Here is a 44,121-nt window from a genome sequence, read left to right on the forward strand (position 1 = left end):
GCGGCATGGGAATCGTCACGAACTTCACCGGAAGGCGCTTCGACGATCTCGAACGGAGAATCGCCCTCTACCGTTCCGAGTTCGTGCCTTCCGGGCACACCCCGAACCCCCGGGTCGGGCTGATGCTGCACACGTACATCAACGATGATCCGCATGCCGTCGCGGACGCGCTCGACACGTCCTACGACGCGTACATACGCCGGCACCTCGATCTGCAGATGCGCAACGAGGCCGCGGAAGTCTCGGCGGCCGATCTGGACGACATGGTGGCCACGGCCAAGGGCCGGCTGCTGGGCGGCGGTGGTCTTGTCGGCGACAAGACCACCTGTGCGCAGCGCATCCGCCGGTTCGCCGAGATCGGAGTCACCGAGATCGCCTGCCTGGTCGACTTCGGGATCGACCCGGACCTGGTACTCGAGAGCCTTGACGATCTTGACGATGTCGCGTCGTCAGTGCAGGGGTTGGGGGAGTAATGGAACTGCCACTCGCGAAGCTCGAAGAATGGATGCGGCGCTACTACCACGCGGTCGACCACGACATCGGCAGCAGCGGGGTCCGGGACCTGACCGTCGGAGAGCTGTGCGGCATCGCCGGCTTCGATCTTGCCGAACTGGCGGCGCTTCCCTTCCACGACAGCGAGCCCCTGGGAGGGCGTGATCTGCGCGCCGCGCTGGCCGATCGCTGGACCGGCGGCGACAGCGAGCGCGTGATGGTCACCCATGGGTCCAGCGAGGCGATCTGGCTCGTCATGCAGACCCTGGTACGCCCCGGCGACGATGTCATCGTGGTGGATCCGGCCTATCAGCAACTGCACGACATCGCCGTGGCACGAGGCTGTCGCCTGCGGCGGTGGGATCTCTCCTGCGCGGACGGTTTCGCCGCCGACACGGACCGGCTCAGGCAGCTCGTGGCCGCGGAGCGGCCACGGATGATCGTGGTCAACTTCCCGCACAACCCCACGGGCATATCCCTCACCCGCGAGCAGCAGGATGAGCTGATCGAGATCGCGGCCGGTGCCGGCGCATGGCTCGTATGGGACAACGCCTTCGGTGAGATCACCTATGAAGGCGGCAACTTGCCGCTGCCGCACGACCGTTACGAGCGCAGCCTGTCCTTCGGCACGTTCTCGAAGAGTTACGGCCTGGCGGGCATCCGCACCGGTTGGTGCCTCGCGCCACCCAAGCTCCTCATGGAGATGGCGTACCTGCGCGACTACGTGGCGCTGTATGTCTCACCGGTGCTCGAGTTCTTCGCGGAACGGGCCGTCCGCAGCGCGGACCGTATCGTCGCGATGCAGCGCGCGCACGCCCTGGAGAACCGGGAACTCCTGCTCACCTGGGCGCGGGAGCGCCCCGACCAGGTCCGGGTGACACCTCCCGCAGGTGGCGTCAGCGCGCTCGTCGAATTGCGGGGCGTCGAGGATGTGACCGAGGTCTGCCGCAGACTCGCCGAGGAGTTCCGCACGCTGCTGGTCCCCGGGGAGTGCTTCGGGGATGCCTACCGCAACCATGTCCGGCTGGGCTTCGGAGGTACCCGTGCCGAACTCACGGCAGGATTGGCCAACTTGGATCTGCTCCTGAAGCAATGAGTCCGACAGACGTGCGGCCGTCGGTCCGGCAGGGGCCGCCCTGCCGGACCGACGGCTCGGGCCGGCGCTAGTAGATGACCCGGTTGTCCGCGGCCGGGCGCCAGCCTCGCGAACCGCGGAGATTGCGGGTGATGTTCAGCCGCTTGAGCCAGCGGTCGGTGCCGTCGTAGCGGGCCCGGAAGGAACTACGGCCGTGCACCGCACGGAAATTGTCGATGAAAGCGACGTCACCGGGCTCCAGGGCGACACTCTTCATCTTGGATTCGATCTCGCCGCACAGTCCGGTGTATGCCGCAAGTGAGCGTTCGGACCAGCCCTCGGTTTTCATGTGATACGGATCGAGAACCATGTAGGGATTGGCCCGGTCGCCGAATAGCACCGGTCGTTCGACGGGATTCGCGTTCCACTCCTCGATCGTCTTGAAGCTGCCCTCGCGCAGCCTGCGGATCGTGGGATCGCCCTCGTCCGTCGACGTCGAATTCACGGGCAGGTGGGAGTTGTCGGGCATCTGCGTGAACGCCGGCTCGAAGAGCGCGTCCACGTCCAGAGCGGACCAGTCGAGATCGCCCGCGTCGCAGACCGTCGTCTCCACGGCATCGGGGTTCTTCAGGCACATCAGCGCCACGTAGTCGCCGCGGCAGGGATGGAACGCGTCCTCGGTGTGCCAGGACAGGTGCTGGAGGCTGTTGGACCCGAGCTCGTAGTGCTCATGGCCCTTGATGGGCAGGACGTCGTGCATGATCCGGCCGTCCTGCTGGGTCGCCCAGCCGAACACGTCGCCGAGCACCGATGCACACAGCAGGAAGAAGACCTCGTAGCGCAGCGTGGGCGAGGAGACATGGCTGCCGCGCCAATGGCCAGGGGTCGGTCCGGCCTCCTCCTCGTCCACCTCGAAGCCGGAGACCAGGCAGAGCGCGGCCGGCTCCCGCAACCGGTGGTCCTCGAGGAACTCCAGAAGACCGGCGGGCAACCGCCGGGCGAGCAGCGGCGCCCTGCGCAGCAGCTCCGGATCTTCGATGCTGGTGTACCGAGCGGTGATGTCGCTGAGCAACGGGGCAACTTCTGTACGGTCGTGCGCCGTCAGCGTGAGCCTGTTCATCGCACTTCCTTCTGCCGGCGGCGGTTCGCAGCGAGTTCATGAACGCGTAGCGCACGCACAAACGTATGAGCTCACACGGCGGCGGTGGAGGTGCCCAATACAAGGGACAAGTAATCCGGGCCCTCTCAAAATAAGGTCTCCAGCGTTGATCCCGATTCGGAATCCGTGATATCGGCAGACGAGGGAATCCGTGACCGCGAACTTGACCTTGATGGAAGTCGACGCTCTGACCGACCCCGATGGTCGCCTGAATCTGACGGACGGACATGCGCGACTGGCGCTGACGCCGGAGCAGGCAGCCATTGTCGCCCGCATCCCACAGATGTTCGCGATCGCCACCCGTCGCGCCTTTCCGGCCATCGAGGAAGCGGCGCACACCGCCTTCTTCGGTGCGATCGGGCAGCGCACGGCGCCGATCGGAACCGGTCGCATCCTGAGCTGCTACTCCTCGACCCTCGCCACGGACATCGTGGCGCGAGCGCTGCCTGCCGGGGCGACCGTGGCCGTCCTGCACCCGACGTTCGACAACATCGCCGACCTCTTCCAGACCCGGGGTCTGAAGCTGGTCCCGCTGGAGGAAGAGGCACTGCTCAACCAGGACTGGCCCGGATCGCCGGTGAGCGCGGTCGTCATCACCATGCCGAACAATCCCACGGGCCTGGTGACTCCGGAGGGCCATCTGCGCTCGCTGGCCGAACATGCCGCGCGGAACGGCCAGACGGTGATCGTCGACGCGAGCTTCCGCGGCCAGGTGCGCGATGCGCAGTACGACACCTACGCCGTACTCGATGCGGCCGGTGCGGACTGGATCATCATCGAGGACACCGGCAAGTTGTGGCCGATGCACGAGCTGAAGATCGGCATGCTGGCCTGGAGCGAACGCACCACGCTCCCGATCACCCGTGCCTTCTCCGAGTCGATGCTCGCCGCGTCACCGGTGGTGCTGCAGCTGGTCGAGGCACTGGCGGGGGACTGGGCGGGCGGCGGATACGAGCGGGCCCGTGCGCTCGTCGAGCGCAACCGTGCGGCGGTGCGTGAGGCGATCGAGGCCGTCGGCACGGGTCTGGCCGATCCCGACTCCCAGATCAGCGTGGCCCGGGTCGCGCTGCCCGAGGGCGGCCCCGACTCCTCGCAGCTCTACTACGACCTGAGGGACCGAGGCGCGCACGTGCTGCCGTGTGCCCCCTTCTACTGGGCCGACCCCGCGAGCGGCCTGCGCAGCATACGGATGTCGCTGGCGCGTCCGTACGAGGTGGTCCACACCGCGGCCGCGGCCCTGGCCGACGCCTATTCGGCCCGGAGGTGAGAGTGACCGCCGCGACGATGGACTTCGAGATCCGCCCCGCGAGCCGGCCCCTGCCCGCGGCGGAACGCGAGGCAGTCCTTGAAGAGCCGGGGTTCGGGCAGACGTTCACCGATCACATGGTGACGATGCGCTGGTCCGCCGAGCGGGGCTGGCACGACGGACGCCTCGAACCGTACGGGGCGTTCACGCTGGAGCCGGCGACCTCCGTCTTCCACTACGGGCAGGCGCTGTTCGAGGGGATGAAGGCATACCGGCAACTCGACGGCGGGATCGCGCTGTTCCGTCCGGAGGCGAACGCGGCCCGGTTCAACGCGTCGGCGCGCCGGATGGCGATGCCCGAACTGCCGCCGCAGCTCTTCGTCAAGGCGGTCGAACTGCTGGTGGCCCACGATCGTTCCTGGGTGCCGGACGGGGCCGGCAGGAGCCTTTATCTGCGCCCCTTCATGATCGCCACGGATCCCTCGCTGGGTTTCACCCATCCGTCAAGGACGTTCCTGTTCTGCGTGGTCGCCTCGCCCGCCACCGCGTACTTCGGCGCAGGGGCGCCCAAGCCGCTGTCCGTCTGGCTGTCGACGCAGTACACACGCGCGGTCCGCGGCGGCACGGGCTACGCCAAGACCGGGGGCAACTATGCGGGCGCCTTCGCCGCGGGGCTCGAGGCCACGGCCCACGGCTGCGACCAGGTGGTCTGGCTGGATGCCGTGGAACACCGGTGGGCCGAGGAGATGGGAGGCATGAACCTGTTCTTCGTCCATGAACAGCGCGGCAGCCGGCCGCGGTTGACCACTCCGCCCCTGACGGGCACGTTGCTGCCGGGCGTCACGCGTGACTCCCTTCTCACCCTGGCGCCCAAGCTGGGCTACGACGCGGTCGAGGCCCCGGTCTCCATCGACCAATGGCGGGCGGAGTGCGCGTCCGGCGAACTGACAGAGGTGTTCGCCTGTGGAACGGCGGCCGTGATCGCACCGGTCGGCACCGTGAAGTCGGACGGCGGTCAGTGGACGGTCGCCGACGGCGAGCCGGGTCCTGTGACCCTTCGGCTGCGCCGGGAACTGCTGGGAATCCAGCACGGTTCGGCGCCCGACCCGGAGGGCTGGGTCCATCATGTCCGCTGAAATCGGGGCCCCGTTGAACAAGGCGCGCAGCATCCACGAGATGGTCCTCGAGCAGGCCCGTCGCACCCCGGACGCCATCGCCGTCAGTCACGGGGACCCGCGGCTCACGTATGGCGAGCTCGATACGCGATCGGCGGTCCTGGCACGGCAGTTGAGGAGCGCCGGGGTGGCGCAGGGCGACATCGTCGTGGTGCTCCTCGACCGGTCGATCGACCTGATCGTGGCATTGACGGGCGTGCTGCGGGCCGGCGCGGCCTACCTCTACCTCGACCCGGCCGAGCCGGCAGGCCGGCGGGAGCGGATCCTTGCGGACACCCGCGCCGGATTCGCCGTCACCAACAGCGACTTCGCCCCTCACATAGACCTGCCGGTCGTGGTGCGCATCGACGACGTCGAGCCCGAGGCGTCCTCCGCCGCCCCGGCCTTCGACGACAGCGGAACGCCCGTGGACAGCCCCGCGTACGTCTGTTACACCTCCGGATCCACCGGAGACCCCAAGGGCGTGGTCGTCTCGCATCGGGCGGTGTTCCGGCTCGTCGACGACCCGTCGTGGATCGATGTCCGCGACGACGACGTGTTCTTCCAGCTCACCCGCGTCGGGTTCGACGTGTCCACGTTCGAGATATGGATGCCTCTGGTACGAGGGCTGAGGCTCGCCCTGGGTCCACCGCTGCACGGCAATCTCGACCTTGCGGACCTGGCCGGGATCATGCGCGCCGAGGGCGTCACCGTGCTGTGGCTGACGTCGGGCCTGTTCCACCAGATGGTGATGCATCACCTCGACGGCCTTGCGGGGATCCGGCATCTGCTCGCCGGCGGGGATGTGCTCTCGCCCGCCCATGTCGGCCGAGTGATGACGGCGTACCCCGACATGGTCTTCACCAATGGCTACGGACCGACCGAGAACACCACCTTCAGCACCTGCTGGACCACCCGCGAGCCCGGTTCGGCCCCCACGGTGCCCATCGGGGTCCCGATCGACGGCAGTACCGCCGTGGTCCGCGACGCGGATCTGCAACCCGTGCCCGACGGGGAGATCGGCGAACTGTGGGTGGGCGGCAGCGGGGTGGCGAACGGATATCTGCACCGGGCGGCCGAGACCGCGATGCGCTTCGTCGCGGATCTCGACCCGGAAGCGGCACCGGGCAGCCGGATGTACCGGACCGGCGACCTGGCGCGGTGGCGGGACGACGGCACCCTCGAATTCCTCGGCCGGGTGGACCGGCAGCTGAAGATACGCGGCTACCGCGTCGAGCCGAGCATGGTGGAGTCGGAGATCCTGCGCCTGCCCGGGGTCGCGCAGGCCGCCGTGGTGCCGCGGACGTACGGGGCGAGTGACACGCGCCTGATCGCGTACGTGGCGGCCGGGGACCGCGACCCGTCGACCTGGGCGGCGTTCAGCGCCTCTTTGCGCGAGCAGCTGCAGGTGCTGCTGCCGGCGCATCTCGTCCCGTGGGCGATCGTCATGCACCCCGAGCTGTCGCTCAACCCGAACGGGAAGGTGGACCGTTCGGCGCTGCCGTCGGCGAAGATCCCGCGGAATGTGTGGAACGAGTACGTGGCACCGAGGGACTCCGTCGAAGCGCGGCTCGCGGACATCTGGAGCGAGGCGCTGGACATCGAGCAGGTCGGAGTCGAGGACAACTTCTTCGACCTGGGCGGACATTCCCTGCTCGCCGCCGAGTTGCTGGCCGCTCTGCCCGCCGAGTTCGACGCGACCCTGCCCGCACGCACGCTGTACCTGCGACCCACGATCGCCGAACTCGCGAAGGAACTCCGGGGCTGCGCGGGGGAGTCGAACCCTGAGAGGACCACGGATGCATCGGCTCAGTAGGAACGAGGCCGCCTCGTCCGGCACGGCGGCCGCGGGCTGCCCCGTCGGAGCGGCCGCCGCCGGCCTTGCGGACTCCGCGGCCTTCACCGAGCTGGGTTTCCGTGAGGTCTGGGCGCGGATGCGCGAGGAGGACCACCTGGAATGGACCCAGGTGGACGACCACAACGGCTTCTGGTCGGTCGTGACGTACGACGACGTGGAGCGGGTGCTGCGTGACGCCGGCACCTTCACCTCGGAGCGCGGCACCATGATCAATATTCTGGGGGTGGAGGACCCGGCCGGCGGGCGGCAGATCGCCGCGACCGATCCGCCGCGTCACACCGTCATGCGGGCGCGTCTTCAGAAGGCGCTCGCCATCAAGTCCATCGAGAAGCAGCAGAGCATGATCAGCCGCCTGGTCGACGAGGCGCTGGCACCGCTGGCCGCCGACGGCGGCTTCGACTTCGCGGAGGCGATGCTGGCCCTGCCGGTGGCCATCGGCGGCGAGTCCATGGGGCTGCCCCGTGCGGACTGGCCGCGGCTTGGAGAACTCCTGGTCGCCTCGATCGCCGCCGACGATCCCGCGTATCTGAACGACGCCGGCACACAGGCGACACTGGACGCCGCCCATCGTGAACTGTTCGCCTACTTCCAGGACATCTACCGCGAGCGGCGCCGCAACCTGGGGGACGACCTCATCAGCGTGCTGATCACCACCGAGGTGGACGGACGCACCATGACCCCCGGTGAGGTCATGTCGAACTGCTACAGCGTCCTTCTCGGAGCGGTCGTCACGACGCCGCACGCCCCCAACTACCTGATGACCGAGCACATCGCCGACGGAACCCTCGACCGGTGGGCCGAGGACCTCACCGCCACCCCGACCGCGGTGGAGGAAGCGCTGCGACTGGGCTCACCCGTCAGCCACTTCATGCGGTACGCGGTCGACGACGTGGTGCTTCACGGCACCCGCATACGGGCGGGCGACGCGGTGGTCAGCTGGCTCGGCGCGGCGAACCGGGACAGCGCGGTGTTCCCGGACCCGGAGCGCTTCGATCTGCGCCGGCGCCCGAACAAGCATCTGGCCTTCGGTATCGGCCCGCACTACTGCGTGGGGCACACCGTCGCGCGGGTCACACTGCGCACCTTGTTCAACGCGATGCTGACGCGGTTCACGGCGTTCGAACCCGCCGGCGAGCCCCAGCGGCTGCACTCCAACTTCGTCTCCGGCTACCGGAAGCTGCCGATCACTGCGTCGCCTGCCCACACAGGCTGAGTCCCGAACGTCGGAAGGGTTCCGCATGTCCTTGTCCCGACCTCCCCTCCGCAAGCGCTGGCTGCTCCGCGAGCCGTCGCGGACGGCGCGCGCACGGGTGTTCCTCATTCCGTATTCGGGCTGCGGCGCGAGCATGTACCGGCAGTGGCCCGCGGAACGGGACGGTGTGGAGTTCCTGCCGGTCGAGCTGCCGGGGCACGAATCACGGTTCTCCGAGCCCAATTTCACCTCGTACGAGGAGCTCGGCGAGCAGCTGACCGAAGGGCTCGCGCCCTACCTCGACGTGCCGTTCGGCTTCTTCGGCCACTGCGGGTCGGCTCTCGCGGCGTACGAGACCTCGGTGCAGCTGGTCACGCGGGGCGTGGCGACTCCGGCGGCGCTGTTCGTCTCGTCCGAGGTCGCGCCCCAGGACGGCCCCGCCGGCCGGTTCCTCCAGATGGACGACCACGAACTGGGCGCCGAGCTGGAGAAGCTGATCCGCGAACTGGGCGGCACACCGTCCGCCGAACTGATCGAGCTGTACCTCGAGGTTCTGCGCGCCGATGTGGAGACCAACAAGCGTTACGTCGTGCCCGAACCGTTCCGGCTGCCGTGCCCGATCATCGCCGTCGGCTGGACCGGGGACGAGGAGATCCCGTACGCCACCATGGGGGGCTGGCCGGAGTGCGGGGACACCAAGTCGGTGCTGCTCGAAGGCAGTCACCATCGGTTCATCGAGGCACCGGACGACCTGCTCGACCTGATGGGTGCCGCGCTCGGGGCCACGTCATGAGCGGAGCCGCGGGCATGCCGACGGAGCGGGAACGGCTGTGGTTCAAGCGGTTCGCCGCACCCTTGCCGGCCGGGACGCCCAGGCTCCTGTGCTTCCACTACGCCGGGGGCAGCGCGGGGATGTTCCGCCACTGGCCCGCGCTGCTCGGGTCGGTGGAGGTCATAGGCGTACAGCTTCCAGGGCGTGCCGACCGGTTTCTGGAGGAACGCCATGCCCGGATGGGTCCGCTGGTGGAGGAGTTGATCGAGGTGCTGCGGCCCTCGCTTGGGCAACCCTTCGCCTGCTACGGATCCAGCATGGGGGCCCGGGTGGCCTGGGCGCTGGCGCATGCCCTGCGCGATCGTCAACTCCCGGGGCCGCGGGCGCTGTTCGTGGCCGCGAGCGGCGGGCCGGCCCTCGACGACGGGAGCTGGCTCTGGGAGGACCGCGAGGACGGACTCGAAGGCTATGTGCGGGAGATGGGCGGCACCCCGCCGTCCGTGCTCGCCGAAGCAAGTCTGCTGGCCGCGCTGCTGCCGATCCTCGAGGCCGACCTGTCGGTGCTGAGCACGCATGACTTCCACCCGGAGGTTCCGCTCGACATACCGATCCACGCCTTCGCCGCGGAGGACGACGCCGAGGCGGGCCCGGATCGGATGCGGGCCTGGCGGAATGAGACAACAGCCCCATTTTCGATGGACGTTCTGTCGGGCGGGCACTTCTTCGACTCGGCGGCCGAGGCAACGGTGATCGACTCCATCGGCCGAGCTCTTGGCGACCCGTCGGCGCCCACTTTCCTTGCGCCCTCCGCGGCGGAAACGGAGTCACGGTCGATGAACGAAGGAGTGGCGAAGTGAGCGACCTGGAAGCGCGCATCGCCGCACTGCCGCCGGAGCAGCGGGCCGTATTCGAGGCCCGGCTGGCCGACCGGGCCGCCGCCCGCGGGCAGAGTGCGGCAGGCCGGATCGCGCCACGCGACCGGTCCGCACCCACTCCGCTGGCCGTGGCCCAGCACCGGGAGTGGGCGGTCGGGCAGATCCGGTCGGTCAACAACATCACCGGTGCCCTGAGGCTGGAGGGCAGCCTCGATCCGGCTCTGCTGAGCGGCGTTCTCACCGAGATCATCGAGCGCCATGAGGTGCTGCGTACGGTGATCGAGATCGGTGCGGACGGAACACCGGTCCAGATCGTCCAGGCGGTGACGCCGGTGCCGACGCCCGTAGTGGACCTGACGCACGTGGCGCCGTCACGGCAGAGCGACGAGGTCACACGGCTCGCCCGCCGTGACATGGCGCGCCCGTTCGACCCCGCCGATCCGCAACGCCTGCGCGTGACGCTGCTGAGGCTGGAACCGGAGGTGCACGTCGCGCTGTTCGCAGCCGACCACGCGGCCTCGGACGCCTGGTCGCTGGCGATCATCGTCGAGGAGCTGGCCGCGATGTTCCGCGGCCGACTCGGCGACGACCGTGCGGCCCTTGCGCCCCTCGACGTCCAGTTCGGGGACTTCGCCGCATGGCAGCGCAAGGAGCGCGACGAGGAGCGGGAAGAGCTCGAAGTCCAGTACTGGCGCAAGCAGTTGGCGGGGATGCCCGCCGAGTCGGCCCTGCCGGCCGACCGCCCCACTCCGGCGCGCCCGAGCTACGCGGGCGGCGTGTACGACACGCGCCTTCCCGAGGAGCTTGCGGCGGGCGTCCAGCGGTTCGGCGAGAAGGAGGGCGCCTCGCTGTTCGGCGTGCTGCTGGCCGCGTGTTCCGTGCTGCTCAACCGGTACTCGGGCGAGGACGACGTGGTCGTCGGCTCGCTCGTCTCGGGCCGCACCCGCGGCGAGACCCAGCGGCTCATCGGCAGCTTCGCCAATCCGCTGCCGCTGCGGGTGCGGATGGACGACAGCCTGACGCTACGTCAAGTCGTACGTGAGGCACACGCCACGCTGGCAGGTGCGCTCGACCACCAGGATCTCCCGTTCGAGCGGGTCGCCGAGGAGCTCGACCTCGGCCGTGAGTCGACCCGCACCTCGTTCAGCCGGGTCTGGATCAACGTGCTCACCGTGCCCGACATGACGCTGGAACTGCCGGGACTGCGCATCACGCCGGTGTCGATCCCGCCGGCGAAGACCTCGGTCGACCTCACCCTCAACGTCACGCCGAGCGCCGGGGCGTTGCAGATCCAGTGGCATTTCATGTCCGAACTCTTCGACACCGCCACGGTCGCGCTGCTTGCCGAACAGTTCCAGCGGGTGCTCCATCAGATGGTCACCGCACCGGACACACCCGTCTGGGCCGTCGAACTCAGTGCGGGCCCGGCTCGGAGCGAGCCGGCGGCCGCGTCCGAAGTGAGCGGATTCATCGAGCAGTTCCAGCACCGGGTGCGGCTCGCCCCGTACTCCCCGGCAGTGGTCTGGGACGGCGTCGCGACCAGCTATACGGAGCTCAACCGCCGGGCGAACCGCCTCGCCCACCGGCTGCGTGCCGCGGGAGTCGGGCGGGACGCGCGCGTCGGCGTCCTGGTGGACCGTTCACCGGCCCTGGCCGTGGCGATCCTGGCGGTGCTCAAGGCACATGGGGCGTACGTGCCCATCGACCCGACGTATCCGCCGGACCGCATGGCGTTCCTGCTCGCCGATGCGGACGTGCGCGTCCTGGTCACCGAGGAGCTGCTCGCCGACGCACCGGGCACCGGCGGGTGGACCACCGTGCTGATCGACGAGTCCGACGAACTCCCGGGCGACGAGGGGGATCTGGACCTGCCGGATCCGGCGTCGGCCGCATACGTCGTCTACACGTCGGGATCGACCGGCCGTCCCAAGGGCGCCGTGATCGAACACGGGTCGCTCGCGGTGTTCGCGCGCGAGGTGGCGGACCGGCTCGGCCTGGGCACAGGCGACCGTTTCCTGCAGTTCGCCTCGCCGGGCTTCGACGTACTCGCCGAAGAGCTGTTCCCGACCTGGCTCGTCGGCGGCGCCGTGGTGATGCCGACGAAACACCTGATCAGCGGGGAGGACGATCTCGTCGCGCTGGTCGAGCGGGAGCATCTGACGGTCATGGAGCTGCCCACGGCCTACTGGCACGAGTGGGCGCGCGAGATCGACCGCCTCGGCACGGAGCTCCCGCGGCACCTGCGCCTGGTGATCATCGGCGGTGAGCGGGTACTTCCCGAGCGCCTCGCCATGTGGCGGCGTACCGGCGTCCCGCTGGCCCATGTGTACGGCCTCACCGAGACGACGGTCAGTTCCACCTTCTTCAGGCTGGACCCGGACGACCCGCGAACGGACTGGCCCAACCTGCCGATCGGCACCCCACTGCCCTCCTCCGATCTGCGGATCCTCGACCGGCGGATGCGGCCGGTCCCGGCGGGGGGCGTGGGCGAGCTCTACATCGGCGGGGTCAGCCTGGCCCGCGGCTATCTGGGGCGCCCCGGCCTCACCGCACAGCGCTTCGTCGCGGATCCGGCCCGGCCGGGCGAGCGGCTCTACCGCACAGGTGACCTGGTCCGCCGCCGCACCGACGGCAACCTCGAGTTCCTTTCGCGGGTGGACACCCAGGTCAAGATCCGCGGTTTCCGCGTCGAGCCCACCGAGGTCGAGTCGGCCCTCATCGACCATCCCGGGGTCGCGGAGGTCGTGGTGACGGCCCATGAACCGGTCCCGGGAGACCGGCGGCTGCTCGCCCATGTGGTGCCTTCGGCCGGGATGGCCGGTGTGGCCGCCGGGCTGCGCGAGTTCCTCCTGGAGCGCCTGCCCTCCTACCTCGTACCGTCGGCGTTCGTCGAGATAGCGGAGCTGCCGCTGAACGCGAACGGCAAGATCGACCGCGCGCGCCTGCCCGCTCCGGGCGGCACGGATGCGGCGAGCGGAGCCGGATTCCGCGCGCCGGAGTCGGCGACGGAACAGACCCTTGCCCGGATCGTCGCCGGTGTGGTCGGTGTCGCGCAGGTCGGTGTCGATGACAACTTCTTCGAGGTCGGCGGCGACTCGATCCTCGCCATCCAGGTGGTGGCGCAGGCACAGCAGGCGGGGCTGCGGCTGACTCCGTACGACCTCTTCGCGAACCCGTCGGTCGCGCAGCTCGCCGTGGTGGTCGAGGACGGCCGCACCATTGACGCGGAGCAGGCGGATGTCACGGGTCCCGCGCCCCTCGCGCCGACCCAGCACGCTTTCTGTACGGCGGAGTCGGCGGTGCCCGCGCAGTCGAACCTCTCGGTGCTCCTCGACCTTGCCGTCGCGGTCGACCCGGAGGTGCTGCGCGCGGCCGTCGAGGCCGTGCTCGGACACCATGACGGGCTGCGCCAGCGGCTGCTGCTCGCGGGGGCGAGGACCCGGTCGCGCATCGCCCCGCGCGGTGACGAGACCCCGTTCGCGTGCTACGACTTCTCCGCCGACCAGGACCCGGAACCGCGGATCGCCGAGGCCTGTGCCGAGGTGCAGCGCAGCCTCGATCCCGCGGTCGGGCCCATGATCAGGGTCGCGCTGCTGCGAACCGGTCCGGGGCGCGCGGACCAACTGGCCGTGGCAGCCCACCGACTGGTGGCCGACAGGGCGTCCCTGCGGATCCTGCTCGAGGACCTGGAGACCGCGGTGGTACAGCTGTCGGCCGGCGAGCCGCTGCGGTTCCTGCCCAAGACCACGTCCTGGCAGTCCTGGACGCGCAGGCTCGCCTCCTATGCGACATCGGAGTCCGTACAGGGCCAACGCCCGTACTGGTCCGAGGTGGTGAGCGCAGGCCCGGGAGAGGCGCCGCGGGGGCGGCTGCCCGTGGATCACCCGGACGTGCAAGGTCCCGATACCGAGGCCGGTTCCCGGAGCGCCACCGCACGCCTCGATCCCGCCGCGACCGCGACGCTGCTCGCGGCTCCGGACCGCCTGGCCTGCACGGTCGAGGAACTGCTGCTCGCGGCGCTGGCCCGCACGCTCGAGGAGTGGACGGGCACCGAGCGCCACCTCATCGATCTCGTACGCCACGACCGGGCGCAGCTCTTCGACGACGTCGACGTGACGCGTACGGTCGGCTGGTTCAGCCCTTCCCACCCCCTGCTCCTCAAGGCCGCCGGGGAGGAAACGCCTCGCGCCGTCAAGGAGACCCTGCGGGCCGTGCCCGCCGGCGGCATCGGCTGGCAACTGCTGCGGCAGGGGCGTGAGCCGCTGGACGCGGCGCCGGCCGATCTCTCGTTCGTCTATACGGGCAAGGCAGTTGAGCCCGCGTCGGGGACCTTCTCCGTCGCTGCGGAGACCATCGGCGGCGACCGGAGCCCCGCCGAACTCCGGCCCCATCCGCTCGAAGTGCGCGCCGGGGTCCGCCGCGGTGAGCTCTTCCTCGCCTGGGAGTACAGCGAACTGCGGCACGACCCCGCGACCGTCGAGCGCCTCTGCCTGAACCACCTCTCGCACGTCCGCTCGCTGATCGGCGCGGCGGCCGCCCAAGGCGCGGCAGCCGCCTTCCCGCTCGCCCGCGTCGACCGCGACCAGATCGCCGGCCTGCTGGGCAGGCTCGCCGAGAGGCAGCCTGAATGAGTGCGGAGGACGTGGAGGACGTCTACGAGCTGTCGCCGCTGCAGCAGGGCATGCTGCTGCACAGCCTCTACGACGGAGACTCCGACACGTACCTGGCGCAGCACAGCTTCGCCGTCGACGGGCGCCTCGACGCAGGTGCGCTCGAGACCGCCTGGCAGCAGACGGTCCGCGCGCACCCGGCGCTGCGCACGTCCTTCCACTGGGAGGGCATGGACACGCCGCTGCAGGTCGTGCACCGCCATGTGCCCATCGAGCTGCGCCGCCACGACTGGTCCGATCTGGACGCGGCCACGCAGGACATGAAGGCGGAGCAACTCCTCGCGGCCGAGCGTGCGGCAGGGTTCGACCCCGCCCAAGCACCCCTGCTCCGGGTCGACTTGGTGTGCCTGAGCACCGAGCGGCATCTCGTGGTGTGGACCCACCACATGCTGCCGGTCGACGGCTGGTCGGTGCCGCTGGTCATCGGCGAGGTCGTCGGCCGCTACCTCAGCCTCACCGCGGGTACGCCGCCGCCGGCACCCGCTCCGCCCTACCGCGACTACATCGCCTGGCTCCAGCAGCAGGATCTGGACGCGGCACGGGAGTTCTGGGTCGAAACCCTCGGCGACGCCGCCGGGTTCGGCAGACTCGGTCCGCTGCGGCGGGCCGCACCGGACGCCCAGCCCTCGGTCATCGATGAACACAACCTGGCGCTGGGCGAGGAGTTGAGTACCGCACTGCGGCGGACCGCCGCACGTCACAGCGTCACCACGGGCACGCTGATGCTTGCCGCCTGGGCCCTGGTGACGGAGTGCTTCAGCGGAGGTGCGGACGTACGGTTCGGCGTCGCCTGCTCGGGCCGCCCCGCGCTGCTGCCGCAGGTGGAGCGGATGGTCGGCAGCTTCGTCAACAGCCTCCCGCTGCAGCTGACCATCCCCATGGACGGCGACGTGGGGGAGTGGCTGCGCGAGGTCCAGGCGCTGCATGCGGCGGCCCGCCGCTACGAGTTCAGCCCGCTCGCCCAGATCAAGTCCTGGACGGGGGTGACGGCGAACGAGCAGCTCTTCGACACTCTGCTCGTCCTGGAGAACTACCCCGTCGATTTCGGGGAGAGCACCGACGCGCAGGAACTGTCGCTGCGCGGACTGACGGATTTCGAGAAGACCAGTGAGCCCCTGACCGTCTTCGTCACCGCCGCGTCCACGCTGCGCGCGCTCTATCACCGTGACCGGATCGGCTCCCGGGATGTGGCGGAGATCCTCGGCGCCTTCCGGACGGCCCTGACGGGGCTGACGCGGGAGACGAGGATCGGCGGCGTCGCCTCGGGCCTCGCGCGTCGCGGGCAGCCGGATCCGGCGGCGTCCGGGAGTTTCGCCCGCTACGACGACCGCGGGGCGTCCGTGCCCGAACTGGTGCGGCGGTGGGTGGAGCAGACCCCTAACGCTCCCGCGGTGGTGGCGGAGGACGAGGTGCTGAGCTTCGCCGAACTGTGGGACCGGTCTCGCGCGTTGGCGGCGGCGCTGGCGGACGCGGGAGTACGGCGCGGATCGACGGTCGGCGTCTGTCTCGAACGCTCCGCCGATCTCGTGGTCGCGGTCCTGGGCACACAGTTGGCAGGTGCGGCGTACCTGCCGCTGGAACCGTCGCTTCCCGAGGCGCGCTTGGCGTTCATGGTGGCCGACGCCGGGGCGGACGTGGTGATCGCACAGCCCGGCCTGGCGGCACAGGCAGGCCGGCTCGGCGCGAGCCGGGTCGTCAGCCCGCCACCGCCCCAGGAGATCAGTCCGCTGCCGCAGCAAGTGACCGGCCCGAGCCGGACACCGGTGGCGGTGCCGTTGCAGGGCTCCGACCTCGCGTACGTCATCTACACGTCCGGATCCACCGGTCGTCCGAAGGGCGTCGCGGTCACGCATGAAGCGATCCTCAACCGCCTGCTGTGGGCGCAGGACACGTTCGGGCTGACCCCGGACGACCGTGTGCTGCAGAAGACCCCGTTCGGATTCGACGTCTCGGTGTGGGAGCTGTTCTGGCCGCTGATCACCGGTGCGGTGATGGTGGTGGCCCGGCCCGGTGGACACCAGGACGCCGCGTACCTGGCCGGGATCCTCGCCGATGAGAAGGTGACGACCGCCCACTTCGTGCCGTCGATGCTGGAACTGTTCGTCGACGACCCCGGAGCCGGCGAACTGCCCGCTCTGCGCCGGGTGTTGTGCAGCGGCGAGGCGCTGCCGCACGGCCTCGCCCGCCGGTTCGCCCGGACCCTGCCGCAGGTGGAGCTGCACAACCTGTACGGGCCGACCGAGGCCGCCGTCGACGTGACGTGGTGGGACTGCGCCGGGACGGCCCCTGAGGGTGTGGTGCCCATCGGCCGGCCGGTTGCCAACGTGCGGGCCCATGTCCTGGACGGCCGGCTCGCGGAGGCTCCGCGGCTGGTGCCGGGAGAGCTGTACCTGGGCGGGGTCCAGCTGGCGACCGGCTACGTGGGACGGCCCGGACTCACCGGGTCCACGTTCATCGCGCATCCGCTGGCGGGCCCCGGGGGACGGCTGTACCGCACGGGCGACAAGGTGCGCAGGCTTGCCGACGGCTCCCTGGAGTTCCTCGGCCGCATCGACCACCAGGTGAAGATCAACGGCTATCGGATCGAACTCGGGGAGGTGGAGCACACCCTGACCGGCCATCAGGCCGTACGGGAGAGCGCGGTCACGGTGCACACGCGCGGTGAACACCGCGAACTCGCCGCGTATGTGACGGCTGTCGAGGGCGGGACCGACCGCGAGAAGCTGTCGGCCGAGTTGAGGGCGCACCTCGCCGAGCGGCTCCCGCGCTACATGGTGCCGGCGACGGTGACGGTGCTCGAGTCGATGCCGCTGAGCACCAACGGGAAGCTCGACCGGTCGAAGCTGCCCGATCCGCGGCGCGACGTACGGGTGCCGGAAGGCCGCCCGTGGCAGGGCCCGCAGACCCCCGGCGAGAAGGCGGTTGCCGCCGCCTTCGAGGCCGTGCTCGGAGTGCGGTCGATCGAGCGCGACAGCGATTTCTTCGAGCTCGGGGGAACATCCTTCGACGCCGTCCGGGCGATCCGGCGGATCAAGGGGGCGACGGTTCCCCTGATCACCACGCACCCGACCGTACGAGGGCTGGCCGCCGCCCTTGAGTCGCCGGCCGCCGCGTCGAGCATGCTCCTGAACCTGGCGCCGCGGACACAGCCCGCGACGAGTCTGGTGTGCGTGCCGTTCGGCGGCGGCAGCGCCATCGCGTACCGGACACTCGCCGGCCATCTGTCGCCCGATGTCGCGCTCCAGGCGGTGACGCTGCCGGGCCACGAGCCGGGCAGCGACCCCCAGTTGCGTTCCGTGGACGCCATCGCCGCCGAGTGCGCCGCGGCCGTGCTTGCGCTGCCGCCCGGCCCGGTCGCTGTCTACGGGCACTGCGTGGGAGTCGCGCTGGCGGTCGAGGTCGTCCGCCGGGTCGAGGCCGCGGGGCGGCCGGTCGAGCGGCTGTTCCTGGGCGCCTCCTATCCGTTCTACGCGCCGCGCCGCATCGGGCGGGCGCTGCAGCGGGTGATGGCGGCTCTGGTGCAGCGGGGGTGGCTGCGGGTAGGCGCGCGGACGGTGGGGACGACCCGGGGCAGTGTGCCCGAAGCCGATGAGGCGGAGGTGCGCTATCTGCGCTCCATCGGCGGATTCGGCAGTGAGGTCGACGACGAGACCATCGCGTTCGTGATGCGCGCCTTCCGGCACGATGTGACCGAAGGCGGCCGCTACTTCGCCGACGTGTGGACGCGCGGAACCGAACCATGGCTGAGCGAGCCCGCGGACCCGCCGACTCCGCTGTCGACACCGATCACGTTCATCGCGGGCACCGCCGACCCGATGACCTCCGGATACGGCCGTGGGGTGAGGATGTGGGACCGGTTCAGCAGCAGCGTCGACCTGGCTGTGATCCCCGAGGGGAGCCACTACTTCCTGCAGGACCAGGCCGAAGCGCTTGCCGGTGTGATCGAGAAGTACCTGGATGCGCACTGCGGCCGCTGCGGGGCGACGACGGCGGCCGGCTGAGCCGGCCGCCGCCTGCGGCGGGCGAGGTCAGCCGGCCCGCGAGGTGCGCCAGGTGACCTCGCACGGGAGCGTGGCGAAGCCGCGCTGGTGCGGGGTGTGGACGCGGCGGGCGCGGTCGGTATCGATCTCGTACGAGGACACGAGAGCGCCGATCTCCTCCAGCGCGATCCGCATCTCGAGTTTGGCGAGTACCGAGCCGAGGCAGTGATGCGGCCCGTGCCCGAAGCTGATCATTTTGCCGGTGTCGCGGTGCAGGTCGAACCGCTCGGGGTCGGGGAAGACCCGCGGATCGCGGTTGGCGCACGCGGGCAGGACGGCGATACGGGCACCCGCAGGCAGCCGGACACCGTGCAGCACCGTGTCCTCGGTGAGGCGACGGGCGACCATCTGGCTCGCCGAGTCATAACGCAGCGTCTCACCGGCCCACTTGTCGGCCTGACCGTTCAGTCCGGCCTGCTGTATCTCCTGATCGAGATGCCCGTGGTACCAGGCGTTGCCGATGGTCTTGCCGGTGGATTCGTTGCCTGCGCCGACCATGACGAACAGGAATCCGACGATCTCCGAATCCGTCAGTCGCTGTCCGTCGACCTCCGCCGCGATCAGCGTCGACGTCAGATCCTGGCCAGGGCTCTTACGAAGGTCGGTGACGAGTGAGACGAAGTACTGGGCCATACGCAGCGCTGCGGCTGTCGCGGTCGGTCCACGCTCGTCGGACATGTCCTCGCGCACGTTGAGCGCATCCGTGTCCGCGCGGATCAGGTCCCAGTCCCACTCGGGGATGCCGAGCATCTCGCACAGGACGTCGTTGGGCTGGGCGGCGGCGTAGTCGGTGGCGAAGTCGAACCGCCGCTGACCGCGCAGGGCTTCGAGCCGGTCACGGGTGAGGTCCCGGACCCGCTGTTCCATCGCCGCCACGTTGCGCGGGGTGAACGCACTGGAGATCAGCGCGCGGTAACTGCCGTGGTCGGGTGGGTCCATGGCGAGGAAGAAACTGGTCTTGGGTGCGTGCGGACCCCACAGTTCAGGTTCCAGCGAGATGCCGAACCTGTTGGAGAACAGCTGCGGTCTGCGCAGCGCGTCGACCACGTCCGCGTGGCGGGACAGGGCCCAGAAGTCCCGTTCCTCGTTGCGGTATACGGGAGCGTGCTCCCGCATCCAGGCGTAGAACGGATAAGGGTCCTCGTGGATACGGAAGTCGAAGGGGTCGTAGCCGTTGGGGAACGCGGCGGCGAGGGCGCCTGGTCCGCCGGCGTCGACCGGGTCGTGGGCCATGCCGGGTTCCTCCTGGTCGGTGGTGGTCATGGGCGGGCGACCGTCTCACGGTCGGAGGAGGAGACTGCGGCGTCGGCTCGCGGCTTCGGTGCCGCGTCCGCGGCTGCCGGGGCGGTCAGCGGTACGTCGTCACGCAGCGCGCGCAGATCGCGGGAGAGGTAGCCGAGCCTCGCGATGATCAGCACGGCCACCCCGAGCAGCAGGATGAGGAAGGCCGAGCCGCGTCCGGGACCGACACCGATCACCCGGCCGACGGTGTCGGCCAGTGCGCCGTCCTGACGCAGCAGCGGTTCGAAGATCCGCTCGGAGACGGGACCGGCCAGCATGTAGCCGGTGAACAGCACGGTGTTGGTGATCATGTTGAAGCTGGCGAAGGCGCGGCCCTGCATGCCGGGCTCCACCTCGGTCTGCAGCACACTCCGGCTGGTGCCCTCGATGATCATCGAGGAGAACTGGAAGCCGAAGGCGGCGATGGCGACCAGGGCGATGCTGGGGCGCAGGGCACCCAGGCAGAGGAAGAACCCGAGCGGCACGGCAAGACCCGCGATGCCGTGGATCCGTTTCGGCGGCCCTCCCCACGCGGCCATGGTGGCGCCGCCGAGCAGCATGCCGGCCCCGCCCGCCGTGAGCACCGCACCGAGCGCCGTGACCGAGGCCATCCCGATCACCAGCGGGGTGAAGAGCACGTCGACGAAACCGACCGCCAGATTGAGGGCGGCGTAGAAGCAGAGCAGCGGGACTAGGCCGCGTCTGGAGGCGAGATGGTGCCAGCCCTCGCGGATCTCCCCGAAGATGCCGGCCGGTTTGTCCACCGGAGCCGGGGGCTGGGGGATGCGGATCCGCAGCAGGATGGCGATGTTGAGCAGGAACGTCGCACAGTCGATGACGAGGATCCCGGGCAGTCCGATCGCGACGATGAGCAGCCCGCCGAGTGCCGGCGCCACGGTCTGGCTCACCGCGGTCGCGGTCAGCACCATCCCGTTGGCGCGAGCCAGTTGGTCCCGCGGGGCGAGCTGCGTCACGCTCGCGTTCAGGGCCGGCACGAGGAACGCACCCAGCGCCGAGCGGATGGTGATGGTGATGAAGATGTGCCAGGGCTGAAGGACATCCAGGCCGGAGAGCACGGCCAGGGACAGGCTCGTGCCCACGCCCACCATGTCACTGGCGAGCATCACCGTCCGCCGGTTCCAGCGGTCGACCAGCGCTCCGGCGAAGGGGGAGAGCGCGATCGCGGGCAGCAGGGACAGGATGAACCCGACGGCGAACTGGATCGTCGAACCCGTTTCCAGATAGATCCAGACGGTGAGCGCGAACGCGGTCAGCGCCGTGCCCGTCAAGCTGGCGATGTAGCCACCGCAGAGCACCGTGAACCTTCGCACCGGTCGACCGTCCGATCCCTGCCCTGTTGGCGATGTAGAGGGCTTGCGTGGATACGTACTGACGCCCATGGTCGGCGAGGTTCCGGCGGGAACGTATCCCCCGAATTCTGGGACAGTGCGATCTGGCCCGGCGTCGACAGGGAGCGGGCGCGAGTGACCCACATCACGTTACCGCCGGTATCTGAAACAGTGTGTCGCAGGTAAATTGCGGGAACGCACAGAGATGGAACCGCGTGCCCGACCGAGAGTGGGGACCTCCGCAATGGAGCAGCAGCACGTCGACGTCCTGGTGATCGGTGCCGGAATCTCCGGCATCAGCGCCGCCTGCCATGTCCTGCGGGACGCGCCCGGCACTTCGCTCGTCGTGCTCGAGCGGCGCGCGCGGGTCGGTGGCACCTGGGATCTCTTCCGCTATCCCGGTATCCGCTCCGACTCCGACATGTCCACCTTCGGCTTCGGCTTCCGGCCCTGGCGCGACGCGCGCATCCTGGCCGGCGGTCCGGAGATCCGGCAGTACGTCGAGGACGCCGCGGGCGACGCCGGCGTCCTTGAGCACATCCGCTTCGGGCGGCGCGCGATCCGCGCGAACTTCTCGCACGCCACCGGGCGTTGGGACGTCGAGGTCGAGGACGAGGCCACGGGCGGGCGCGAGTCGTACAGTGCGGGCTACCTGGTCGGCGCGACCGGCTACTACGACTACGACCGGCCCTACCGCCCGCAGTTCCCGGGCGAGGCCGACTACCAGGGCACCCTGATCCATCCGCAGCACTGGCCGGAGGATCTCGACCACAGCGGCAAGCGCGTCGTCGTCATCGGATCCGGCGCCACCGCCATCACCTTGCTGCCAGCGATGGCCGGCGAAGCCGCGCACGTGACCATGTTGCAGCGCTCGCCCACGTACATCCTGGCGCTGCCCGAGGTCGACCCGCTCACCTCGGTGCTCCAGAAGCTCCGCGCACCCGCCGCGCTGACGTACAAGATCTCGCGGGCGCGCAACATCGCGCTGCAGCGCGGGAGTTACGCGTTCTGCCGCAAGTATCCGCGCCTCGCCCGGCGGGTGCTCCTCGGGCTCGTGCGCGCCCGGGCCGGAAAGAGCGTCGACATGCGGCACTTCAGCCCGCGCTACAAGCCCTGGGACCAGCGGCTGTGCGTGGTGCCCGGCGGTGATCTGTTCAAGGTCCTCAAGAGCGGCAAGGCGTCGATCGCCACCGATCACATCGACACCTTCACCGCCGACGGCATCCGCCTGAAGTCCGGCGAGGAGCTGAAGGCCGACATCGTGGTCACCGCCACCGGCCTGAGCGTCCGCCTCCTGGGCGGTATGGAACTCACCGTCGACGGCCGCCCCGTGGACATCGCGAACCGCGTGCTCTACAAGGCCGTTCTGCTCGAGGGCGTACCCAACATGTCCCTCGTGATCGGCTACACCAACGCCTCCTGGACCCTGAAGGCGGACCTGGCGGCCGACTACACCGCCCGGCTGCTCGCGCACATGCGGCGCCACGGGCACGACATCGCCACACCGGTGGCCTCGGACGGCGACCGCTCCGAGTTCTCCGTCATGGGCGAGGCGCTGACCTCCGGCTATATCGCCCGGGCCGATGAGGTCATGCCGCGCCAGGGCACCCGTGACCCGTGGCGGCTGTGGAACAACTACTACCGCGACCGCGCCATGCTCCGGGCCGCGCCCATCGACGACAGCGCCCTGCGCTTCGAGAAGGCGGACCCCTCCCGTGCGGACGCCGCCGCCGATGCGCGTGCGGACGCAGAGGAACCGACCCGCGCCGCCTGATTGCCGGGCCGGTACGTCCAGTTGGTCCGGACAGGCCCGTACGGCTGGCCCAAGCAGCAACCCCGCTCGTCCAAGCCACCCCGCAGACAACCGAGGACGAAGATGACCGCGAACCTGACCAGGAAGGTCTACGACGAGCGCCTGCGGACCCTGTCCGAAGGCTCCGTGAACGTCAACTTCAACGCCTTCACCGACATCAAGTGGGACGACCCCGAGTTCGCCGTGGACACCGGCGACCCCCGCTGGGTGCTCACCTCCGCGGACGCTCTGGGCGCCCACCCGTGGTACCGGGAGCAGCCGCTCGAGACGCAGATACGGATCGGGATCTGGCGGTGGGCGACCATCGCCAAGGTGGGCATGCAGTTCGAGAACCTGCTCATGCGCGGGGCACTGGACTACATCTACCAACTGGGCAACCGGAACGAGGAGTTCAGGTACCTCACCCACGAGATCACCGAGGAGACCCACCACACCCAGATGTTCCAGGAGCTGGTCAACCGCACCGGCGTGGACACCGCCGGCGGAAAGCGCTGGTTCAGGCAGCTGAGCCGGGTCCTGCCGCTGGCCGGCTCGCTCTACCCGGAGGCCTTCTTCACCGGCATCCTCGCCGGCGAAGAGCCCATCGACCATCTGCAGAAGGCGGCCCTGCGCAGCGGGGAACCGGTGCATCCGCTCCCGCAGCGGATCATGCAGATCCATATCGCGGAGGAAGCCCGGCACATCTCCTTCGCCCATGAGTTCCTGCGCCTGCGCGTCCCGCGCTACGGCAAGGCCCGCCGCGGCGCCCTGTCCGTGCTCTTCCCGCTGATCATGCGGGTCCTGTGCGACGTCATCATGATCCCCGACCGGAAGTCCGCCGCCGAGGTCGGCATCCCCGCCTGGGTGCTCAAGGACGTGTTCTGGAAGTCCGACGCCGGCCGGAAGATGCTCCACGACCTCTTCTCCGACGTACGGATGCTCGCCGAGGACATCGGTCTGATGAACAAGGTGTCCCGTCCGGTGTGGAAGGCGCTGCGGATCAACGGCCGGCCCGCGCGCTTCCGCGGCGAGCCCGCCCCGCTCACCGCCGACTGAACGGCCGCGGGCCGCCCCTGCCCGCTCACCGCCGACTGAACGGCCGCAGACCGCACCGCACTTCCCTGACCATCCGAACGGAGACCAGCCCGCCGTGCCGTACGTCGTCACCCGATCCTGCTGCGCCGACGCCTCGTGCGTGCTGGCCTGCCCGGTCAACTGCATCCACCCCGCGCCGGGAGAGCCGGGCTTCGGCACGACCGAGATGCTGTACGTCGATCCGCGCACCTGCGTGGACTGCGGTGCCTGTACGACGGCCTGCCCGGTCGACGCCCTGAAGCCCCATACGGCCCTCACCGAAGGGGAGTTGCCGTTCCTCGAGCTGAACGCGTCGTACTACAAGGAGAACCCGCACACCGATCGCGCACCCATGTACGTGGTGCCCGGTCAACGAGCCCTGCCGGCGGGCGAGTTGTCCGTGGCCGTCGTCGGCGCGGGACCCGCGGGCCTGTTCGCCGCCGACGAGCTCCTGCGCCACCCGGGCGTGCGCGTCACCGTCCTCGACCGGCTTCCCACTCCGTACGGTCTGGCGCGGGCCGGTGTCGCGCCGGACCACCAGGACACCAAGCAGGTCACGGAGCTCTTCCGGGCCATCGAGTCACAGGCCGGTTTCCGCTATCGGCTCGGCGTCGAGGTCGGTGCCGACCTCACGCACGACGACCTGCTGCGCGAGCACCACGCGGTGATCTACGCCGTCGGCGCCGCGACCGACAAGCGCCTCGGCATCGAGGGCGAGGAGCTCGCCGGCAGTGTCTCCGCGACGGAGTTCGTCGCCTGGTACAACGGCCACCCCGACCGAGCGGACGACGCGTACCCCTTCGATACGGAACGCGCCGTCGTCATCGGCAACGGCAATGTCGCCCTCGACGTCGCCCGTATCCTCACCGCCGATCCCGAGGTGCTGGCCCGTACCGACATCTCGGACCGCGCGCTCGCCGCGCTGCGTGCGAGCAAGGTCCGCGAAGTCGTCCTGCTCGGCCGGCGCGGGCCCGCCCAGGCGGCGTTCACCGTGCCCGAACTCCTGGCGCTCCGCGCCCTGAAGGACGTGGACGTGCGGGTGGAGGGCTGGCCCGAGGACCTCGCGCCGGATGCCACCGAGAAGACGCGGCTGCTGTGGGAGCTGGCCGGCCGGACGCCGGTCGAGGGCCGCCGCCGTATCGTGCTGCGCTTCCTGGCCAGTCCCGTACGGCTCTTGGGTGAGGGGTCCGTCGAGGCCCTGGAGTTCACCTCCACCGAGCTGTACACCGACGGCGACGGCACCGTCCGCGCTCGTCGCACCGGCGCACCGCAGTCCCTGGAGACCGGTCTCGTCCTGCGGTCCGTCGGCTACCGCGCCCGACCCGTACCCGGGCTGCCCTTCGACGAGGACAGCGCGACGGTCCCGCACGAACGCGGTCGGGTGCGGCCCGGTGTCTATGTCGCGGGCTGGATCAAGCGCGGGGCCACCGGCTACATCGGCACGAACAAGACCTGTGCCCAGGAGACGGTCGAGTCCCTGCTCGACGACTTCGCCGCCGGTCTCCTCAGCCGTCCGGAACAGCGCGGGGGCGTGGCGGTCGACGGGCTCGGCCTGGACGCATGGCTCGCCATCGACCGCGAGGAGCGCGCTGCCGGCGAGGCCCAGGACCGTCCCCGCGTCAAGCTCACGGACGCGGAGTCCCTGCACCGCGTCGCGAACGCCGCCCCGGCGGCACGCGGCTGACACCCGGGACGCCCGGGACCGCACAGGTCCGGATCCCTCGTGCGGGACCGGGCCGATGCGGGACCCTCATGCGGAAGCGGACAGGTCCGGAACCCTCGTCCGTGACTGCACACGTCCAGAGCCCTTGCCCGGGACCGGACACCGTCAGATCCCTTCCAGCTCCGAGACCTTCTGCTGAGGCGACAGCTCCACACCCAGGTCCCGCAGCGTCGCGTCGAGGACCGCCCAGACCGAGCGGCACAGCATCGCCCGCAGCTCCTCCTCGGACTGTTCGCGCCCGGGGTCGTGGACCCACTGATTGACCGCGGTGTCCACGAACCCCACGATCCCCACCGCGACCGACCGGATCGGCGCCTCCCGCAGCCCGAGCGCCCGCAGGATGTCCCCGAAGCGGTCGGCCAGCATCAGCGCGATCGCGGACTTCGCGTCCGCCACCAGGGAGCCGTCCCCCATCGCATGCTCCCCGACGCCCATGTAGGCGTAGAGCCGCGGATGTTCGACGACCCAGTCCAGATGTGCACCCACGACCCGCTGGACGGACTCCTCGACCGTCCCCTCGAAGCTGAGCGTGGGTTCCATCCGCCGCATGAAGGACTCCACGACCCGGCGCCGGATCAACTCGTCCAGCGTGGCCCGGTCCTTGAAGTGCCGGTACAGCACCGATCGCGGCAGCCCCACACGCTCCGCGAGACGCTGTACGCGGAACGCCGTGCCCTCCTCCTCGATGAGCGCGACCGCCGCATCCACCAACTCGACCCGGCGCTGCGCCTTGTGCTCGTCCCAGCGGGTGGAGCGCCCGTCGATCTGCGGCTCACCACCGGTTCTGTCCACCATCCCGCCAGAATATCCACCACCTGACCAGCCACGGAGCCCGAGCACCGGCTGCGGGAACCTCGGCGCCTACAGGAGGCCGCACAAGGCCTGGCGCTCCGAGGGAAGCCCCGCCTTGCGGAGCCAGATGATCCGGCCGGCGGTGTTCCCCCAGTCGTCGTCGTGCTCCAATGCGGCCCTCAGAAAGGTGCGCTGGGCCTGCGTGAGCGGTGTACCGGCCCGGTGCCCTTCGGGAAACGCCTTCACCATCAGCGGGCCCCAGTCCCACTCGACCGTGAAGTGGCTGCTCATCCGCAACATGGCGAGCGCGGCCGGGAGCAGTTCCTCGAGCGTCGTGCGCTCCATGGCGACGCGCAGGAGCGTGAAGCGGAGCCAGCCGTCGAAGTGCGGCAGATGCGGCCAGAACCAGGCATCCGCCTCGGCAGGGCGCTCGAGCGCGGCCAGCAGGAGCGCGGTGGCCCTCACTTCGCCGGCGTTGCGGTCGGCGAGGGCTGCACAGGTGGCGACGGCGGGGTCGGCATCGTCGAGGTACGCCGTGGTGTCCTGACCCCACAGGCCCAAGGTGACGGCACAGGCGGCCCGCTCCCGCCGCGACGAACTGTGCGCGAGCGTGTGCCGCAGGTGCCCCGCGGCGTGCGGGATGTGTTCCGCGAGGTCGGGGGCGCGCAGGAGATGGGTGACGGCGCCCACCGCCGCCTCCCGTATCGCCGGGTGAGGCTCCGACAGATACCGCTGCACGCTCTTGTAGAGGGCGGGCCTGACGGCACGGCAGGCCGCGGTCACATCCGGCCCGTTGGAATCCTCGCCCCTGGTCCTCTCGCCGTGGGCGGCGCTGTCCGCGATCTGGCCGAGCCATTCGATCAGCGCGGCGCGCAGCGGGCGCGCCCGTTCGTCCCAGGGGTAGTGGCTCTCGTGCTCGGCGAGGGTGCGCGGATGATCGAGGACGGCCGCGACGAAGAGCGCGGCGGGTGGCGTCGCGGAGTAGAGCGAACCTTGGTGGAGCACCGCCATGTCGAGCATCCCCAGCGCCTCGGACTGTCTGTCCGCGTCCGAGTCGAGCAGCCCGGCCAAGTACGGAGGGATGTCGCCGGCCGGACCGTAGGCATGCTCCAGCGCCTCCCAGTCCGTACGGCTCAACTCGCCTGCCACATACGCGTAGAGCTCTTGCTCCGTCACGCGGCCCACCCCTGACCTCGATCCGACCCCGGCGGCACACGATGCCGTATGCCACTGACAACGGGATCCGAGCCGCGCTCCGACCGCGCGGGCCGCGCACCCGTCTCAGCGGTAGAAGCGCGAGACGGACTGCAGCACACAGGCCGGCTTGGGTGCCTCCTCGATCTCGATCGTGCCGTCCACCGTGATCTGGACGCCCCCACCGGGCACATCGGCGGCTTCGACGAGGCGGGCGAGCAGGCGCAGGCGGGAGCCGGCGGGGACGGGGGCCGGGAAGCGGACCTTGTTGAAGCCGTAGTTGACCTTGGTCTTCACTCCGTCCACGTCCAGGAGTGCCGTGAACATCGGGATGAAGAGCGACAGGGTGAGCAGACCGTGGGCGATGGGGACGCCGAAGGGGCCGCTCTTCGCCTGCTCGGGGTCCACATGGATCCACTGGTGGTCGTCGGTGGCATCCGCGAAGGTGTCGATACGGGTCTGCGGGACCGGGAACCAGTCGCTGGTGCCCAGCTCCTTTCCGGTCATGCCGACGAGGTCGTCTATGTGCACATGCATGAGGGCTCCTCAGCCGTGGAGTTCGCGCAGGCGGGATTTGAGGATCTTTCCGGCCGCGTTGCGCGGCAGTTCGTCGGCGAACACCACCGATTTGGGGATCTTGTACGAGGCCAGTACGCCCCGGAGGGCCTCGAGGACGCGTGCGGGCGTGAGGCCCGAGCCGGGCCGGGGGATCACGACGGCGCGGCCGACCTCGCCCCACTTGGGGTCCGGGACGCCGATGACGGCACAGTCCAGGACGTCGGGGTCGGCCGCGATGGCCTTTTCGACCTCGGCCGGATAGATGTTCTCGCCGCCGGAGATGATCATGTCCTTGAGCCGGTCGGTGATGAACGCGTAACCGTCCTCGTCGAGTACGGCCAGATCACCGGTGTGGAACCAGCCGTCCCTGAGGACGGCGGCGCTCTGTTCGGGCAGACCCCAGTAACCGGCCATGACATGCGGGCCGTTGACCAGGACCTCGCCCGGCTCGCCCGGTTCGACCTCGGCGCCGTCGGGACCGACCACGCGTACGTCGGTGAAGAAGTGCGGCACTCCGGCGGAGCCGGTCTTGGCCACGGCGTGGGCCGCGTCGAGGAACAGCGTTCCGGGAGCCGCCTCGGTCATCCCGTATCCCTGCAGGAAGGTCAGGCCCCGGGCGGCGTAGGTCTCGATGAGCGACGGCGGGACCGGGGAGCCGCCGCAGGTCAGCAGGCGCAGCGAAGTCAGGTCGGCGGCGGGCCACTTGGGGGACCGGGCGAGCTCCTTGAACATGGTGGGTACGCCGAACATGAACGTGACCCGGTGGCGCTCGATCAGCTCGAAGGTGGCCTCGGGGTCGAAGGACGGGACGAGGACGCAGGTGCCGCCCTTGAGGAGCACCGGCAGGGTGAGCATGTTGAGCCCGGCTGTATGGAACAGGGGAGCCGAGACCAGGGCGGTCTCATCCGCGATCAGATCGGTGTCGACCAGGACGTTGAGGGCGTTCCAGGTGAGGTTGGCATGGGTCAGAGCGGCGCCCTTGGGACGGCCCGTGGTCCCCGAGGTGTACATGATCAGGCACAGGTCGTCGGGCGCCACCGGCTCGTCGAGCGGATCCTCCGGGGCAGCCCGCAGCATCTCGGCGTAGCCGACCGTATCGGGGGACGGGCCCGAGAGGGCCACATGCACGCGTACGTCCGTCGTGGCGCGCAGGGAGTCGACCAGTTGTGCGTGGGCCGGGGCGTGGATCAGGACGGACACCCCGGAGTCGGCGAGCTGATAGCCGATCTCCGGAGCGGCCAGACGGGTGTTGAGCGGGACGAAGACGGCGCCGATGACCCCGGTGGCGAACAACGTCTCCAGGAACGACGGGTGGTTGGGGCCGAGATAGCCGACGCGGTCGCCGCGCTGTACGCCCAACATGCGTAAGGCATGGGCGAGTTGGAGGACGCGGCGGTGCAGCTCGCCGTAGGTGATCGTGCTGCCGTCGTGCACCAGGGCGGTGCGGCGCGGGGTCTTGCGCGCTCTGCGGGCGGGCCACGACCCGATTCCCTCGTTGCGCATATGCGTGACCTCCTCTCGGCTCCTCGCCCGGACGGCTCAGGTCTTCCGCAGCCCCAGCAGCCGGGCCGCGTTCTCCTTGAGGATCAGGGGCCGCACCTCGTCCTTGATCGGGAGCTCGGCGAAGTCGGCTAGCCAGCGGTCCGGGGTCAGCAGCGGGTAGTCGGAGCCGAACAGCATCTTCTCCCTGAGCAGCGTGTTGGCGTACTGGACGAGCTGCGGCGGGAAGTACTTCGGGGACCAGCCGGACAGGTCGATGTAGACGCCCGGCTTATGCGTGGCGATGCTCAGCGCCTCGTCCTGCCAGGGGAACGAGGGATGGGCCAGGATGATCTTCAGGTGCGGGAAGTCGACGGCCACGTCGTCGACATGCAGCGGATTGGAGTACTTCAGCCGGATGCCGCCACCGCCGGGAACCCCGGAGCCGATCCCGGTCTGCCCGGTGTGGAACAGGGCGATGGCGCCGAGCTCCTCGATCGCCTCGTACAGGCCGTAGGCGATCCGGTCGTCGGGGAAGAAGCCCTGGACGTTGGGGTGGAACTTGAAGCCCCGTACGCCGAACTCCTCCACCAGGCGCCGCACTTGGCGCACACCCGCCTTGCCCCGGAACGGGTCGATCGAGGCGAACGGGATGAGGACGTCGGGGTTGGCCGCGGCCGCCTCGGCGACCTCTTCGTTGGGCACGGGCGGCGTCCCTGTGGCGTGCTCGGCGTCCACGGTGAACACCACGGCGGCCATGGAGCGCTCACGGTAATAGGCCGCGATCTCGTGAAGGGTGGGCTTGCGCCGGGCCGGGTCGATCTTGAAGTACGTGCTGGACGCGTCGCTCAACTCCTCGTCCAGGGAGGCGTTTCCGCGGGCGGACACCTCGGCGTGCGTATGCACGTCGATGGCGGTGAGCTCGTCGGGGTTCGGCACGGTCAGCCCTCCGGGACCACGGGGGCCGGGATGCCCACGGACTGGGGCTCGCGGCCGAGCGAGGCGGGCCAGACGGCGGCGATCGTCTCCGGGGTCCAGCCGCCGTCGGCGTAGGCCGCCGCGATCTCCTGCGGATGCGACCAGAGCGCGAGCTTGTCCCCGCCGATGCCGATGCACTGCCCGGTGATGCCGCGGGCAGCCTCCGACGCGAGGTACGGGACGAGTGCGGCGCAGTCCTCCGGAGTGCCGAACCCCTCGCCCTTGCGCAGGAAATCGGGCAGCGGGCGGCCCTTGCGCTGCTCCTCTATATACGGGGCGAACACAGGGATCGTCTCGGTCATGGCGGTGGCCGCGACGGGGATGATCGCATTGACGGTGATCCCGGACCTGGCGAGCTCCATCGACCAGGTGCGGGCCATCGCCGCGATACCCGCCTTGGCCGCCGCGTAGTTGGTCTGCCCGAAGTTGCCGCGCTGTCCGGCGGGCGAGCCGACCAGGACGATCGAGCCGCCGTCGCCCTGCTCCCGCATCCGTACGGCGGCGGCGCGGGCGCAGGTGAACGTGCCCCGCAGATGGACGCCGAGCACCGCGTCGAAATCGTCGTCGGTCATCTTCCACAGCACCCGGTCGCGCAGGATCCCGGCGTTGGTCACCATGACGTCGAGCCGTCCGAACGCCTCGACGGCCCGCCCCACGAGGCGGTCGGCGGCCGCGGCGTCCCCCACGGGCACGACCTCCGCCACCGCTTGCCCGCCCGCGCCGGTGATCTCCTTGACGGCCGCCGCGGCGATCTCCTCGTCGACGTCGTTGACCACGACCGACGCACCCGCACGAGCCAGTGCCCGCGCATACGCGAGCCCGAGGCCCCGCCCTCCGCCGGTCACGACGGCCACCTTGCCGTTGAGATCAATTCGGCTCATAGTGCATCTCCTTCGGGGCAGTTGACGGAGTGCCGGCAGGCTCCTCGGTGCGGCGGCGCGGCCACCGGACGTGCCGCGCCCACCATGAGGTCGCGCTGGGCACCAGACCGCGCGGCAGGAAGAGCACCACCAGGATCAGGAGCACTCCGTAGACGGCATAGGACAGGACCGCGGGCGCGGAGGCGGGCATGCCCTCGCGGGTGCCGAGGTCGTTGAGCCACTGGAGCAGCAGGGTGATCGCGGTGGCGCCGGCGAGCGCGCCCCAGATGGTGCCCGCGCCGCCGACGACGACCATCACCACGTACTCGAAGGAAAGGAGCACGGGGAACGAACCCGGCGACACATAGCCGATGTAGAAGGCGTAGATGCCGCCCGCAAGACCGGCGAACCCGGCCGAGAGACTGAAGACGACCAGTTTGTACGTGGCCACCGGCACCCCGGAGGACTCGGCGGCGACCTCGCTGGTGGCCAGGGCCCGCAGACCACGCCCCGGACGGGAGGCCACGACGTTCCGTGTGATCAGGACGACCAGGAGCAGGGCGGCGAGAGCGAGACAGATGTACGGACGGTCGCCGGAGAACTCGTAACCGCCGATGGTCAGAAGCGGAATGCCTTGCAGACCGATGTCGCCGCCCGTCCACTCCTGCTGACCCACGATGCTCAGGAGCACCAGCTGGACGGCGAGTGTGGCGAAGGCGAGGCGGTGGCCGCGCAGGCGCAGGAGCGGGATGCCGATCAGGGCGGCGGCCGCGGTGGCGACGAACGGCGCGGCGAGCAGACCGAGCCACGTCGGTTGGCCATGAGTGGCGATCAGGGCCGCGGTGTAGGCGCCGATCATGGTGAAGGAGGCCTGGCCCAGGGACACTTGGCCGGCGTAGCCCATCAGCATGGACAGGCCCGTGACCACGATCGCGGACAGCAGCAGGAGAACAAGGACGGATTCGTTCATCGGGCCGCCTCTTCGGTGAGCGACGTACGCTGCGAGGCCTGCCAGATCATGATCGCGAGCATCAGGAGCAGCGCGACCACCGTCTGGTACGAGGCGTCCAGATACCCGGCGACCATGGACTCCGCGACACCCAGGATCAGTGCGCCGACGAGCGCGAGCCCCGGCCGGGTGAGACCGCCGAGGATCGCGGCGGCGAATCCGCTGGTGATGAGCAGGACATCGCTGTTGTACGAGATCGGAAGGAGCGGGGTGAGCAGCACACCCGCGGCGCCGCCGAGCATCCCGCCGAGGGCGAAGGCGATCAGCCCCATACGGGTCACGTCGATGCCCACCGCACGCGCCGCGTAGGGGTTGGAGGCGCAGGCGGTGAACGCCTTGCCGAGGTAGGTACGGGTGAAGAACAGGCCCAGCAGCGTGAACACCACCGCGGTCACGCCGATGACGAGGAACGACTGCTTCTGCACGTAGGCGTCGGCGATCTGCACCGAGCCGCGGAGCCCGGGATGGGAGCGGGGGTTGTCGCCCCAGATCATGATCTCGACGGCGTACGCGACGAAGCCCACGCCGAGCGTCACGATCAGCGCCGACTGGGGGCTGGTCCCGGGTTTGCCGGTGGCGATCAGACCGACGAGCAGACCGACCGCGCCGGCCACCAGGACCGCGAGGAGTTCGGCGGCCCCGTGCGGGAGGCCGGCCGAGAGCAGCGAACCGGCGGTCAGGCCCGCCACCACGGCGAACATGCCCTGCGCGAAGTTGACCACGTGGGTCACCCGGTGGACGGCCACCAGTCCGCTGGCGAGCAGGGCGAAGCCGCAGCCGACGGCCAGGCCCGCGACGAGGTACTGGAGGAAGTCGCTCACAGGACCGCCCCCAGATAGGCGTCGGCGACCTCGGCGCTCGCCATCAGCTCGGCCGCGGTGCCCTCGGCGCGGATCCGGCCCGCCTCGAGGACGTAACCGCGGCTGCACAGGTCGAGGGCGAGCCGTGCGTTCTGCTCGATCAGCAGGACGGCCATACCCCGTTCGGCGTTCAGGGTGCGCAGCTGCGCGGCCAGGTCCGCGGTGACCAACGGGGCCAGACCGAGGGAGAGTTCATCCACGACGACCACATCCGGGTCGGCCATCAGGGCCCGTCCGAACGCGACCATCTGCTGCTCGCCGCCGGACAGGCTGCCCGCGCGCCGCTTGCGCAGACGGACCAGACCGGGCAGCACCTCGTACACCTTGGCGGTGTCGCGGGCACCGGAGTCCCTTCTGCGCCGCCACGCGCCGAGCGCCAGGTTGTCGTCGACGGTCAGGTCCGGAAAGAGCTGCCGCCCTTCGGGGACGAGGGCGGCACGGCCGTGCACCGCGACGCGTCCCGACTCCGGGCGGACGATGCCGAGGACCGTGTTGACGAGGGAGGACTTGCCGGCCCCGTTCGGGCCGATGAGCGCGACGAGTTCACCGGCCGCGACCCTCAGGCCGACCCGGTCGAGAGCGGTGGCCGTTCCGTACCGTACGACCAGGTCCTCCGCCTCGATCACGTTCATGCTGCCTCCTTGCCGAGGTAGGCGGCGATGACCCGCTCGTCCTGGCGGATCTCGGCCGGGGTGCCCTCGGCGATATGCGCGCCGAGGTCGAGCACGCTGATCCGGTCCGCGAGCCGGGCGACGAAGGCGACGTCGTGTTCGACGAGCAGCGTCGTCAGGCCCTCGCCGCGCAGCGACTCGATGAGCTGGGCGAGGGCCTCGCGTTCGGCGGCGCGCAGCCCCGAGGCAGGTTCGTCCAGGAGCAGCAGCCGCGGCCTGGCGCACAGCGCGCGGGCCACCTGGAGCGAGCGCTGCTGGCCGAGCGGGAGTTCCTCGGCAGCACGGTCCGTCCAGTCCTTCAGACCCACCCGGTCGAGCGCCTCCAGGGCGTCGGCCTTGATCGCCTTTTCCTCCTTGCGATGCGCCGGAAGCCGCAGCGCCGCCGAGAGGAAGCCGTGCCGGGTCCTGGCGTGCGCGCCGACCATCACGTTCTCCAGGGCCGTCATGCCCAGGAAGAGCCGGGCGCCCTGGAACACGATCGCGATGCCGAGCTCGGCCCGGGCGTGCGGGGTCAGCCGCTCCAGACGCCGCCCGGCGTAGGTCAACGTGCCGTGATCGGGCAGGAGATGACCGCTGATCAGGTTGAACAGTGTCGACTTGCCGGCGCCGTTGGGGCCGATCACGCCGCGCAGCTCGCCCTCGGCCACGGTCAGGCCGACCTCGCGTACGGCATAGACACCGCCGAACGCCTTGCCGACGCCCTGCACTTCGAGCAGCGAGGTCATCCCGCGGCCTTGGCGGTCGCGGCATTGCGTTCGGCCGACCATTCGGTGGGGACGAGCTTGCCGTCCTTCACCCGGTTCATGGAGATGTCCGTCGGCTTGAGACCCGAGTGGTCGGTGGGGGAGTAGGCGTACTTGCCCGTCGGGGTGACCAGGGTCAGCGACTCGAGCGCGTCGCGGATCTTCTCCTTGTCGGTGCCGCCCGCCTTCTCGATCGCGGCGGCGAGCAGCTTCACGCCCGCGTACCCGTCCATGGCGAACTGCGGCGGCTCGTACCCGTACTTCTCCTTGAACGGGACGGACATCTCCTCGATCGAGTCCTTGAGCTTGCCGTCGGGGAGCGTGTCGCCGATGACGCCGATGGCGCTCTGCACGTATACGCCCTCGCTCGCCTTGCCCACGGGGTCGAGCCAGAGCTTGCTGGCCTGCGAGGCGGTCATGAACAGGGGAAGCTTCAGGCCCGAGTTGGGGAACTGCTTGGCGAGGGTCACTCCCGGGGCGCCGCTCGCCCAGGCGACCAGCGCCTGCGCGCCGGAGCTGCGCACATGCGTGAAGACCGGACTGAAGTCGGTCGCCGTGGTCTCGTACGGCTCCTCCTCGACGATCGTCACGCCGTATTCGGCGGCGTACTTCTTCATCCCGGCGAAACCGGCCACGGAGTAGGAGCTCTTGGTGTCGTACGCGACGGCGATCTTGGTGATCTTGTGCGCCTGGAAGTACTGGAGCATCGCCTCGGCGTACTTGGACGAGATCGCCGGCACCACGAACGTGTACTTCTGGACGGGGTCGACCTGCTCGTCCGCCGGGGCCAGCGAGATGTACGGGATCTTCGCCCGCTCGGCCAGCGGCTCCACCGCGAGACCGACGTTCGAGAAGGTCGACCCGAGGATCGCGGTGACCCCCTGGGACCTCAACTCATTGAAGTGCAGCACGCCCTGGTCGGGTGCGGTCTTGTCGTCGAGCGTGATCAGTTTGATCTTCCGGCCGTCGATGCCGCCGGCCTTGTTGATCTGGTCGACCGCCAGGTCGACGGTCTTCTTGGCCTCGCCGCCGAGCGGGGCGTAGTTGCCGGTCAGCGACTCGATGAAGCCGATCTTGATGGTGTCACCGCCGCCACCGGTGTCCCCGGAGCCGCATGCGGTCAGGGCCAGCGCGGCCGCCGCCAGTAAGGGGATGAGCTTGCGCATGGAAGACCTCCTGGGAATGGATCTGGTCTGCCGCACCCTCCCCGGCAACGCCCGGCGAAGAGGTAACCTGCCTGAAGTTAGGCGTGTTGGTCACGACCGTCAATAATCTGCCCAACATCATCTGCATCAACCGAAGGGGAGCGGAACGAGTGGACACAGATCCCGCCGGGGCACCTCCGCGGCTGCGGCCGCAGTCCCTGATGCTCACCTTTCTGGGCAACTACGTGCTGCGGCGCGACATCGCCGTCTTCTCCGGCAGCTTCATCGAGCTCTTCGGGCGCCTCGGAGTCAGCGAGCACGCGCTGCGCTCCACGCTGACCCGCATGGTCGGCAAGGATCTGCTCACCCGTCACCGGCAGGGCCGGCGGATGCACTTCGGGCTCACCGACCGCTCACGGCGGATCCTCATGGACGGTGAACAGCGGGTCTGGACCCATGGCGCGGTCAACGACGACTGGGACGGTTCCTGGACCGTGCTCGCGTTCTCCATGCCCGAGTCCTGGCAGAGCCGCCGGCACGAGCTGCGCTCGCGGCTTACCTGGGCCGGCTTCGGGTCGCTCGGCAACGGCATGTGGATCGCCCCGGCCGAGGTGGACGTGGCTCCGCTCGCCGCGGGACTCGGCCTGAACGGGCATATGAAGGTCTTCACCGGCGCCGCGCAGGAGCCCACGGACGTACCGTCGATGATCAAGGACGCCTTCGACCTCGACGGCCTGACCGAGAACTACCAGGCCTTCCTGGCCCGTTGGGACCGTCCCGACCCGCTGCCGGACGCCCCCGACGACCTGGCCAGGTTTCTCTGGATGACCACGGAATGGCTGCAACTGGTCCGCTTCGACCCGCGGCTTCCCGTCGAGTACCTGCCCGAGGACTGGCCGGCGATCCGTGGCGAACGTGTGCTGTGGGAGCTGCGGGCCCGCTACGAGGAGCCTGCGCGGCGCCTCGCGGACGAAGCCCTCGAGTTCATTCGGGTCGACTGAACTCCGGGCTCGCACCGTTGAGTTGGGGGTCCCGGGGGCCGGGTGTGCCGCGCGGACCGATGCTCTGGCTGAGGCGGTCGGCCGAATCCGGGGCGCGCAGCGCGCTCGGCGCGCCCAGGGCGCGGGAGATACCGCGGACTCCCGCGCGTACGGCGGGGATGAGGGCACGCGGCTCGGCGCCCTCGGCCGGGACCACGATCGACACCGCGGCCACCACCGTGTCGTCCGGCCCGTACACGGGCGCGGCGACCGACAGCGCCACCAGCTCGACCTGCCCGTCACTGACCGCCACTCCGGTCCGCCGCACTTCGGCCAGTACCTGGCGCAGCCGCTCCCCGGAACAGATCGTCTTCTCGGTGAAGCGCTGCAACGGCCCTGCGTACGCACGTTCCTGCGTGGCCCGGTCCGCATGCGCGAGCAGCACCAGGCCCACTCCGGTCGCGTGCGCGGGGAAGCGGCCGCCGACCCGGGTGAACACATGGACGGCGCCCCGGCCCGAGAGCCGCTCCAGGTAGATCACCTCGAGGCCGTCGAGCACGGCGAGTTGCACGTTCTGGTGGGTCGCCTCGTACAGGTCCTCCAGAAACGGCAGCGCGGCCTCGCGCAGCGCAGGACCGCGCGGGGCGAGCGAGGCGACTTCCCACAGCCGCAGGCCGATCCGGTACGTCCCCCGCGCGTCGCGTTCGAGTGCGCCCCAGGCGACCAGTTCGCCGGCGAGGCGGTGCGCGGTCGGGGCCGGCAGACCGGTCCGCCTGCTGATCTCCGCCAGGGAAAGGCCGGGCCGCTCCGGCGTGAACGCGTCCAGGATCCCGAGCACCCGCCGGGTCACCGAGGGCCGGGCGGGCTTGTCCATCGCCGTCTCCGCTCCGTCGCGTCCCGGAAGCCGCCCGGGCCGTCATGGCTTCCCGGGCTTCCCGGGCATGCCGGGTATGCCGGGCATGCCGGGCATCCCGGGCTCCTGGGCATCCGGGTTCCAGGGGGTTGCCATGGCTTCCCTGGTGCCCGGCGCTCGCCAGGCTTCCAGGGCGACGGAGTCTACGGCGGACGTCAGAGATCGAGAAGGAGTCGCGACGAGTGCGCACGCGAGACGCAGATCATCATGAACTCCCCGCTCGCGCGCTCCTCTTCGGTGAGCACCGAGTCGCGATGGTCGGGCACCCCGGCCAGGACCTCGGTCTCGCAGGTGCCGCAGGTGCCCTCGCGGCAGGACGACAGGGCGGTGACGCCGGCCGCCTCCACCGTTTCCAGGATGGAGCGGCCGGCGGGCACCTTCAGCGTCAGACCGCTGCCGGCGAGCTCCACCTCGAACCCCTCGTCCTGCCCGGCATCCTCCACCGGCTTCGGCGTGAACCGCTCGACCCGCAGGGCCCCTCGAGGCCAGCGGGCGCAGTGTTCCTCCACGGCGGCCAGGAGCGGCTCGGGACCGCAGCAGTACACCAGGGTGTCCGGCAGCGGCGTCCCCAGCAGGCCGTCGAGATCGAGCAGCCCGGTGGTGTCCTGCGGCCGGATCCGCACCCGGTCGCCGTACCGGGCCAGCTCGGTACGGAAGGCCATCGAGGCCGTGCTGCGGCCTCCGTACTCCAGTCGCCAGTCCGCTCCGGCCGCGTGGGCGGCCGCCACCATCGGCAGGATCGGCGTGATCCCGATGCCGCCCGCGATGAACAAGTAATGCGCGGACGCGGCGAGTTGGAAGTGGTTACGCGGCCCATCGGCCGTCAGCCGTGAACCGGGCCGGAGCCGTTCGTGGACCTGCGCCGAACCTCCGCGCCCGGCCGGCTCGCGGAGCACGGCCACGCGCCAGGACTCCGTATCGGCGGGGTCTCCGCACAGCGAGTACTGGCGGACCAGGCCGTCGGCGAGCCGCAGGTCGATATGCGCGCCGGGCTCCCAGGACGGCAGCGGTCCGCCGGCCGCCCGGCGCAGGGTCAGGGCCACCACGTCCTCGGCCACCGTCTCGCGGTCCGCGACGACGACCTCGATCACCGGGCCTCCGTGCCATGGTCGGGATGGGCGAGCAGCCAGTTCCAGACACCGTTGGGATCGTCGGCGCGGACGACCGCCCCGCAGTGGCAGGTTCCGGTGAGAATGTCCGAGCCCGGCTCCCAGAGCACCTGGAACCCGCGCCTCACGCCCGGCACTTTGAACCCCTTCTCCTCACGGCCTGTATCCGGCACATGAACCTCACGGCCCGCATCCGGCACCCGGACCCCGCGCCTCACGACTGCTCGATCAGCCGGTGCAGCATCCGCCGCGCGGCCAGGCCGCCGGTGTCGATGTTGATGCTGAGCTCCTGATACCCCTCGGGCTCGGCGGCGATGGCCTGCTCGAGGAGGTTCAGGGCGGTCACGTCCTGCAGCACCACGGTCCGGTTGCTCTCGGCGAGGAAGGCCGAGACCTCCTCGTCGTCGCGCGCGAAGTCCCGGGCCACCATCCAGAAGTCGAAGGTGCTGTGCTCGGTCTCCGGAGTGATCGCGTAGACGATCTCCGCGTGGTTCGCCGCGCTGTCGTCACCGTCAGGGCCCGGCTCCAGGCCCGTGGGGGCGATCCGGCTGTGCAGCAGATACAGACACGGCGGGCGGTACTCGATGTCCTGCCACCGGTCGATACGCCCCTTGATCCCGGTGGAGTTGGCGTAGAACGGCGGGCACTCCACGTCCTTCATCCGGCGCCGCGCGTACACCACACCGGCGTCCTCGTCCGTCTCCGTGGTGATGGGCGTCTGGGCGACCTCGGGCGTGCCGATGTATCCGGCGTGCAGATAGGTCTCGTGGGAGAGGTCCATCAGGTTGTCCACGAGCAACTCGTAACGGGCGGCGAGCGGTTCCATCCCGCGGACCGTGGTGTAGTCGGGCGAGTCCAGCCACGGCGCGCGCGGGATGGCGGCGGTGACGGCCTCGGCGGCGTCCCCGATCCACACCCAGATCAGGGAGTCCTGTTCCACGACCGGATACGAGGGGACGCGGGCCGTCCGCGGAACGCGTGACTGGCCCGGCACGGCCACACAGGAGCCGTCGGGGTCGTAGGTGAAGCCGTGGTAGCCGCACACGATCCGGTCGCCGACCCTGCTGCCCGCCGACAGCGGATAGCGGCGGTGAACGCAGCGGTCCGCCATGCCCACCACACGTCCGTCCGCCGTCCGGTAGAAGAGGATGGGCTCACCGCAGATGGTCCGCCCGAACAGAGCGTCCCCGATGTCCTCGCCGTACGCGGCGACGTACCACTGGTTACGTGCGAAGGGCATGGCTTCGGCTCCCCATGGTCGACGGACCTGCCTCGGGTCCATCTCACCGGTGAACAGGTCCTGTGCCTACGGGGATTCCGTTCAACGGAAACCGGGTTCGGGTCCGACGGGGCGCGCCGGACCCGAACCGCTTCGCGCCCGGTTCACAGCTCCGTGACGGACGGAACCGGCACCCCCTCGGCCGCCGAAACGGTCACGCCGGCCTGCCGGGTCACCCGGTACACGGCTGCGGTGCGCCCGTCGTGGTCGGGTACCGCGACCGTGACGTCCTGCGCGTCGGGCGTGACCAGGAGTGTGAGGCCCTTCGTCCAGTCCCCGTCGGGGCGCTGCTCGTCCGCCGCCAACGGCAGGACGGCACCGGGCCGTACATACAGCGGAAGACTGTCGAAGCCGTGCGTCTCGCGGCGCCAGGCCGGGCCCTGCACCTTCTCGCCGGTCAGCAGGTGCGTCCAGGTGCCCTCCGGCAGATAGAACTCCACATCGCCGTCGGCGGAGAACACGGGCGCCACCAGCACATCGGGACCCAGCATGTACTGGCGGTCCAGGGCGCGGGCCGTCGGGTCGTCGGGGAACTCGAGGAGCATCGGCCGCATCAGCGGCACACCGGCTCCGTGCGCCTGGGCCGCCGCGCCGTACAGATACGGCATGAGCCGGTGCTTCAGCTTGGTGAACTTCCGCGCCACGTCGACCGCTTCATCACCGAACTCCCACGGCACGCGGTACGAGCTCGACCCGTGCAGCCGGCTGTGCGAGGAGAGCAGGCCGAAGGCGAGCCAGCGCTTGAAGACCGCCGGGTCGGGTGTGCCCTCGAAGCCGCCGATGTCATGCGACCAGAAGCCGAAGCCGGACAGGGAGAGCGACAGACCGCCGCGCAGCGACTCGGCCATCGCGCCGAACGACGACCAGCAGTCGCCGCCCCAGTGCACGGGGAACTGCTGCCCGCCCGCGGTCGCGGACCGTGCGAAGAGCACCGCCTCGCCCAACCCCCTTTCCTTCTGCAGGAGTTCGAAGACGACCTGGTTGTACAGCTGCGTGTAGTAGTTGTGCATCCGCTCCGGATCGGAGCCGTCGTGCCACACGACATCCGTGGGGATGCGCTCGCCGAAGTCCGTCTTGAAACAGTCGACGCCCTGGTCGAGCAGGACCTTCAGCTTCGACTGGAACCATGCGCTCGCGTCGGGGTTCGTGAAGTCGACGAGCGCCATGCCCGCCTGCCACAGGTCCCACTGCCAGATGTCGCCGTTCGCCCGCTTCACGAGATACCCGAGCTCCGCGGCCTCGTCGAACAGGGCGGACTTCTGGGCGATGTACGGATTGATCCACACGGAGATCCTCAGACCCCGCTCCTTGAGCCGGGCCAGCATGCCGACCGGGTCCGGGAAGACATCCGGGTCCCAGGTGAAGTCGGACCACTGGTACTCGCGCATCCAGAAGCAGTCGAAGTGGAAGACGCTCAGCGGGATGTCGCGCTCGGCCATCTGGTCGACGAACTTCGTCACCGTCGCCTCGTCGTACTGCGTGGTGAACGAGGTCGTCAGCCACAGCCCGAACGACCACGCCGGCGGCAGCGCCGGGCGGCCGGTGAGCGCGGTGTAGCGGCGCAGTACGTCCTTCGGGGTCGGGCCCGCGACGACGAAGTACTCGAGGGACTGGTCCTCGACGCTGAACTGCATCTGGCCCACCGACTCGGAGCCGATCTCGTACGAGACCCGCCCCGGGTGCTTCACGAACACGCCGTACGCGCCCGCGGGGGAGATGTGCAGGCTGAACGGGACGTTCTTGTACGCCTGTTCGCTGCTCGTGCCGCCGTCGGCCTGCCACATGTCGACGACCTGGCCGTTGCGGATGAACGGCGTGAACCGTTCCCCGAGGCCGTAGACCTGCTCACCGACCCCGAGTGCCAACTGACCGGCCATGTGGTGGGCGCCGTCGCCGGTGGTGAAGAAGGCGGTTCCCTTGCGGCCGGCCGAGGTCACCTCGCGGCCCTCCGCATCGCGGAAGGACAGGGTCCAGGGGGCGGCGGCGTCCAGACGCACCGACAGGGCGCCGCTCGTCAGCTCGAGGGCCTCGCCGTCCCGGCGCACCTGCCCGACGGACGCGTCGCCGCCGGGCAGCTCGAAGTCGGGGCCCGTCCTGTGCCGGCCCGCCAGATGCGTCGTACGGACGCCGATGACTCCCTCGGCGGGGGAGAAGCAATCGGTGGTGATCAGCGGGGAGTTGAGGGTGTCGCCGCGGCGCTCGACCCGCTTGACGGCGGCGTACGCGGTGAATCGGTCGGCGTCCGCGCGGATGTCACGGACCTCGGTGGCGTACGAGGCCTGGACCCCGTCGCGCATCAGCCAGAAGCCATCGGTGAACTTCATGATCTTCCCAGGGGAGCAGGGGTGGGTCGGGTCGTCGGTGGCGGTCCACGCCGGCACGGCGGGCCGGGGCGGCAGCGGCCGTTTACGTCAGCAGGGATGGGCGGGGGTCTTCGGCGGTGTCATGGGTCGGCTGCGGTGGATCAGCTCAGCAGGGTGGGTGTCGCCCGTTCCAAGGCGTCGGACAGGCGGCGCCAGGCGGGCAGGTCGCGGGGGAGCGCGGGCAGCAGCGTGCCCCGGCCGGTGTCCCATGCGGTGGCGATGGCGACCGGATCGTGGCCGCTGACGGCGGCGGCGGCCAGGGCGGCGGCGCCGAGCGCCACCAGTTCCTCGGCCTCGGGAACGAGGACGGGGCGCCCGGACAGCCGGCGCACCGTCTGCGCCCAGACGCGGCCCCGCGCACCGCCGCCGATCAGGCGGACCGGGCGTGCGGCGGCCTCGGGGCTTTCGGGGTCGAGTCCGCAGGCGCGCAGCAGTTCGTCGAGGGCGCGCAGCAGGGTGAACGCGGCGCCCTCGTAGGCGGCGCCGAGGATCTGCCGGCCGCTCGTGGCGTGCCGCAGACCGGTCAGCAGGCCGGCCGCGTGCGGGAGATCGGGCGTGCGCTCGCCGTCGAGATACGGCAGCAGCACGACCTCGCCGCCGGGTTCGGTGTCCTCGCGGTCGAGGCCGAGCAGCGCCGCGATCTTGTCGACGGCGAGCGTGCAGTTCAGCGTGCAGGCCAGTGGGAGATACGTACCGTCGGCCGCGGCGAAGCCGGCGAGGGCCTCGGACGCGGGCCGGACGCGGGTCGCGGCGAACACCGTGCCGGAGGTGCCGAGGCTGAGCACGGGATGGTCCAGGAGGCCGGCGCCGCCGAGGCCGAGCCCGACCGCCGCCGCCATGTTGTCGCCGGTGCCCACGCCCACCGCGATGCCCTCGGGCAGGCCGAGGTGCTCGGCGGCGCGTGCGGTGAGCGAACCCGCGCGTGATCCGCCGCCGGGGGCGAGCGCGGGCAGCAACTCGGGTGCGAGACCAATGAGGTCGAGGATCTCCGGGTCGTACGCGCCGGTGGCCGTGGAGTACCAGCAGGTGCCCGAGGCGTCACCGGGGTCGGTGAGTGCGGCGCCGCACAGGCGCTCGGTCAGAAAGTCATGGGGCAGCCGTACCGCCGCCACCGCGAGACCGGGTTCGTTCTCCCGCAGCCACTGCCACTTCGCGGCGGTCATCGAGGCGACGGGCACGGTGCCGGTGCGCTCGAGCCAGGCCCGTGGGCCGCCGAGCCGTTCGGTCAGGGCGGCGGCCTGCGGGGCGGCGCGGGTGTCGTTCCAGAGCATCGCGGGGCGCAGCGGGCGGCCCTGTGCGTCGAGGACGACGAGGCCGTGCTGCTGCCCGGCGACCGCGATGCCGGTCACCGCCGCGGCGGAGACCCCGGCCTCCTTGAGGCCGGCGGCGACGGCCTCGCGCAGCGCCGACCACCACAGCTCCGGGTCGCTCTCGCG

34 protein-coding genes (1 of these 34 cut by a window edge) are annotated in these 44,121 nt (G+C 70.2%); 14 read left to right on the forward strand and 20 right to left on the reverse strand.

Going from position 1 to position 44,121, the window contains the following annotated elements; all coding sequences use genetic code 11:
• A protein-coding gene (locus ABT367_RS00650; RefSeq protein WP_352248054.1) for a MupA/Atu3671 family FMN-dependent luciferase-like monooxygenase crosses the window boundary here: on the forward strand, window positions 1-473 show its 3' end. The gene continues 559 nt to the left of window position 1, outside the view; the window shows 473 of its 1,032 coding nt (coding positions 560-1,032); its start codon lies beyond the left edge, outside the window; it ends in the stop codon at window positions 471-473.
• Window positions 473-1,588: a capreomycidine synthase gene (gene vioD / locus ABT367_RS00655; protein ID WP_352248056.1), complete on the forward strand. Its 1,116-nt coding sequence runs from the start codon at window positions 473-475 to the stop codon at window positions 1,586-1,588. Before ABT367_RS00650 ends, vioD begins: the two co-directional genes overlap by 1 nt.
• A 67-nt stretch (window positions 1,589-1,655) precedes the next feature.
• Here the strand turns inward: vioD and vioC are convergent, their stop codons facing one another.
• Window positions 1,656-2,687, reverse strand: coding sequence for an arginine beta-hydroxylase, Fe(II)/alpha-ketoglutarate-dependent (gene vioC, locus ABT367_RS00660; RefSeq protein ID WP_352248057.1), 1,032 nt, complete (start codon window positions 2,685-2,687; stop codon window positions 1,656-1,658).
• A 211-nt stretch (window positions 2,688-2,898) separates the two neighbouring features.
• Between vioC and ABT367_RS00665 the strand changes: the two genes are divergently transcribed.
• Genes ABT367_RS00665 through ABT367_RS00700 form a run of 8 tightly spaced genes read left to right on the forward strand, consistent with a single transcriptional unit; the run spans window position 2,899 to window position 18,494 of the window.
• A complete protein-coding gene (locus tag ABT367_RS00665; protein ID WP_352248059.1) occupies window positions 2,899-3,993 on the forward strand; it encodes an aminotransferase class I/II-fold pyridoxal phosphate-dependent enzyme in 1,095 nt (364 codons plus the stop codon).
• Between the two features lie 2 nt (window positions 3,994-3,995).
• Window positions 3,996-5,108, forward strand: a complete 1,113-nt coding sequence (locus tag ABT367_RS00670; RefSeq protein ID WP_352248061.1) for a branched-chain amino acid aminotransferase — start codon at window positions 3,996-3,998, stop codon at window positions 5,106-5,108.
• Entirely contained in the window at window positions 5,098-6,942 is a 1,845-nt protein-coding gene (locus ABT367_RS00675; RefSeq protein WP_352248063.1) for a non-ribosomal peptide synthetase, read from the forward strand. The genes ABT367_RS00670 and ABT367_RS00675 overlap by 11 nt, the downstream gene beginning before the upstream one ends.
• Window positions 6,926-8,197, forward strand: a complete 1,272-nt coding sequence (locus tag ABT367_RS00680; RefSeq protein WP_352248065.1) for a cytochrome P450 — start codon at window positions 6,926-6,928, stop codon at window positions 8,195-8,197. Before ABT367_RS00675 ends, ABT367_RS00680 begins: the two co-directional genes overlap by 17 nt.
• Before the next feature lie 25 nt (window positions 8,198-8,222).
• The gene (locus tag ABT367_RS00685) at window positions 8,223-8,969 is read left to right on the forward strand and encodes a thioesterase II family protein (protein WP_352248067.1); all 747 of its coding nucleotides are present in this window, start codon (window positions 8,223-8,225) and stop codon (window positions 8,967-8,969) included.
• A gap of 14 nt (window positions 8,970-8,983) precedes the next feature.
• Window positions 8,984-9,805 carry a thioesterase II family protein gene (locus tag ABT367_RS00690; protein WP_352248069.1) on the forward strand — a complete coding sequence of 274 codons (822 nt, stop codon included), beginning with the start codon at window positions 8,984-8,986 and terminating at the stop codon, window positions 9,803-9,805.
• The gene (locus ABT367_RS00695) at window positions 9,802-14,454 is read left to right on the forward strand and encodes an amino acid adenylation domain-containing protein (protein WP_352248071.1); all 4,653 of its coding nucleotides are present in this window, start codon (window positions 9,802-9,804) and stop codon (window positions 14,452-14,454) included. The genes ABT367_RS00690 and ABT367_RS00695 overlap by 4 nt, the downstream gene beginning before the upstream one ends.
• Window positions 14,451-18,494 (forward strand): amino acid adenylation domain-containing protein, encoded by a 4,044-nt coding sequence (locus ABT367_RS00700; protein ID WP_352248073.1) that lies wholly within the window; start codon window positions 14,451-14,453, stop codon window positions 18,492-18,494. The genes ABT367_RS00695 and ABT367_RS00700 overlap by 4 nt, the downstream gene beginning before the upstream one ends.
• Window positions 18,495-18,521: 27 nt before the next feature.
• Here the strand turns inward: ABT367_RS00700 and ABT367_RS00705 are convergent, their stop codons facing one another.
• Together ABT367_RS00705 and ABT367_RS00710 are read right to left on the reverse strand one after the other, a co-directional pair.
• Window positions 18,522-19,796 (reverse strand): cytochrome P450, encoded by a 1,275-nt coding sequence (locus tag ABT367_RS00705; RefSeq protein ID WP_352248075.1) that lies wholly within the window; start codon window positions 19,794-19,796, stop codon window positions 18,522-18,524.
• On the reverse strand, window positions 19,793-21,145 hold the full coding sequence (locus tag ABT367_RS00710) for an MFS transporter (RefSeq protein ID WP_352248077.1): 1,353 nt from the start codon (window positions 21,143-21,145) through the stop codon (window positions 19,793-19,795). The genes ABT367_RS00705 and ABT367_RS00710 overlap by 4 nt, the downstream gene beginning before the upstream one ends.
• A gap of 262 nt (window positions 21,146-21,407) precedes the next feature.
• Between ABT367_RS00710 and ABT367_RS00715 the strand changes: the two genes are divergently transcribed.
• The 3 genes from ABT367_RS00715 to ABT367_RS00725 all read left to right on the forward strand — a co-directional run bounded on the left by ABT367_RS00715 (window position 21,408) and on the right by ABT367_RS00725 (window position 25,713).
• Window positions 21,408-22,937 carry a flavin-containing monooxygenase gene (locus ABT367_RS00715; protein ID WP_352248079.1) on the forward strand — a complete coding sequence of 510 codons (1,530 nt, stop codon included), beginning with the start codon at window positions 21,408-21,410 and terminating at the stop codon, window positions 22,935-22,937.
• 102 nt (window positions 22,938-23,039) lie between these two features.
• Window positions 23,040-24,011 (forward strand): AurF N-oxygenase family protein, encoded by a 972-nt coding sequence (locus ABT367_RS00720; RefSeq protein ID WP_352248081.1) that lies wholly within the window; start codon window positions 23,040-23,042, stop codon window positions 24,009-24,011.
• Between the two features lie 94 nt (window positions 24,012-24,105).
• Window positions 24,106-25,713, forward strand: coding sequence for an FAD-dependent oxidoreductase (locus tag ABT367_RS00725; RefSeq protein ID WP_352248083.1), 1,608 nt, complete (start codon window positions 24,106-24,108; stop codon window positions 25,711-25,713).
• A gap of 144 nt (window positions 25,714-25,857) precedes the next feature.
• Here ABT367_RS00725 and ABT367_RS00730 read toward each other — a convergent pair whose 3' ends face one another.
• From ABT367_RS00730 to ABT367_RS00780, 11 genes are all read right to left on the reverse strand, one after another.
• Window positions 25,858-26,547 carry a TetR/AcrR family transcriptional regulator gene (locus ABT367_RS00730; RefSeq protein ID WP_165330623.1) on the reverse strand — a complete coding sequence of 230 codons (690 nt, stop codon included), beginning with the start codon at window positions 26,545-26,547 and terminating at the stop codon, window positions 25,858-25,860.
• A 66-nt stretch (window positions 26,548-26,613) separates the two neighbouring features.
• On the reverse strand, window positions 26,614-27,720 hold the full coding sequence (locus tag ABT367_RS00735; RefSeq protein WP_352248085.1) for a HEAT repeat domain-containing protein: 1,107 nt from the start codon (window positions 27,718-27,720) through the stop codon (window positions 26,614-26,616).
• A 105-nt stretch (window positions 27,721-27,825) separates the two neighbouring features.
• Window positions 27,826-28,275 carry a MaoC family dehydratase gene (locus tag ABT367_RS00740; protein WP_352248086.1) on the reverse strand — a complete coding sequence of 150 codons (450 nt, stop codon included), beginning with the start codon at window positions 28,273-28,275 and terminating at the stop codon, window positions 27,826-27,828.
• Window positions 28,276-28,284: 9 nt separating this feature from the next.
• Window positions 28,285-29,799, reverse strand: a complete 1,515-nt coding sequence (locus ABT367_RS00745; protein ID WP_352248088.1) for an acyl-CoA synthetase — start codon at window positions 29,797-29,799, stop codon at window positions 28,285-28,287.
• A gap of 36 nt (window positions 29,800-29,835) precedes the next feature.
• Window positions 29,836-30,714, reverse strand: coding sequence for an amidohydrolase family protein (locus ABT367_RS00750; RefSeq protein ID WP_352248090.1), 879 nt, complete (start codon window positions 30,712-30,714; stop codon window positions 29,836-29,838).
• A 2-nt stretch (window positions 30,715-30,716) separates the two neighbouring features.
• Window positions 30,717-31,634, reverse strand: coding sequence for an SDR family NAD(P)-dependent oxidoreductase (locus tag ABT367_RS00755; RefSeq protein WP_352248092.1), 918 nt, complete (start codon window positions 31,632-31,634; stop codon window positions 30,717-30,719).
• Window positions 31,621-32,583: a branched-chain amino acid ABC transporter permease gene (locus ABT367_RS00760; RefSeq protein WP_352248094.1), complete on the reverse strand. Its 963-nt coding sequence runs from the start codon at window positions 32,581-32,583 to the stop codon at window positions 31,621-31,623. The genes ABT367_RS00755 and ABT367_RS00760 overlap by 14 nt, the downstream gene beginning before the upstream one ends.
• Entirely contained in the window at window positions 32,580-33,443 is an 864-nt protein-coding gene (locus ABT367_RS00765; protein ID WP_352248096.1) for a branched-chain amino acid ABC transporter permease, read from the reverse strand. The genes ABT367_RS00760 and ABT367_RS00765 overlap by 4 nt, the downstream gene beginning before the upstream one ends.
• Window positions 33,440-34,114: an ABC transporter ATP-binding protein gene (locus ABT367_RS00770; protein WP_352248098.1), complete on the reverse strand. Its 675-nt coding sequence runs from the start codon at window positions 34,112-34,114 to the stop codon at window positions 33,440-33,442. Before ABT367_RS00770 ends, ABT367_RS00765 begins: the two co-directional genes overlap by 4 nt.
• Window positions 34,111-34,878 carry an ABC transporter ATP-binding protein gene (locus ABT367_RS00775; RefSeq protein WP_352248099.1) on the reverse strand — a complete coding sequence of 256 codons (768 nt, stop codon included), beginning with the start codon at window positions 34,876-34,878 and terminating at the stop codon, window positions 34,111-34,113. Before ABT367_RS00775 ends, ABT367_RS00770 begins: the two co-directional genes overlap by 4 nt.
• Window positions 34,875-36,062 carry an ABC transporter substrate-binding protein gene (locus ABT367_RS00780; protein ID WP_352248101.1) on the reverse strand — a complete coding sequence of 396 codons (1,188 nt, stop codon included), beginning with the start codon at window positions 36,060-36,062 and terminating at the stop codon, window positions 34,875-34,877. The genes ABT367_RS00775 and ABT367_RS00780 overlap by 4 nt, the downstream gene beginning before the upstream one ends.
• Before the next feature lie 149 nt (window positions 36,063-36,211).
• Here ABT367_RS00780 and ABT367_RS00785 point away from each other — a divergent pair, with 149 nt between their 5' ends.
• Window positions 36,212-37,042: a PaaX family transcriptional regulator gene (locus ABT367_RS00785; protein WP_352248103.1), complete on the forward strand. Its 831-nt coding sequence runs from the start codon at window positions 36,212-36,214 to the stop codon at window positions 37,040-37,042.
• Here the strand turns inward: ABT367_RS00785 and ABT367_RS00790 are convergent.
• From ABT367_RS00790 to ABT367_RS00815, 6 genes are all read right to left on the reverse strand, one after another.
• On the reverse strand, window positions 37,026-37,895 hold the full coding sequence (locus ABT367_RS00790; RefSeq protein ID WP_352248105.1) for an IclR family transcriptional regulator: 870 nt from the start codon (window positions 37,893-37,895) through the stop codon (window positions 37,026-37,028). The two genes, ABT367_RS00785 and ABT367_RS00790, sit on opposite strands and share 17 nt — an antisense overlap.
• Before the next feature lie 194 nt (window positions 37,896-38,089).
• On the reverse strand, window positions 38,090-39,025 hold the full coding sequence (locus tag ABT367_RS00795; RefSeq protein WP_352248107.1) for a PDR/VanB family oxidoreductase: 936 nt from the start codon (window positions 39,023-39,025) through the stop codon (window positions 38,090-38,092).
• Window positions 39,022-39,171: a hypothetical protein gene (locus ABT367_RS00800; protein ID WP_352248109.1), complete on the reverse strand. Its 150-nt coding sequence runs from the start codon at window positions 39,169-39,171 to the stop codon at window positions 39,022-39,024. Before ABT367_RS00800 ends, ABT367_RS00795 begins: the two co-directional genes overlap by 4 nt.
• 86 nt (window positions 39,172-39,257) lie before the next feature.
• Entirely contained in the window at window positions 39,258-40,283 is a 1,026-nt protein-coding gene (locus ABT367_RS00805; protein ID WP_352248111.1) for an aromatic ring-hydroxylating dioxygenase subunit alpha, read from the reverse strand.
• Window positions 40,284-40,426: 143 nt separating this feature from the next.
• Window positions 40,427-42,646, reverse strand: coding sequence for an alpha-xylosidase (gene yicI, locus ABT367_RS00810; protein ID WP_352248113.1), 2,220 nt, complete (start codon window positions 42,644-42,646; stop codon window positions 40,427-40,429).
• 140 nt (window positions 42,647-42,786) lie between these two features.
• The coding region (locus ABT367_RS00815) for an FGGY family carbohydrate kinase (protein ID WP_352248115.1) at window positions 42,787-44,121 on the reverse strand (1,335 nt) is incomplete at its 5' end.

The organism is Streptomyces mesophilus, assembly GCF_040300965.1.
Lineage (GTDB): Bacteria > Actinomycetota > Actinomycetes > Streptomycetales > Streptomycetaceae > Streptomyces > Streptomyces mesophilus_A.

Bases quoted from the DNA above. Each gene is read 5' to 3' on its own strand.
- vioD (WP_352248056.1), top strand. From the start codon at position 473: ATGGAACTGCCACTCGCGAAGCTCGAAGAATGGATGCGGCGCTACTAC.
- vioC (WP_352248057.1), bottom strand. From the start codon at position 2,687: ATGAACAGGCTCACGCTGACGGCGCACGACCGTACAGAAGTTGCCCCG.
- ABT367_RS00665 (WP_352248059.1), top strand. From the start codon at position 2,899: ATGGAAGTCGACGCTCTGACCGACCCCGATGGTCGCCTGAATCTGACG.
- ABT367_RS00675 (WP_352248063.1), top strand. From the start codon at position 5,098: ATGTCCGCTGAAATCGGGGCCCCGTTGAACAAGGCGCGCAGCATCCAC.
- ABT367_RS00680 (WP_352248065.1), top strand. From the start codon at position 6,926: ATGCATCGGCTCAGTAGGAACGAGGCCGCCTCGTCCGGCACGGCGGCC.
- ABT367_RS00685 (WP_352248067.1), top strand. From the start codon at position 8,223: ATGTCCTTGTCCCGACCTCCCCTCCGCAAGCGCTGGCTGCTCCGCGAG.
- ABT367_RS00690 (WP_352248069.1), top strand. From the start codon at position 8,984: ATGCCGACGGAGCGGGAACGGCTGTGGTTCAAGCGGTTCGCCGCACCC.
- ABT367_RS00700 (WP_352248073.1), top strand. From the start codon at position 14,451: ATGAGTGCGGAGGACGTGGAGGACGTCTACGAGCTGTCGCCGCTGCAG.
- ABT367_RS00705 (WP_352248075.1), bottom strand. From the start codon at position 19,796: ATGACCACCACCGACCAGGAGGAACCCGGCATGGCCCACGACCCGGTC.
- ABT367_RS00715 (WP_352248079.1), top strand. From the start codon at position 21,408: ATGGAGCAGCAGCACGTCGACGTCCTGGTGATCGGTGCCGGAATCTCC.
- ABT367_RS00720 (WP_352248081.1), top strand. From the start codon at position 23,040: ATGACCGCGAACCTGACCAGGAAGGTCTACGACGAGCGCCTGCGGACC.
- ABT367_RS00730 (WP_165330623.1), bottom strand. From the start codon at position 26,547: ATGGTGGACAGAACCGGTGGTGAGCCGCAGATCGACGGGCGCTCCACC.
- ABT367_RS00740 (WP_352248086.1), bottom strand. From the start codon at position 28,275: ATGCATGTGCACATAGACGACCTCGTCGGCATGACCGGAAAGGAGCTG.
- ABT367_RS00745 (WP_352248088.1), bottom strand. From the start codon at position 29,799: ATGCGCAACGAGGGAATCGGGTCGTGGCCCGCCCGCAGAGCGCGCAAG.
- ABT367_RS00755 (WP_352248092.1), bottom strand. From the start codon at position 31,634: ATGAGCCGAATTGATCTCAACGGCAAGGTGGCCGTCGTGACCGGCGGA.
- ABT367_RS00760 (WP_352248094.1), bottom strand. From the start codon at position 32,583: ATGAACGAATCCGTCCTTGTTCTCCTGCTGCTGTCCGCGATCGTGGTC.
- ABT367_RS00770 (WP_352248098.1), bottom strand. From the start codon at position 34,114: ATGAACGTGATCGAGGCGGAGGACCTGGTCGTACGGTACGGAACGGCC.
- ABT367_RS00775 (WP_352248099.1), bottom strand. From the start codon at position 34,878: ATGACCTCGCTGCTCGAAGTGCAGGGCGTCGGCAAGGCGTTCGGCGGT.
- ABT367_RS00780 (WP_352248101.1), bottom strand. From the start codon at position 36,062: ATGCGCAAGCTCATCCCCTTACTGGCGGCGGCCGCGCTGGCCCTGACC.
- ABT367_RS00790 (WP_352248105.1), bottom strand. From the start codon at position 37,895: ATGGACAAGCCCGCCCGGCCCTCGGTGACCCGGCGGGTGCTCGGGATC.
- ABT367_RS00805 (WP_352248111.1), bottom strand. From the start codon at position 40,283: ATGCCCTTCGCACGTAACCAGTGGTACGTCGCCGCGTACGGCGAGGAC.
- yicI (WP_352248113.1), bottom strand. From the start codon at position 42,646: ATGAAGTTCACCGATGGCTTCTGGCTGATGCGCGACGGGGTCCAGGCC.